The organism is Sphingomonas sp. FG14, assembly GCF_057809675.1.
This window is the reverse complement of the sequence record NZ_JBMDKK010000015.1, coordinates 1-53,231: the sequence shown is the minus strand read 5'-3', so window position 1 is coordinate 53,231 and position 53,231 is coordinate 1. Positions and strand designations below refer to the sequence as shown.

Below are 53,231 nucleotides of genomic sequence, written 5' to 3'. Positions count from 1 at the left end.
TCGCGATCACCATCACCGGCAAGGACAGCGTGACCCACAAGGTCGCGAGAGGCGCCAACGCGGCGCACGAATAGGGGCGCGGAACCCGATGGTCCGAGCATGGTGGCTGACGATCGCTCTGGCGGTGACGGGATCGCCCGCGCTGGCGGACATGACGGCGCATTATGTCGAACCGCGCGAGGTCGTCTCGCTCACGATCGAAATCGCCGACAATGGCGACGCCCGGAGCCAGGGGATCGATCCCCAAAGCTATTTCCTTTGGCGCGGAGGGCAGGCTTATCAAGTGCGCGCCACCGCCGAAGGCCCGGAGGTGATGCGTCTTGAAGACATGGTGGCCGCCATGGCCGCGCGGGCCGGTGCATCGGACCCGGCATTCAGGGACGAGATGCTGTCAGACAAGCCCGGACGGGCGCTCGTCGCGGGCCGGCCGGTGACGGTCAACGGGCGACCGGGCATCCCCTATCGCTCCGGCCGGGCGGGGCGCCGCGCCGATTTGACGCTGGTGATAAGCACCGATCCCGCGCTGGCGCCGCTGGCGCCCGCGATGCGGCATTATTTCGACATGACGAGCGAGATGATGCGCGCGATGATGCGCCTGACGCCGGGTGAGACGGACCCGTTCGCACCGATGCGGGCCGTGCTTGAAAAAGGTGCGCCACTCACCTTCGCGGGAATGGAATTGCGCTCGGTCGATCATGCCGCAATTCCGGCATCCCGCTTCGCCCTGCCAGCGGAACCGCTCTCACGCGCTGAGATCGACAGGAAGCTCGCCCTGCCGAAGCCGTAGCGCCCGCGCCACGATGCCATTCCACCATTTCGGATCAACTCCGTCTCGACTCCTTTCCGGCGCCGATGCAGCTTGCGGCCGTCCATTGAACGCGGGTGGGGAGCTCTTATGGATCAACAGGTTCAGTCGCTGTGCGGTTATGATCTGAGCGCATGGGCGAACATCGCCACCATCGGCGCGGCGGTGACCGCGCTGGTCGCGATCGTCATCGGGCTTTTGCAATATGTCGGATCGATCCGTTCGCAGGATCGGGGGCATATGCACGCGGTGTTCCGCGATTATCTGGAGTTCCGCGCCGGATACATGCAGCAGGCGTCCACCCATGTGACCGGTTACAAATTCTACGCGATGGAAGAAGTCTTCTATTGGGTGAAAAGCCAGCGGAAGTGGCGATATATCCCCTTCCGCATGAGCAAGAAGGAATCCGAAGCCTGGTGCAGCACGGTGAAGCATCACTGCACATTCGATGCGGGCGAGCGGAAATATTTTTCCGATAATCTCGAACTGTTCGGGATCGAGTTTCGAGACTTTGTGAGTGAGATCAACGGCCCGGCGCCCGCCACGGAAACACCGGCGCCTGCCGAAACACCGGCAACGGATGCGGCACCCGCCGCACCGCCGACGCGCCGCCGGCGCGGCCCCGCCACCACGCGCAAAAGGGGCGCGCCCGCCACCGGGGAGTAGACGCGCCTCCGGATCAGCAGCGCATCATTTCGAAAGCATGGTGACGCGGCGCAGAAGGAAGAACGGGGCATCGCGCGGATGCTGCATCAGCAGGGCGGGCTCCACCCCCTGGCTTTCGCATTGCGCGACATGCCCGCCCGCTTCGGAACACAGCCATGGCAGCCGGTCCCGCTCGGCCTGCGGAACGTCGAGATGGCGCAGGATAGTGTACCGGTTCCACCGGTCCGCCCAGGCGCTGGCGCATGCCCCCCCTTCCGGAACGCGCCAGCTCTCGAAAAGATGGATGTCGGCGCGCACGTCGCGCAGACGGGTCACGCCCGGGCACAGCGCGATATCGAACATGCCGGACAGCCTCGCCGCCTCGGCATCGCTGATCGGCGTCTCCTCCCCGGCCTGGTTCGCGGTTCCGGCGGGGCGGGCACAGCCGCCGATGGCCGCGATCGCAAGGGCGAGAAGCACCGATCTCCACATGCCCGGCGCGTTACGGCGGCGCGATGAAATCATGATGACGGCCCCGCGCCGTCAGATGTCGATATGGAAAGGCTTGCCCCGCATCTGCGGGTCCCATCCGCCGGACAGCGCACGCCGCACCGCGACCAGCATGCCCTGCCAGCCGTCCGTGGTGCACCATTGCGGCTCCCGGCGCAGTTCCCACGCATAATCATGGCCGTCACAGGCGAAGGAACCGGTCAGGGCGCGGGTCGGCAGCATTTCCGCAGGCTATCAGGCGATGGGCGGTTCCCGCCAGCCCGGATTCGCCTCGTCCTTCCGGACAAGTGGATCTGGATTCATATCCTTCAGCGATCGCGTGTGCCGCAGGATCCGCTCGCAGCTCTCTCATAGACGAGGTAGCCTCCGTCCTCGGCCAGCATCGAGAAGCGGGATAGCGCGTTTTCGTCGAAAGCGCCGTAGCCGCGGCCATTGATGACATTGAAGAAGTTGAGATACCGGCCAGCGCCATGCCGATCGATCGAGAAGCGGTAATGATCGCCATCGACCACGGCGCTGATCGGCGCTTCGGCCGTCAATGCGATTCCGGTCTTGAGGCGCTCCAGGTGGAACCCGATCCTGGGAAAGCCCGGCTGCTGTATTTGAAGCCCTTGAGCGTCAAGGATGATCGCTGGCGCAGACGCAGACGCATAACAGCCGAAAACCGCGTGGCTGCGGGGTTCGGGAACCGGTTCCGGGCCCATGAACAGAAAGCCCGCAACCATGCCGGCAATGGCGAGATAGTAAATCCAGCCAAAGGCGGATTCATAATCCCTGCCGGCATATGTCATCGGGGATGACATAGCTGAAGCCCGGGAATGCCCGCAATCCATCCAGCCCCGCCATTGCCTTTTCCTCCAAACTGGCCATGCTTGGGCATCATGTGTGATTCTCTGTCGTTGCGGCGCTCTGCGCACCACGCGGGCCGGCTGCTGAAAGGCTAGCCGCCCCGGAACCGCGCGTGGCGGGGCCGGGGTGTTTTCTGTGTCATCGCCGAATTGTCGGGGGCCGCCGGCCTGGCAGGCCGGGTGAGGCCGCGCGGCGCGCGGCGCGGTTCCCGATCGGAGAAATCCATGTGCATTCCCACCGAACAGCGCGGGCTGTTCGATATCCATCTGCGCGTCGGCGCCCGGCGCGCGGAGGATCTGCTGCGTTCGCCCGACGATCATGCCCGCGTCCGCGCGATCAGCGACGACGGCTTCAGCGCGATCGAGCGGCTTGAACACTCGCCGCTGGCCGACGACCAGTTCACCGCGATCGCGCTGCGGCTGGCGGTCGCGCAGCCGCCGGCGGAGCCGATCGCCGACGCGATCGAGCGGCATTTCCGGCAGCCCCCGTCCGCGCTGGCGCTGGATGCGCACCGCCGCGCCGTGTGGCGCGGGGTGGAAAGCATGGGCCTGCCCGTCGAGCGCGCCACGCGCGCGGTGGATCGGCTGGCGGCGCGGCTGGCCGGGAACGGCGCGGAGATCGCCGCGTCGGTGCGCGACCATGCCGCTTTCTATGCCTGGCTATGGCCCGATCCCCGGCTGCGCGCCGGCATCGCCGCGCGCCGCGTGATGATGGCGATGGTCGATCTTCTGGAAACGCATGAGGACGCCCCCCGCGCCGCCCGCCGCGCGCGCGGCCGATCGTGAACGCGGCGATGCGCGTGAAACGGGCGCCGACGCCGTGTCGCCCCTTGCCGCCTGCCCGATCGCCGATGCGCAGGGCCGCGCGATCCTTATCCTGCTGGTGGCCGGCCTCTACGCGCTGGGCTTCGCATGGCGCGGGCGCGCGCATCGCCGCCTGCTTTCAGCCGTCGCCCTGGCCGCGCTGCTGACGGCGGGGGCGATCGCGTGGCGGGTGAACCCGCATGCGGAAATGTGCGGAAGAGCACATTTCCAAGGCCGCTCCGCCCTCCACAGGCATTCCAACGATGCTTCGCATCGCCGGAACCTTGGCCTGTTCCGCCCGCTCGCCCGGCTTTCATGATTGCCCGCACCCGCCCTTTTCCGCGCGACGGCCACCGGAGTCCGGCCGCGCGCTTTTGGAGATTCCAGATGTTCGCCCCCCGTTTCCTGCCCCTGATCCTGTGCATCGCCGGGGCGGCCGCCGCCACCGCCTTCCTGCCGCCCGTGCCGGGGCATGGGCTGGCGGCGGCGGCGATGCTGCTGGGCGTGGTCGGCCTGTTCGATCTGGTGCAGCCGCGCCACGCCATCAAGCGCAACTATCCCATTGTCGGCCGGCTGCGCTGGTTCTTCGAGGATATCCGCCCCGGCATCCGCCAATATCTGTTCGAGGGCGATCACGAACAGACGCCCTTTTCGCGCGCGCAGCGATCGCTGGTCTATGCGCGCGCCAAGAACGAGGTGAGCGATCGCCCCTTCGGCACGCTCGTCGACGTCTATCGCGACGGCTATGAATTCATGGCGCATTCGACGCGGCCGATCCCCCCCGCCGATCCGGCGGGGTTCCGCGTCGTCATTGGCGGGCCGGATTGCGCGCGGCCCTATCGCGCCTCGGTCTTCAACATCTCCGCGATGAGCTTCGGCGCGCTCAGCGCCAATGCCGTGCGCGCGCTCAACTGGGGCGCGCGGCTGGGCCACTTCGCGCAGGATACCGGCGAAGGCGGCATCAGCCCCCATCACCGCGAACATGGCGGAGACCTGATCTGGGAGATCGGCAGCGGCTATTTCGGCTGCCGGGACGCGGACGGACGCTTCGATCCCGATCGCTTCGCCGCGCAGGCCGCCGATCCGCAGGTGCGGATGATCGAGCTGAAGATCAGCCAGGGCGCGAAACCGGGCAAGGGCGGCATCCTGCCCGGCAGCAAGGTGACGGCGGAGATCGCGGCGGCGCGCGGCGTGCCGATCGGCGTCGATTGCATATCGCCCGCGCGGCACAGCGCGTTCGGCACCCCGATCGAGCTGATGCGCTTCATCGGAGAGATGCGGCGGCTGGCCGGGGGCAAGCCCGTCGGCTTCAAGCTGTGCGTGGGCCAGCCCTGGGAATTCATGGCGATGGCGAAAGCGATGCTCGAAACCGGAATCCTGCCCGATTATATCGTGGTGGACGGGGCGGAGGGCGGCACCGGCGCCGCGCCGCAGGAATTCGCGGACCATCTGGGCATGCCGCTGCGCGAAAGCCTGTTGTTCGTCCACAACACGCTGGTGGGCGCGGGGCTGCGCGATCGCATCCGCGTGGGCGCCGCGGGCAAGATCGTCAGCGCCTTCGATATCGCCACCGCGATCGCGCTGGGCGCGGACTGGACGAATGCCGGGCGCGGATTCATGTTCGCGATCGGCTGCATCCAGTCGCTGTCATGCCACAACAACCGCTGCCCGGCGGGGGTGGCGACGCAGGATCCCGTGCGCCAAAGGGCGCTGGTGGTGCCGGACAAGGCCCGCCGCGTGCACCAGTATCACCGCAACACGCTGCTCGCGCTGTCCGAGATGATCGCGACCGCCGGCCTCGCCCATCCCGGCCGGATCACGCCCAATCATCTGGTGCGCCGCGTGAGCCTGACCGAGATCAGGCTGTTCTCCCAGCTCCACATCTTCCTTGAGAAGGGCGAGCTGCTCTCCGGCCATTGCGACCGCGACTTCTATGGCACCGCCTGGACGCTGGCGCGCGCCGACAGTTTCGAACTGGCGGGGTGAAGGATGGAAAAAGCCGGGGCGACGGCCCCGCCATGCCGGCGGGAACCGTCGCCCTTCGCCCCGATCAGAAGTTCAGCTTCACGCCCGCGGAATAATAGCGGCCCATCACGTCATAGTTCGGGTTCACATATTGCGCCTTGGGCGGATCGCGATCGAACAGGTTGTTCACGTTCATGAAGAAGGTGAAGCCGCCCTCGATCTTGAAGCGCGCGCCAAGATCGACATAGGTGCGCGCGCTGATCTCGCGGCCCTCGATCGGCTGGCCGTTCGGGCCAAGCTGCCGGCTGTAGATGCCGCCGCCGACATAGCGGACGCGGCCGTCCAGCCCGATCGTGTCATCCTCATAGCCGAACATGCCGGTGACGCGCCATTTCGGCGTCGAGAACGGCGTGTCGCCGCCCACCACGCCCGCGATCTCCTGGCCGGCCAGGTTCAGCGAGAACACATGGGTGGCCAGCAGGCGCAGGTTGAGCGCGCCCGACTTGAGCGCCGTGCGATAGGCCAGTTCGAGATCGAGGCCATCGGTCTTGTACTGGGCCAGGTTCGTGAAGGTCCGGTTGAGCGTCTCGATCGCGCCGTTCGCGCCACGGGTCAGCACGCCGCCGCACAGATTGTCGTTCGGCAGCTCGGCGAAGCACCGGTCCACCACCTGCTGGTTGGTGGGGGTGATGATGACGCCCTTGATGTCGATCTTGTAGTAATCGACCGAGAAGCGGAGGCCGGGTGCGAAGCCGGGCGAATAGGAACCGCCCAGCGTGAGCGTGTTGGAGGTTTCGGGATTCAGGTTCGGGTTGCCGCCGGTGAAGCTGGTGACGCTCGGAACCTGCGCGTTGTTGCGGTACGGATCGTTGACCGGCGCGATGTTGGTCGCGCGGCCGGTGAAGAGTTCCGCGATGCTGGGCGAGCGGATGTCGCGCGAATAAACCGCGCGCAGCAGGATATCGTCCACCAGGCGCAGCGTCGCGCCGCCCTTCCAGGTCCAGATGCCGCCGCTGTTGCTATAGTCCGAATAGCGCGCCGCGCCGTTCAGCTCGAGCTTGGCCACACCCTCCGCATTCAGCAGCGGCAGATTGATTTCGCCGAAGAACTCCTTGACGTTGAAGCCGCCATTGGTCGGCGCGAAGTTCAGCGGAGTCAGGGCCCGCACCTTCGAAAAATCGTCGGTGGAATTGGTGACGAATTCCTCCCAGCGGAAATCGCCGCCCACCGCGATGTCGACCGGTCCAGCCCAGAGCGAGAAGGGCTGGCCGCTGAGGCTGAAGCCGGCCGTGTCGAGCTTGGTCGTCGAGACCGATCCGCCATCGCCGAACGCATAGGCGCGCGCCGCGTCGGAGATATTGCCGTTGCCCAGCAGGTTCAGCGGCTTGCAGGCCGCGTCGTCATTGGTGGTGCTCGCATCGGCGTTCACCCGGCAGGTCGGCACGCCGCCGACCAGGATGGAATCCACCGCCTTGTTGAAATTGGCGGTGATGCGCTGGTTGCCCAGCGTCTGATCGTTCCGCAATTCGCCGTGATTGTAATAGACGTCGTATTTCCAGGTTCCGCCGAACGATCCCTCGAGCCCGATCGCGGTCTCGATATTGCGGCGGGTGTAGCTGTAGTTGAGGATCTTGTTCGGACCGACATCGTCGAGGATGCGGCCGAGCAGGAACGGCCCGGTGATGCCGGCGGCGGCGAGCTGGTTCTTCGCGGTCTGGGTGAGGAAGGCGTTGTCCGGCATGATCACCGCGACCGGCGTGTCGGGGAAGAAGCCGAAATCGGCCTTCATCTGGTTGAAGCTGGCATGCGCCCACACCTTCAGCGCGGGGCTGAATTCATAGCTGGCCCGCGCGAAGCCGTTGAGCCGCTCATAAGGCGCGCTGACCGAGAGATAGTCGTAGACGTGCTGGCCGTTGCCGCCATTGGTCAACTGGCCGAAGCTTTCGCTGCCCAGCGGCAGCGGGCCGATCGATCCGTCGGGATTGAAGACCAGATTATAGGGTGAGGCAACCAGATTCAGGATCGATCCGCCCCGGTTGAGGATGGTGAAGTTCAGATCGTCCGCCATCACGAGCTGGCCGTTCGCGCGCTGGAACACGCCCGACGCCAGGTTGGGCCGCGATGCGCGATCGAACGCGCCGCGATCCTTCTGATATTCGCCGGCCACCATGAAATGGCCGCGCCCATCCGCGAACTTGGTGCCCCAGGCGACATCGCCGCCATAGCGCGCGCCATCCCCGCGCGACGAGATGCCGGTGCCTAGCCCGGCCTTCCAGCCCGTCATCTCATCATCGAGGATGATGTTGACGACGCCGGCGACCGCGCCCGAACCCCAGGCGGCCGATGCGCCGCCGGTGACGACGTCGACGCGCTTCACCACATTCTGCGGGATGGTGTTGAGATCGTTGCTGCCCGTGAAGCGGTGGCCGTTGAGCAGGGTCAGCGTGCGCACCGGCGCCAGGCCGCGCAAGTCGGCGGTCGAGGCGCTTGAATTGGTATTGCCGGTGGTCGTCGCCGGCGTCTGGGTCGGGCGGAATTGCGGAATGTCGTTCAGCGCCTGCGCGATGCTTGGCCGGTTGCCCAGGCGAAGCTCCTCCTCACCGATCACGGTGGTGGGCGTCGGCAGGTCGAAGCCGCCGCGCTGGATGCGCGATCCGGTGACGATGATGTCGCTGCCGGTTCCGCTTCCCGCGCCCGCCGCATTATCCTGCGCCATCGCCGGCATCGCACCGGCCAGTGCGCACAGCGCCGCGCCGACATATAAGACTGCCTGATTGGATTTCATGTTCCTGCCCCTTTGCATGGTGAGGGTGCAGCCATCCGATCCGGGTACCCCATGTAGCGGATCGTTGGCCCGATTCCCCTTCACCCGACACAGAGTTGAGCGTGCCCCGCGTGAAAATGCAATCCCAAATGAGACAAGATTGTCATTTTAGAGAAACGACTGTGTCATTTTCTCCTCGCCCGCCGAACCCGCCATTCGCCCGCGCCAAGGGCCACCCACGCCCCCGGCCGGGCGAGGCGCGGCGATTTGTTGCGTATCGGCAACATGCCATCCGGTTGGATAAGGCACGGCGCGGCGGGCTGGCGGCGCGCCGTCCCCCCTCCACGAACATCCGGACGATCATCGCCGCGCCCGTCGCGATCATGCCCCCGGCCTGTCAGCGGCGTGGCGGCATTCCACTCATAGCCGGCATGGACGGCCTCAACTCGCCAGTGCGAGTTCCGCCCCGTCCTCATCGTCATTGGCAGGCGAAACGCGATCGCGGCGTTGGCGGCGGCGTGCCTGTTTCGGCCTGGATTCGGGCCGCTTCCACAAGCGGGCGACAAGGGCCGCCACGGCGCTTTTGGCGCTTATCCAGCACCAGGTCGCCAATGCCGCGAAGCCGGCCGCGAGTTCGATGACGGCGCTGATTTCAAAGCTGATCAGCCACATCGCCAGATCCGGCGCGAACAGGCCCAGCAGGCGGACCGGATCCCCCTCTCCGGCGCTCACGTGCAGAACGACAAGAACGAGGATGACGAAGGTGATCGCGACATGCGCCCGGCTGAGCCGGCTCGCGAGACGGGCGGGCATATCCACCATCACGCGATGCAGCAGGCGGCCGAACGGCGTATCCCCGGCAATCGCCAGGGCCGCCCACATCATCAGGAATATGATCGCCGCTGTCATCGCCTGTTTCTGCCTCTCATGCCGCGCGCCGAGGGCGGCGGCGCCGCACGGTTCTGGACGGACGAGCGGCTCCGGGCAAGTGCAGGGGCGCGCTTCGGCGATCGGCGTGGCCGGGCTGGCGGCGCGGCTGGCGGCGTGGCACACCCGGCGCATGACAGGCGCGCACCCCGATCCGGACATGCCCCCCGCCATGCTGGCCCTGCCCGCGCGGGATGCCGTGCCGGTGGCGAACGAAGCCGAATTGCGCGCCTGCCAGCCGCCCCGCGCCCATTGGACCAAGCCCCATAGTTACGACGGGCTGATGCCGGAATTGAACCATGTCTCGCTCACGCATGATGGCGCGCTTTATTGGAACGGACAGCCGATATCGACGGCGAAGCTCGGCGAATATCTCAGGCGCACGCATCGCATGGAGCCCGCGCCCGAGATATTCCTGGGCGCGGAGATGGGCGTCGCCTGCCGCGATCTCGAGGCGGTGCGCAACCTCATGGAAAAGACGCTCGACTGCCGCCAGCCATATTCCCAATGCGCCGAGGGACTGATGCCGGTGTGGCGGGAAATCGAGAACCCGCCGGGCACGCCCCCATCATGAGCGCATGACCATGTTCGCGGGCGATGCGGCCTTTCGGAAAACCGCGTGGCGATGGCGTCGCCTGGCCGTGCTTCCCATGCCGATCCTGCTCGCCGCCGCGACGATGACGCCACCGGAGGAGCCGCTGGCCGGTCAGCTTCGCGGCGCGCTCTGGCACGATCTGCAACTCAACGGCATGATCTACAACGGCAGCGCGCTCGCGTCGCTGTGGTACAATGCCGGCGGCGAGGATGAGAACGCGCCGCAGCTCCATATCCGGAACATGGCCTGCCGCGCCAACACGCAGGGGCACCGCTGCGCCTTCACCCTGTGGCGGGAAGGCGGCGCGCGCATGGTGCGCGACGAACTGGCGCCCGACACGATCGCCTGCACCGCGCAATTCGTCCGCGACGACCGGGACGGCGGATGGATGGTGAAACACCGTCTGACACCGCGCGGCGGCGGCCACAGCCGGACGGATCTGCGATGCAAGACGGCGCGCGCATGATGATGGTTCGAACCTGGTGGCCGGCGATCGCCCTGGCGGCGGCGGGATCGCCCGCGCTGGCGGACATGAGCGCGCGATATGGAGACCCGCGTGAGATCATGTCGATCAGCGTCGAGACGGCCGATAATGGCGACGTCCGCAGCGAAGGGGTGGACCCGCAAAGCTATTTCCTGTGGCGCGGCGGGCAGGCCTATCTGGTGCGCACCACGGCCGGGGGGCCGGAGGTCATGCGCGTCGAGGACATGGCGGCCGCCCTGGCGGCGCGGCAGGGTGCGGGGGATCCGGAGTTGGAAGAAGGGATCCGGGCGGACCTGCCAAGGGAGGCGTTCGTGGCGGGGCCGCCGGTGACGGTCAACGGACGGCCCGGCATCCCCTATCGCCCCGGCCGGAAGATCCGCGACAAGGGCCTGGCGCTGGTGATCGGCACCGATCCCGCGCTGGCGCCGCTGGGCGCCGCGATGCTGCGCCATTACGACATGACGTGCGCGATGCTCGGCGCGATGATGCGCCTGACGCCGGGTGAGGCGGACCCGTTCGCGCCGATGCGGACGGTGCTCGAAAAGGGGGCGCCGCTCACCTATTCGGGCATGGACCTGCGATCCGTCGATCACGCGCCGATCCCCGCGTCGCGCTTCGCGCTGCCGGCGGAACCGCTGTCGCGCGCCGAGATCGACAGGAAACTGAGGACGCTGCCGCCGGGGCTTTAGCATGACATGATTTGCCGGATCGGCGCGGCCGCCTCATGGCGCCGCGCGATCGATGATGGAGGGGTTTCTTGCTGAGCGTTCTTTTGCTGCTGTCCGCCGGGTCGCCGGATCCGGCGACCGGTGAGGACATGTTCGCCCGGCTCGTCCCCGCCGCCATTCGATGCGCCGACGATTTCGCCGCGCGGGCATCGTTCAACAGGAAGCGGATCGACCTCATTCCGGGCGAGATGCTGGATTCCTGCCGGGCGGAACGGACTGTCGCGGTCCAGGACCTGCGCACCGCGCTGTCCGGCCGCGATGCCGCTCCCACCGACAGGCCGGAGATCGTCGAGAACTATGTCGACGCCAGGATGCGGCGGACCGCCCAGGCACGCCTGATCGAACGCCTGGAAGCCGGCGAGCGGCTGCCGGCCGACACCGAACCCGGATTCAGCGCATGGGAGGCCGGCGCGCGCTATGTGTTTTGCCTCAGGCTGGCGATCACCCATCATCTGGAAGGCATATATTTCGGCAAGGACTGGCGCGCGGATGTCGCGGGCAAGACGCAGGAGCAGCTTTACGACTATTTCCTCGCGCTCGGCCGGCCGCGATGCCAGGCGTCGATGCGCGCCCATGCGCAGGCTTTCCTGGAGTCGTTCAGGCCCGAGGATCGCCAGAAAGACGGCGCCAACTGGACCGTCACCTACATGGAACACACGGTGGCCAGGGATTATGTCGAGGAAATAACCGGGAACCGGACGGCGCCGCCGCGCTGACCGCCGACAGGAGGCAAAGGGAATGCCAGCCTTGAACCGCCCGCAACCGAGGCTTCCGCGAATGGCGGCACGCTCCCGCTTCCAGTGCATCGCCCTCGCCGCGCTGGCCGTCGCCGGATGCGGCCCGACCGGCGGGGCCGACGATGCCCGGCACGGCCATGAACGCCCGCGCGCGATGGCCGTCGCCGGCCCCCCGCCGCCGCCGGGAACGCCGGCCGGCAAGGCGGCGGCGCACTGCTCCAGGCCGCTCTATTGCGGCGGAACCGGCCTGCTCGACTGCGATTCCGCCGTGGACGGCCCGACCTATTATTTCGAACGATCCTCCGGCCGGATCCTGTGCAGCATCGATTGGGGCGTCGCCACGGGCGCCTGCCCGCCCTGGCCCTGCGACATGCCGGCCCCGGGGCGCTGACCGCCCCGCGACCATGCCCGTCGCCGGCCGGCGAAATACGCATATGCTGCCGCCGCCCCCTCAGCGCTTCGCCGCCACGGGCAGGCGGAAGGGCGCGCCCAGCCGGTTGAAGGCGTTCATCGCGGCGATGGCGATGGTCAGATCGACAAGATCCTTCTCCCCGAACGCCGCCGACGCCGCCGCATAGGCCTCGTCCGACGCATGGGTGATGCTGAGGTTGGTCACCTCCTCCGCCCAGTCGAGCGCCGCGCGATACCGGTCGGCGAACAGGTGCGGCACCTCGCGCCACACCGGCAGCAGCGCCACAATCTCCACCGGCATGGTCTTCAGCAGGTCGCGGGTGTGGAGATCGATGCAATGGGCGCAGCCGTTGATCTGCGACACGCGCAGGAAGACGAGATGGACCAGCTCCTCCGGCAGGCCGGTGCGCGTGGTGACATAGTGGTGAACGCCGAACAGCGCCTTCGCGCCATCGGGAGCGATAGCGGCCCAGTTCAAGCGGGTCATGGCGATTTCCTTTCGATATGCGGGCCGGTCATCGGCCTTTCCCGCATGACGAGGCGGCGTGGCGGGATGTGACATCGCCGCGCGAAAAATCGCCGCGCGCGGCGGCGATCCGGTCCGGCCTGCGGCGCTGGCGGAGCGATTCGGCACCTGACCGGGCTTCGCCCCTTCAGCCCCCACGCTCATCCTCCGCCGGCGGCCGCGCCTCCGCCGCTCGTTCGATGTCCGCCGCGTCCGCGCCGATATAGCCCGTCCGCGCCAGCACCGTGCCGCGCCACAGCACGAAGCCGATCCAGCCCAGCCCCAGCGCCACCCCCGGCGGCCACCACCAGATCGCGATCGCGCCGGCGGCCCATAGCGGCGCGATGAGGACGAGCTGGAAGAACTGGTCCCCGCCCAGCCCCGTGTCCGTCCATCGGCAAAGCGTCTTGTACAGGCTCACCGCGCACCCTCCCACACGCCCATCCTGCCCGATCGCGCCGCCGCCGCCAACGGCGCCCGTGATTGCGCGCGGGCGTGATCGGGCAGGATGGCGGCGCGCGTTTCGGGCGAAGGGATCGGCGATGGAACCGGATGGGGTGCTGAAAACGCTGGACGAGGGGCTGCGGCCGCACGCCCGTTTCCTGTCCATGCTGGCGGGCACGATCCTGGCGATGATCCTGCTCCCGTCGGCCTATGTGACATCCGGCGTGGTCCTGGTGATGTTCGGCATGGGCGCCGAACGCCTTGCGGCCGGGCTCAATCCTGACGAGGAGGAAGAGGCCGAGGCGTAGGGGGAAGCCCCGCCCCGCCCCGCCCCGCGCGCGTCAGGCGAAGCTGCTCACATCGTCCATCCACAGCGCCGGCGCGTTCGCGGCGGCGACATGCGCCGCTTCGAGCTGGACCGCCGATCCCGCGCCGTTGGCGATCGACTGGCCGCCGATCTTCACGCCGCCGCCCTCGAAGCGCAGCAGCCGATCGTCCGCGCCGAAATCCAGCGTCACCCCGGCAAGGCCGATCGGCACCGTCACCACGCCCTTGGAGGATGTGAGCACGACGTTCGTGCCCTGCACATAGGCGGTGAAATCCTTCGCCTCGCCGATCAGGCTCAGCGTGTCCCCGCCCTTGGCGAAGGACGCGTCCAGCACCGCCCTGCCGCCCAGGAAGGACACGTGATCGCCGGGCGCGTTGGTGCCGAAGATGTCGACCTTGCCCAGAACCGTCACGTCCGCGTCGGGGAACAGGATCAGCCGGCCCGGCGTGGCGGTTTCGGTGATCGGGGGCAGCGGCTTGCCGTCGGGCGGCGCGGTGATGCCCGCCATCGTCGTCGACAGGATCTGCGTGCCCAGCTTCACGCTGCCGCCATCCACCAGCAGCGTGCGCGCGCCATCGTCGAACACCAGCGCCAGCCCGGCCACGCCGAAGGGCACCGTCACCACCGTCTCGCCATTGGTGAGCACCGCGTTCGATCCGGTCACGCCGATCACATATTCATCGGCATCGCCCGAAATCCGCACGATATCGCCGCCGCGCGCGAACGATCCGTCGAACGCCAGGTTGAACGCGCCGTCGAGCACCTTCACGTCCTGCCCGCCGGCATTGGTGCCGAACACCGTGCCGCTGCCCGCGATCGAGCCGACATGGCCGTCCAGCGTGATCAGCCGCAGATCGGCGGAAGCGGCGGATTGCGGCGCGACGACGAGGTGGACGGTCTGCACCGCGGTGCCGCCGCGCCCGTCGCTCACCGTCACCTGGAAACTGTCTTCCCCCACGAAGCCCGCCTTGGGCGTATAGACGAACGATCCGGCCGCGCCGCCGGTGATCGTGCCGTTCGCCGCCAGCGACGCCACATAGCTGAGCGCATCGCCATCGGCGTCGCTCGCGACGGCGGTGATCCGCAGCGCCTTGCCCGAAACCGTCGCCGTATCGATTTCCGCCAGCGCGAAGGCGGGCGCGCGGTTGGGCATGGGGGTGCCGCTCTCGTACAGCGACAGCGAATAGAAGGTGTAGTAATTTCCCTGGTTCCAGCTCGCATCGACATAGAATGTGCCGGTATAGGGCGCCGTCCAGTTGCGGATGACGTCCGCCTGGTAGGTCGCGTCGGTCAGCGTGAAGCCCGGCCCGTCATCGGTCTCGCTATTGGCGGTGATCGCGTTGCCGAACGCGTCATAGATGATCGCGACATAGGGATCGAAGAAGCTCACCGAATAGATATCATATTCGACGCCCTCGACCGCGTGGAAGGCATAGAGCGAATGCAGCAGCGCATAGGGTTCGCTGCCATAGGCCTCGGCATGGGCGACCCAGTCGGTGCCCGGCGCGGAATAGGGGGTGAAGACGAGCTGGCGCGCGTTCGCCATCTGGGAGAACGTCAGATCCGGCAAATAATCGAGCGTCGCGTAACTCAAGACATCCCCCTCCATGCTGGCGGCGGCGCTCGCGTCCACGCGGCGCCCGCACATCCCCCATCGCGCCACTAGTCCGTCGCCGCGCCACCGGGAAGTGCGACATTGAACCGAATTGGATCTTTATCTGAGGCGGTTACCGGGCGGGCCGGCTTGCGCTTTCCGCCCCGCCCCCGCGTCATCGCGCGCATGAGGATATATGCATGGCCGGTTTCGGTCCTGTCGGCAGCAGCGGCGTTCGCGCTGGCGGGATGCGCGTCGCCGCCGCCCCCGGGCCACCGCCGCCTTTGTCGTGGCGGTGGGGATGAATGGCGAATCCTGCTGGATCAGGGCCGACGGTCGGGCGGTGACGGCGAACGCGCTGCTCCCGATCGCGCGGCGGGAAGCCGGCAGGGGCCGCGCCGCCCGCATCGAGGCGGATGATGAGAGCACGCCGTATCGCTGTGTCGGCGGCGTGATCGTCACGCTGCAGATGGCGGGCTTCAAGACCATGGGCTTCACCGCCGAGCCCCCGCCCTGATCGCCGCCCTGATCGCCGCCGGGGCCGCCGCCCCATGTTCGGGAGGCCGGCGCCCGGATGAGAACGCGAGTTGAAGCTTAAGGCCGACATCTGTTGAGTGCGCGGGCGGGGCCGCACGGCCACGCAATCGGCGCGGGGCCGGGCGAACGGGAAAAGGGCATGGAACAGCTTGACAGGCGCCATCTCCTGCAAGGCCTTGGCGCGGGATTCTGCGGGGCCCTGGCCGCCGGCCCGGCGGGCGCGGCGCTGGCATATGGCGATGGCGGAACGCACGGCCGGGTGGCCGGCGAAAAATGGAGTGCCGGGGATATGACAATGAAGCTGCGTCCGTTCGGCACCCTGGATGTCTTTCCCGACTTCTCGGTCAGCCATGACGGCCCGATCGCGACCCGGCTGGCGGCGCGCCTCGGCCGGGTGGAATGGCGCAACGACGCGCTGGGCGCGGTCAGCCTGAGCGTGGGCATGGGCAGCTATCTGCAAGGGCCGCACGCGGCGCACGTCACCGTCCGCATGGCGCTGAAGGCCGGGGACGGCACGCCCTTCTTCTTCCAATATGTCTCGGTGGGCGACATGGCGGCGCATCTGCGCGGCGAAGCGCCGATCATGCTGACGGGCCAGATCGAGATCGATCCCGCCCACCCGACGCTCGCCTGGCTGAACCAGGTGCAACTGGTCGGGCGCGGCATGCTGACGATGGACCCGGTTTGCCAGAGCTACGAGATGGCGATCCTGGAGGGCTAGAGCATCGTGCGGAAAAGTGGGAACCGGTTTTCCGCGAGAACGATGCGACCATCCGGCCCGAGCATCGTGCGGAAAAGTGGGAACCGGTTTTCCGCAAGAAACGATGCGACAACAAATGGCTACGGCAGGCTGCGTGATTCAGGTTTCGCGCGGTCTGCTGTGGGCGCGTCGCCTTTCGAAAACCGTTCACCTCTGCAGGAGAGAGAGACGATGCGCGTGGCGATACCCGAGGACAATCCCGATCCGTTTTCCGCGCTCGGCGACTATTTTTCGGCCGAGATGGTCGCGGCGTCGAAGAATTTCTCGCAGGCGGTGTATCGCAAGACCCGATTGCCGCTGCGGATCTTCGAGGGCGCGCGCGCACGCACCGCCGATATCAACGGCTGCATGGTCTGCCGCGCCTTTCGCGCCAAGCGCGACCTCAGGGATTTCTACGACGCCCAGTCGATCGACGCGTCCGGAACGGTGATCGAGAACGGCGCGGCGCCCGATGAGGATTTCTACCGGAACGTCACGAACTGGCGGACCTATCCGGGCTATAGCGACCGCGAGCGGACCGCGATCGAATATGCCGAACGCTTCTGCCAGGATCCGCAGGGCCTCGCGCGCGACGAAACCTTCTGGGCCGCCGCCAAGGCGCGATTCACCGACGAGGAAATCGTCGATCTCAGCCAGTGCGTCGCCTCCTTCATCGCCAGCGGCCGCGTGGCGCACGTCCTCGGCCTCGACACGGTCTGTTCGATCGTCGAAATCGGCGAAGCGCATTGACGGAGGGGGCGGCGGATATCCGCGCGGCGATATCGGACCAGCTCGGGCGCTTCGCCCGCCTGCTCGACACCCGGCAATGGGACGGGCTCGACACCGTCTTCGCCGGGGATGTCAGGTTCGACTATGGCGAGGGGCGGACGGGATCCGGGCTGGCGGCGCTGCGGGCGATGTTCCGGCGCTACCTCGACCGTTGCGGCCCGTCGCAGCATCTGCTGGGCAGCCCGATCATCGACCTTGGCGATCCGGCGATGCCGGTCAGCGCCTGCTATGTCCAGGCGCGCCATGTCGGCGCGGGCGATGGCGCGGCCAACTGGTTCGACACCAGCGGCGAATATCGCGATAGCTGGCGCCGTGACGGCAACATCTGGCGCATCGTCCGGCGCACCGCCGATTTCCGGCTGTTCGTGGGCGCCCCCGGCGTGATCGCGTTCGACGGCTAGGGAGGTGTTGAAAGCGCCCCCAACCGTTCGGGCTGAATTTGTATCGGGCCGACGCGCCGGTTAACGCGCCGGCTCCCACATCCCGTTCGGGCTGAGCCTGTACCGGACTAAAACGCGCCGGGTTAACGCGCCGACTCCCACATCCCGTTCGGGCTGAGCTTGTCGAAGCCCTGTCCTTCCTTGGCATTGGAAGTAGAAGGGCAGGGCTTCGACAAGCTCAGCCCGAGCGGTTTTGGTAACCAACAGCCCCATCAAGGCCGGGGCTGCGGCTGGTACGCCGAAGGCCGCTTCTGCGCCGCCATCGGGAAGCTGTTGCCATTGTGATAGGTCACGGTGCCGCACATGCGGTCGCCCCTGGCGGAGAGCCTGCCGTCGAACAGGACGTCACCCTCGCGCGAGGCGACGACCATGTGAATGCTGTCACCGGTCAGCGTGATCGCGCGCAACACGACGGGCGCGGTCCGCACCGGGGTCAGCGATCCGCCATAGCCGCCGTCGATCAGGCCGATCGACAACAGCCCGAAACTGGGCGTGCCCCCCACATCCATCAGGAAATCCCAATTGCCGTGAAGGTTCGGGGCCTCGCCGCGCGCGGCGGACGCTTCGGCGTTGGGTCCAGGGCCGCAGCTCATGGCGGTCGATGTCGCGGGCGCGGCGGCGGCCACCGCCGGGGTGGCGAAGGCGGCGATCAGGGCCAGCCTCATCCGGTATTTCATCTTCAGTCTCCATCTCGGAAATGTGGCGGGGCGCGGGGCGCGCCGGCCGCGATCGGCATCCCCTTGGTCCGGCCGCATCGACAAGCCTGGATTTCGCCAATAGCGTCGGTTTTTTCGCCAATGTGGGAAGCATGCAGTTCACGCAGCGCCAACGCCCTGCCTGGGAGAGATGGAGGCCCGTGCTGGCCGCGATACCGGTGGGCCTGCTCCTCGGCTTCGCGGGGCCGTTCGGCTCCTACCCCGCCTTCCCGATCGCAACCCGCTACGCATTCTGGCTGGGGCTGACGGTGGCGGGCGTGGTGGCCGCCGTCGCGGCGGGCGCGGCGCTGCCCGTCACGCGGCTCCGCCCCGGCGCGATCCGGATCGGCGCCGTCGCGCTGGTCTCCGCCGTGCCGATGACCTTCGTGGTGGCGTGGGCGATGTCGTTCGTCCAGCCCGGCCGCGTCTTCACGCCCTGGCAATTGCCCGCGCTGTTCGCGGCGGTCGCCGCCGTTCAACTGCTGATCGTCTATGCGACGACGCCCCGCTCGCCCAAAACCGACGAGCCTGCGGCGCCCGCACCGGCGAGCACCTCACCCGCAAACGATGCGCCCCCCGCCGGATTTCCGTCCGCGCTGCTCGGCCGGCTGCCGCCGGAGATCGGCGGCGACATCATCGCGCTCGAGACCGAGGATCATTATCTGCGCGTGCATGCGACGGGCGGGAGCGCGCTGATCCTGATGCGGATGGCCGATGCGGTGGCCCTGCTCGATCCCCGGCTGGGCGCGCAGGTCCATCGCCGCTGGTGGGTCGCCCAGGCGGCGGTGGCGGGCACGCGGACGGAGGGGCAGAAGCTTTCGCTGCGCCTGATCGACGACAGGCTGGTGCCGGTCGGCCGCACTTTCGCGGCGGCGGCCAGGGCCAGGTTCGGCGATGCGCGTGGCGCTGGCTCGCCCGATCAGGCGGCGGCCATCTCCGGCTTCGGGGCGTAATAGGTCGTCCACATCAGGCTGTGGCAAAGCGCCCATATCGCGGCATGGAACCAGCGCGGCGGCGCGGTGGCGCTCGCCCGGTAATCGAACAGCAGCCCGGCCAGCGTGGCCAGACCATATATCAATATGGAGAACAGGACGAACAGCCAGAGGAAGCGGACGACCGCCTCCACCGGGCGCACGATCATCCGCGCCTCGCCGCCCGCGCGCCGGATCCCGCGGATGCTGTGAAGGTTGCCGAGCCACAGGCCGCCGATGCTGGCGATCACCAGCGCGCCCGTCGCCAGCGCGAGGCCGATCCTGTCCATCGCCGGGCCGGGCAATATCCGCCCGAACCCGATCAGCGCGCCGAAGAACGCCACCGCCCCCGCCGCGATCCCCCAGAACCAGTCCCGCTTCATCACCCCCCGCGCACATGCCGCCGATCGCCGCAGGATCGGCGACAGTCGGGGCATCCGCAAGCGGAACGGCGCCCGCGCGTCCGCGCCGGTCCGAACGATATCGCGCGACGCGATGCGTCTTTTTCGGCTTAATCCGCGTTATGGAAGCACATATTCGAAAGCATCGGAAAGAATGCCGCAAGACATCGATCGAATCTCCACGGGCAATTCCGGCCTAGACGCCATCCTTCACGGGGGCCTTCCACCCAACCGGCTGTATCTGGTCGAGGGCGCGCCGGGCTCCGGCAAGACCACCTTGTCGCTGCAATTCCTGCTCGAAGGGCGCAGCCGGGGCGAATCCACGCTCTACATCACCTTGTCGGAGACCAGCGAGGAACTGCGGGTGGTCGCACAATCGCATGGCTGGAACCTCGACGGCGTCGCGCTGTTCGAGCTCGCCTCGGCCGACGCGGTGCTGGGCGCGGGCCGCGACCAGTCCATCCTGCATAGCTGGGAGATGGAGCTTGGCGGCACCATCCAGCTCATCAAGGAGGAGGTGGAACGCGTGAAGCCGCGCCGGGTGGTGTTCGACAGCCTGTCCGAGATGCGGCTGCTCGCCCAGGATCCGCTGCGCTATCGCCGCCAGCTCCTGTTCCTCAAGCAGTTCTTCGCGGGCCTCAACACCACCGTCATCCTGGTCGACGACCTGACCGGTTCGAACGGCGAGCGCGACAATCACCTTCACAGCCTGTGCCACGGCGTGGTCACGCTGGAACGGCTGACGCTGGAGTTCGGCGCGGCCCGCCGCCGCATGCAGATCCAGAAGCTGCGCGGCGTCGATTTCGTCGCCGGCTGGCACGACATGATCATCCGCAGGGGCGGGCTGGACATCTTTCCCCGCCTGATCGCCGCCGATCACCACACCCCGTTCATCGGCGAGCCGGTGGCGAGCGGGGTCGCCGAACTGGACGCGATGCTGAACGGCGGCCCCGCGCGCGGCACCTGCACGCTGATCACCGGCCCGGCGGGCGCGGGAAAGACCACGCTGGCGCTGCAATATCTGGCGGCCGCCTGCCGGCGCGGCGAGAAATGCGTGATCTATGAATTCGACGAACGCATCGGCACGCTGATCGCGCGCGCCAGGGCGTTCAGCATCGACCTGCAGCCGATGATGGACAAGGAATGCCTGATCGTCCGCCAGATCGATCCGGCGGAGATCGCGCCGGGGCAGTTCGCCGCGATGGTGCGGAACGAGGTGGAGGCGAACGGCGCCACCTTCATCCTGATCGACAGCCTGAACGGCTATGTCGCGGCGATGCCGCAGGAACAGCAGCTCATCCTGCAGCTTCACGAACTGCTGTCCTATCTCAACCAGGCCGGCGTGGTGACGATCCTGATCAACCCGCAACAGGGCTTTTTCGGAACGATGAGCACCAACGGGCTGAACGTGTCCTATATCGCCGATATCGTGATCCTGCTTCGTTTCTTCGAAGCCGAGGGCCGCATCCGCAAGGCGATCTCGATCGTCAAGAATCGCGGCGGCGCGCATGAGGACACCATCCGCGAATTCAGGATAGACCAGCAGGGCGTGCGCGTCGGAGAGGCGCTGTCCGCCTTCAGGGGCATATTGACCGGCACGCCTGAATATACGGGATCGCAGGGGCCGCTCATGGAAGATCGCGGCGCTGGTGCATAGGTCCGCGCCGGAAGGCCATCGCGTCCTGATCAGCGCGCCCTATGGCCGCGACGCCGAAAGCATGCGCGCCTTGCTGGCGCGCGACGGATACGACACCGCGGTGTGCGAAACGCTTGGCGACGTGGCCGCGCATATCGACGAGCATGTCGGCGCGATCCTGGTCACGGAGGAGGCGCTGGCCGCCGATCTGGGGCTGCTGCACCGCGCGCTCGAAACGCAGCCGCCCTGGTCGGACGTGCCCTTCATCCTGCTGGCGGGGCGACAGGCCGGCCGTGGCGATACGGCGGAGGCGATCCGGCGGCGCCTGCCGGACAGCGCGATCAACGTCGTGCTGCTCGAACGGCCGCTCAGTTCGGAATCGCTGCTCAGCGCCGTCGCCTCGGCCATGCGCGCGCGCCAGAAACAGTTCGAGATCCGCGACCGCATCGCCGATCTGGATGCCGAACGGTCGCGCCTGTCGACATTGATCGATCACCTGCCGATCGGCGTGGCGTTCGTCGGCCCCGAGGGGGATTCGCAGCTCACCAATCCGGCATTCCGGCGGTTCCAGCCGACCGGCGAGATCCCGTCGCGAACCGCCGACGGAGAGGACCGCTGGATCGGCTATGAGGAGGATGGCCGGCGCATCCCCCGCGAGCGGTTCGTATCGGCCCGCGCGCTGAAGGGCGAAACCGTGCCGGGCATCGAATTCCTCCATCATCCGGCGGCGGGCGACGATGTCTGGACGCGGGTGAGCGGGCTGCCGCTGTTCGACGCGGCGGGGGCGGTGACGGGCGCGATCTCGGTCGTCGTCGATATCGACGATCAGAAGCGCGCGCAGCAGGCGCTGCTGCAATCCGCGCAGCAGCTCGAACGGCAGGTTGCCGATCGCACCGCCGCGCTGCGGGATGCGCTCGCCAAGCTGGAGGCGGAGGCCGAGGAGCGCAAGCGCGCCGAATCCGCGCTGCTCCAGGCGCAGAAGATGGAGGCGGTCGGCCAGCTCACCGGCGGCATCGCGCATGATTTCAACAATATGCTGACCGGCGTGATCGGCGCGATCGACATCATGAAGCGGCGCATCGCCGCCGGGCGGACCGACGATCTGGACCGGTTCATGGACGCGGCATCGGTCTCCGCCCAGCGCGCGGCGGGGCTCACGGCCCGCCTGCTCGCCTTTTCACGCCGCCAGTCGCTGGACGCGCGCGCGACCGATATCAACGCGCTGGTCATGTCGCTCGACGATCTCCTGCGCCGGACGATGAGCGAGCGGATCTCGGTCGCGATCGCCACCCAGGACGATCTGCCGCCGGCCAGCGTCGATCCGAACCAGCTTGAAAACGCCATCCTCAACCTTTCGATCAACGCGCGCGACGCCATGCCCGATGGCGGAAAGCTGACGATCGAGACCGCCGTCGCCACGCTCGACGCGGCCTATGCCGCCGCCCATCCCGGCATCGCCGCCGGCCGCTATGTGATGGTCAGCGTGTCGGACACGGGCGTCGGCATTGATACGGAGATGATCGAGAAGGTGTTCGAACCCTTCTTCACCACCAAGCCGGTCGGCCAGGGCACGGGGCTGGGCCTGTCGATGGTCTATGGCTTCACGCAACAGTCCAAGGGACAGGTGCGCATCCATTCCACGCCGGGGGTCGGCACGTCCGTGCGGCTCTACCTGCCGGTCGCCGATGGCGATGCGGTGGACGACGAAGCGGCTGCGGCGCCACCCGTGCGACGGGGCAACGGCCAGACCGTCCTGCTGGTGGAGGATGATGAATCGGTTCGCCTGCTGATCGGCGACGTGCTGCGCGAACTGGGCTATGCCGGCGTCACGGCGGCGGAACCCGAAGCGGCGATCCGCATGTTCGAGGCGGGCCACAGGTTCGACCTGATGATATCGGATGTCGGCCTGCCCGGCATGAACGGCCGCCAGCTCGCGGAGATCGCGCGCGGATACCTGCCCGACCTGCCCATCCTGTTCGTCACCGGCTATGCCGAGAACGCCGCGGTGCGCGCGGGTTTCCTGGGCACGAACATGGCGATGATCACCAAGCCGTTCCAGATCGAGCTGCTCTCCGCCAAGATCGGCGAGTTCCTGCCCCAGCGCGCGTCCGCGCCGGACTGAACCGGCGCCCTCTGGATGACGGCGATCTGGTTCGACAATCTGCATCATGGCGCCTGAACGGGCCGGGCACGCCCCCGCACGGGTGTTTTACCGTCCGATAATCAGCCTGGTTTGGGTTCGGGTCAGGGCCGCGCTTAAATAGGCTGGCTGCGTCCGGCCTCCGGCATCCCCCGCCCCATTCCCGCGCAACCGTCAAAATTCTACAATTCGGGCGCGCCCCGCGCTGATACGCCCGGCCCCGTCATAGCCATTTGAATAGTGGGGGGTTTCGATGGGCGTAAACCTGATCTCGGGCCTGGGCGGCTCCGCGGGCTTTGGATCGTTGGCGCTGGGGCGCGTCGATGACGGTTCCGGCTTCGTCAATATCAGCACCATCTTCGAGGATGGCATCACATTCTTCGGCCAGACCTATTCCGGCCTGATCGTCAACAACAACGGCAGCGTCACCTTTGGCGCGCCGCGCTTTTCGCTGACGCCGGGCTTCGTCGACGATACCGGGCTGGCGGAGATCGCGGTGTTCTTCGGCGATGTGGACACGCGCGGCGGCACGGCGACGGCCACGCCCGGCGGCACCTCCACCGGATCGAACCGCGTCTATTATTATCTGGATACCGCCAACGACCGGGTGATCATCACCTGGGACGATGTCGGCTATTTCCAGAACAAGACCGACAAGCTCAACGCCTTCCAGCTTATCCTGAGCGATCGGGGCGCCGGAGATTTCGATATCGAGTTCCGCTACGAGGCGATCAACTGGGTGGTCGGATCGGCGGGCGCGGCCGGGGTCGCGCGTGCCGGCATCTCGGCGGGCACGGCGGCGCCGGGATCATTTTACGAACTGGCCATTTCCGGCAATGAAAGCCAGATGCTGGCGGCGGAGGAGCTGGCCGGCAACACCGGGGAGGCCGGGCGCTGGCTGTTCAACATCCGCGCCGAAAGCCTGTTCGACAACTGGCAGAACACCGTCGATTTCAACAACCTCCTCCCCTCGCAGGCGCAGGCGGTGCTGGCGGGCGCGCAGGTCGGTTTCGCCGCGTCGGGCAACGACGTCGTCTGGCTGCCCGATCCCGACGCCTACACGCTGCAGGGCACGACGATCTGGGACGCGAACACCAGGTTCGACGCGGGGCTGGGCGACGACATCGTTCACGGCGGCGACGGGCGCGACCTGATCTTCGGCAATGGCGGGGACGACCTGCTGTTCGGCGGCGACGGCAACGACGTGCTGCGCGGCGGCGAGGGGCGCGACACGCTGGTCGGCGGCGCCGCGATCGTCGGCGACGGGGTGAGCCGCGTGATGCCGGACAACGGCATCGACGTGGCGGTCTATGAAAAGCCGCGCGACGCCTACAAGGTCGAATCCATCGCCGGCGGTTTCCGCGTGACGGACCTGGGCCCGGGCGGCCGCGCCGACGACCTCTACAATATCGAATATCTGCTGTTCAACAGCCCGACCACGCCGGCCTGGGCGGACCTCCGCATCACCCAGGAATTCGCGATTCCGCCGGCGGGCACCGATATCTACCGGCTGCCCTATGTCTATATCGATTTCGAAGCGGAGATGTCGCGCATCTTCAGCGTGATCGACATCCATACCGAGGACGGATCGTTTCAATCGGTGACGTCGAAGCCGGGCTTCCCCGCGCTCGGCCGCTTCACCGACGCGCAGAAGCGCGAGATCGTCCAGGGCGTGCAGGCGATCTTCGATCGTTCGGGGGTGGAGATCACGGTGGTCGCCGGCCGCTCCCCGGACGCCGAACGGGCGACCAGCGTCTATTTCTCGGCGCAGAAGATCTTCTACGATCACGACGGCAACGCCGCGACGCCCGCCATCCGGTATCGCGGCGAATATGTTTACAGCCAGCCGGACTTCTACAATGTCATCCGCGACGACGACGTCTTCATCCTGATGGACGGATATCAGGCGGACGGCGTCACCCCCGTCTCCGCCGGCGAGATGCAGCAATTGATCAACACGGTGGCGCACGAGCTCGGCCACGCCTTCGGCCTCGCCCATGTCACCGCGCCGGGCAACGGCGCCAATGCGATGGACGATGTCAGCACGGCGGCGGAAAGCTTCGCCAACGGCTTCACGCCGCTCTACGGCTCCACCCCGGACGCGTTCTATGTCTTCGAACAGAACCAGTTCTGGCTGCTCAACCGCTATGTGGTGGGCACGAACACGAAGGACGTGACGCCGGGCGGCATCGATCTGAACCAGGTGCAGCCTTCCGAATTCGACCAGGACGGGCTGGACCAGGTCAAGTTCTCGCTCATCATGCTGGCTTTCACGCTGCAATATTTCATCCAGGTGCTGGGCGTATCGACCGCCGACAGCGGCGATTTCGACAGCTATCCGCTGCTGCCGCTCGACGCCGACGGCGCCACCCTCACCCTCACCCTCGCCGAAGGGCAGGTGATCCGCATCCTGGGCGCCTCGGTCGAGGGCGGGCCGGCGGACCTGGTCGTCGCGTTCGACACGCCCGACGGGCCGGTGACCGAGCTGCGCGTGGGCCAGACCATGCCGACGACGGGAACCGTGCTGAAATACGCGACGCCCGGCGCCGCGCCGCAGGTGCTGGGCACGATCACGCTCGCCGTCACCGGCGTGGAGAGCCTCGGCCCGCCCGACGCCGCCGACGATGCCGCGAACGTGGCCGAGGACGGCTCGGTGGTGATCGCCGTGCTCGGCAACGATGCCGCGAGCGACCATGGGCAGAGCCTGAGCCTGGTTTCGGTGGGCGCGCCGGCGAAGGGCAGCGCGGTGATCAACCCGGACGGCACGATCACCTACACCCCCAATGCCAACGCCAATGGGCAGGACAGCTTCACCTACACCGTGATCGACAAGGCCGGCGATATCGGCACGGCCACCGTCACCGTCGCCATCGCGCCGGTGAACGACACGCCGGACGCGGTGAACGACAGCGCCAGGGCCCCGCGCGGCGGCGCGGTGACGATCGCGGTGCGCGCCAACGACGTGGACGCGGACGGCGACGCGCTGGCCATCGCCAGCGTCGGCGCCGCGCTGCACGGCACGGCGGTGGCGAACCCGAACGGCACCATCACCTACACGCCCGCCGCCAATTATGTGGGGCCGGACAGCTTCACCTACACCGTATCGGACGGGCATGGCGGCACGGATACCGCCACCGTCAGCGTGAACGTGTCCGATCCCCGTTTCCGGCTGGTGATGTTCGACGGCTATGCCGGCGGCGTGGGCGGCGCGGGCGAGGTGTTCGGCACCAACGGCTTCCAGGATCTCACCATCCTGGAGGGTTCCTATGCGGTGAGCCTGGACGGATCCTTCGCGCGCGGCGGCGATATCGTGCGCCTGCCCGGCCTGGCCAGCGCCTATGACATCCGCCTGGCGGGATCGACGGCGGTGTTCAGCAAGGGCGACATGTCCGTGGCGATCCCGGTGGGCAGCGCCGGGCTGCCCGTGGTGTTCGACGACGGCGTGCGCAAGCTGGTGTTCGACGGCACGGCGCTGAAGATCGGCGCACAGGTCTTTTCAGGCGTCGCGGGCAAGATCCTGGCGCCGGCGGACGATACGCCGCTGCCCGCCGGCGAGAACCCCGCCGCCGTCGCGCGGCTGCTGCTGCTGTCGCAGGACGGCACCTATGCCATCGACGGCGACGCGCAGATATTCGGCACCAACGGGGTGGAGCGGATCACGATCGTCGACGGCAGCGTCTCGCTCGACGGTTCGTTCGGGCGCGGCGGAGACACCGTCGCCTTCAACGAGGGGGCCGCGAACTTCGCCGCCTATATCTCCGGCTCGTCGCTGGTGCTGGTGGACGATATCGACGACGACCTGATCGCCATCCCGATCGGCACCACGGGCCTCCGCCTCGACTTCGACGGAGAGGTGCGCATGCTGCGCTTCGACCTGACGGCGGGCAAGGTGATGGTGGGCGACCAGCCGATCACCGCGACCAGCCTGGTCTCCGCCGAAGACCTCGTCCCCTCACCGCCATCCGCGCCACCCGCCGCGCTGATGCCGGATGCGCTGCACTTCGCGTGAGGCTATCCGCCGGGGATGCGCCCCGTCAGCCCACCGCCGCGATCCGCGTCTGTGCGGGGGCCGGTTCCGCCGGGCGGGGCGCCAGCGGGTGGGCCATGGGGCGGCCCCAGAAATAGCCCTGGGCCTCGTCGCAGCCCTCGTGGCGCAGCAGGCGGAGCTGTTCCTCGCTTTCCAGCCCTTCCGCCAGCACGGGCACTTCCAGGCTGCGGCCCAGCGCCAGCACCGCGCGCACGATGGCGCGCGCCTGATGGCTCGTCTCGGATTCGAGCAGGAACGACCGGTCGATCTTGATCTTGTCGAACGGGAATGAATTGAGCGTGTCGAGCGACGAATAGCCCGTGCCGAAATCGTCGATCGCGATCGATACGCCCAGCGCCTTGATCTGGCGCAGGATGTGGAGCGCGCGCTGCTTGTCCGCGACAAAGGCGGTTTCGGTGATCTCCAGTTCCAGCCGGGTGGCGGGCAGCCCGGAATCGAGCAGCGCCAGCGTGACGATGTTGATCAGGTCGACATGCATGAGCTGCACGGCGGACAGGTTCACCGCCACGCGATAGGGCTGTTCCCACTGCGCGGCTTCCATGCAGGCGGTGCGCAGCACCCATTCGCCGATGCGGATGATCTCGCCGCTTTCCTCGGCGATCGGGATGAATTCCTGTGGAGAGACCCAGCCGTCGCGCGCGTGGCGCCAGCGCAGCAGCGCCTCGTAACCCGTCACCTCCTCCGTGCTCACCGAACGCTGCACCTGATAGGCCAGGCTGAATTCGCCGCGCGGGATCGCCTCGCGCAGGTCGTTGGCGATCACGCGGCGGGCGCGGGCGGCCTCGTCCATGCCCTGTTCGTAATAGCAGATCTGCCGCCCCACCGTATCCTTGGCGCGGTACATGGCGAGATCGGCGTTGTTCAGGATCTGCGCCTGGCTGCGCCCGTCCTCGGGATAGACGGCGATGCCGATGCTGGCGCCGGGGATCACGGTCACCCCGTCCAGGTCGATCGTCTCGTTCAGGCAGCGTTCCAGCCGCGCGACGAAATCGGCGATCTCATGTTCCTCGCGAAACGGCTTGAACGCCGCGAATTCGTCGCCGCCGAAACGCGCGACCATCTCGCCGCCCTCCAGCACCGCCTGCATCCGGTCCGCCAGCGCCTTCAGCACCAGATCGCCCAGCCCGTGGCCGTGCGCGTCGTTGATCTCCTTGAAGCGATCGAGGTCGATGCCGATCACGCCCAGGCGGCTGCCCGCGCGCTCGGCGCGCTGGATCTCGGCGGCCAGCCGTTCATTGTAATGCACGCGGTTGGGCAGGCCGGTCAGCCCGTCATGCAGCGCCATATGCTCGATGCGCTGTTCGGCGCGGCGGCGTTCGGTGATGTCGTCGAAGGTGGTGACCCAGCCGCCCTCCGCGGTGGGGCGGTGAGAGATGGAGAGCGTGCACGCCTCGGTGAAGGGCACGATGACGGTGCCGCCGCCCGGCTGGCCGATGATCGCGCGGTGGCGGGCGATCACCTCGTCCAGCAGCGCGGGCGCCACATCGCCCCCCGCGCGCTTGGCCAGGCCCAGGCGGAACACGTCGGTGAACGGCATGCCCGCCGGGCATTCGCCGGGCGCGATGCCGAATATCTCGCCCACGCGATTGTTGGAAACCACCAGCCGGTCGTCCGGCCCGAACAGGCACAGCCCCTGCTGCATGTTGGAAAGCGCGGCGTTCAGATTGCCGGTCATCGTCTCCAGCGCGTCCTGATGCGCCTTGTGGCGGGTCATGTCGCGCGTGATCTTGGCGAAGCCGTGAAAACCGCCATCCTCGTCATGCACCGCCTCGATCGAGACATGCGCCCAGAAGCGGCTGCCATCCTTGCGATAGCGCCAGCCCTCGGTCTCGAACCGGCCATGGTCGCGCGCCGCGTCCAGCCCGCGCCGCGCCGCGCCGGCGGCGCGGTCCTCCGCCGAATGGAAGGCGGCGACGTCCAGCCCCAGCGCCTCGCTTTCGGCATAGCCCTTCAGCCGCTGCGCGCCGGCGTTCCAGCTCGTCACATGGCCGTCGGCGTCGAGCATGTAGATGGCGCAATCGCTGATGCCGCGCACCAGCACGCCGAACTCGCGCTCGCTCGCCACGATCGCGGCGCGCGCGCGGCCGCTGAGCAGCGCCGCCAATATGCCGAAGGCGAGCACGCCGAAGGCGGTGGCCGCCACCGCGATCGCCATCGCGATCGGCGACAACAGCGTTGCGCCGTCCGCCGCCTCATGGCTGGGGATCACCGTGATCGCGGCCATGCCGGTGAAGTGCAGCAGCACGATGGCGAGCACCAGCAGCAGCGCCGCGCCGATCGCGGAGCGCACGTCGCGGCGATCCAGCGCCAGCGTGAGCGCGGGCGCCACCGGCACGATCGCGAACAGGATGGATGCGGACACATAATCCGCCGACCAGCGGAACTCGCCGGGAAACTCGACCGCGGCCATGCCCAGATAATGCATCGATGCGATGCCCGCGCCCACCGCGACGGCGGCCAGCACGCGCATCGCGGGCCGTCGGCCCGTCAGCGCCAGCCCGAAACCCAGGCTGGTGGAGGCCACGGCCACCGCCAGCGACGCGGCGGTCAGCCCCAGCGCATAGCCGACGACGACGCCCGGATCATAACCGATCATCGCCACGAAATGGGTGGCCCAGATGCCGAAACCGCTCGTCACCCCGGCGGCGCCCAGCCACACGCGGCGCGGCCCCCCGGTGGCGGAACGCGCATGGCGCAGCAGCATCACCGCCGCGAACGACGCGGTGACGCAGATCAGCGCCGCGAGCACGACGAGACGCAGGTCGTGATCATTCTGGATACAATAATAGAAACGCAACATGCTGGCCCGACCCTGATACCCCAACCGCCCAGTGGGGGCCGAACCCTCAAATAATGGTTAAAGCTTTGCCGATCTGGTGGGTTTTGGGCGGGCAGCGTCCGAATCATGGGCGTCCGGCGCGCTTCCACCCGGCCCGATCCCGTCCTATCATCAGGGCATGACGCACCGGACGGCCACCTGCGGTTGCGGACAGCTCCGCCTTGCCTGCCAGGGCGAACCCGTCCGCATCTCGATCTGCCACTGCCTGGAATGCCAGAAGCGCACGGGCAGCGTCTTCGCCGCGCAGGCGCGCTTTCCGGTCGGGAACGTGGCGATCGCGGGCCGATCCTCGCAATGGACGCGGGTGGGCGACAGCGGCACCGCCGCCACCTTCCATTTCTGCCCCGAATGCGGATCGACCGTCTATTGGGAACCCAGCGCCTTCCCCGGTTTCATCTCGATCGCGGTCGGCGCCTTCGCCGATCCGAATTTCCCGCCGCCAGGGGTGTCGGTCTATGAGGAACGCCAGCACCCCTGGGCGATGAACGCCGGCGCATTGCCGCTGGAGCATCATTTCTAGGGAGATCGCACCTCCCCCAGCGTTCGGGCTGAGCGGCGGCGCACCATCCTGATACATTCCCCGTATCCCGCCCCGCATCCCCTCGACGCGCGCCGATCGCCGCGTCATGAATGGGGCGGGGAACATGGGTGGGGGAATCATGGCCGGCACGGATACGGGCACGACCGTCAAGGCGGCGCGGCGGCGGGGATCGCGATCGCTGCTGACGTTCGTGATCGAGATATTCTCGGTGGTCAGCGCCGCGTCCTTCTTCCTGTCGGCCGCGATCAACACGGTCGTGTTCCGCATGTGGGGCGTCAATTTCCTGTCGGTCGCCTCGCCGTCGGACGTGGTCATGTCCGGCATCAACCTGGCGGTGCAGGCGTCGCTGGCGATCGGGGTGGGCTGGCTGTTCTGGGCCAGCCAGGCATCGGCCGATCGCTGGAACCGGATCGCTGGCCGCGTCGGCGTCGTCCTGCTCGTCCTCGCCTATCTGGTCCGGCGGTCGATCAGCCACGCCCATGCCACCGGCTTCAGGGGTGCGGAATGGATCGAGGCGTTCCTGGCCCCGGCGCGGATCATCGCGCTCAACGATCATTGGTACCCCAGCCAGATGTGGCTGATGATCGCGCTGGCCGCGCTGATCGGCATGCTGATCGCCAATTACCGGCTGATCCATCTGCGGGTGCAGATCGTCTTCATCGCGGTGCTGATGCTGCTGTCATTCCATCTGATCGATAGCTGGCTGACGGTGATGAGATGGGGCGGCTATCTGGCCGATCCGATCGCGTACAAGCCCGAGACATTCGGCCGCAACATGATCCTGTGGAGCGGCGATCGGGCGCTGATCGCCCGCAAGCAGGGTGGCTCCGTCTTCATCGTCCATTCGCCCGAATCCTTCGCCGCCGATCTGGGCGGCGACGGCCTGGCCACGGTGAAGAATGGCGACGCCTATGTCGCCCGGCAAAAGCTGGAGGAAATCAGCGCGGCGCTGAAGGCCAGGAAGGCCCACCGCGACAAGGTGCTGGAAATCTGCACCCGCAACGCGGCCAGGATGCAGGTCGATTGCGCGGAGATCATGCGCGCCTTCGACGCCGCCGAACAACAGGCCCGGTAACCCGCCGTCGCGGCCCGCCAACCCAGCCCGTCATGCCGGCGCAGGCTGGCATCTCCCGACGGACTGAGCGCGATCCGGCTGGCAGGCCCCAGCCCGCGCCGGGCTGATGCATGGGGCGGGACTCCAGCGGGCTCCCGCCGCGTCAATCCTGGCAGAAATGCACGGGCATGCCGTCGCGCAGCACATTCATGCAGCCCACCCGCGAAACCGCTTCGCAGGTGCCAACGGTCAGCGGCGGGGTTCCGGCATACCATTTGTAATCGTCCGGCAGGGTGCAATCGCCGATGCAATCCGATCGCGCCCGGCAGGTCTTTCCCGCATCGGCGAAGACGCGCTCGCAAAACCAGCGGCGGCGTTCGGCCGCGCCATAGCCGCGCGGCGTGCCGCCCTCCGCGACGCAGGCCGCGCGCAGCTCCGCATCCGTAGCGGGGGGCGTCACGGCGGGCGCGGCGGCGGGCTGGGCCGCGCCGCCAAGCGCGAGCGCCAGTCCGGCCGCGATGATGGCGACGATCCGCATGGCCGCAGCCTAGCCCGCCACGGCGCCCGCCGCCAGGGCGCGATGGGCGGATTGCATCATCCCCGCCAGCCGATATCACCCTGTCGCAACGGCTTGCGAGGAGAGGGCGACATGCGGAACAGGCTGGCGGCGGGGGCCGCGATCGCGCTGGCGGGCGCGCTGTGCGGCATCCTGCTGTGGAGCTGGGTCCGCGATACCGGATGGACCGAATATCGGGGCGTGGCCACGTGGCTGATCAATACGGAATATCCCAACACCGGCGAACCGCCGCCGCCGCCGACCGGGCCGGATCCGGAACAGGAGCCGATCTGCGACATGATGCGCGCCGCCACCGGCCTTGGCCCCGACGAACTTGCCTATGGCACATCGCTGCCCGCGCGAGGCTTCACCCGCATCGATCACGACGCGCTGCGGCGCCAATGGGAAGAACTCGGCGTGGCCGGGCGGCTGCGCGTCACGCTGTTCGGGGTGTCGCATCAGGATCAGGCGGCGATCGCCACGGCCACCACCACCGATAGCTCGCGGCTCCGCGTCCATGCCTGGATCGAGCAGGCGATGAGGGCGTGCGAATGGCAGGCCCGCGCCCTGCGGCTCAGCCGTCCACGGCGATGATCGGCATGGCGGGGCGATGGTGGGGGGCGATGGCGGGGGGCGGCGACGCCTCACCCGTCCCGCCGCGTCTCCGCCTTCACCCCCGCCAGCAGCCCGTCATGGATCCGCGTCATCAGCGCGCGGGCGTCGGCGGGCGTCCTGAACCCGATATCGATCGCGAAGCTCTCGTCCAGCAGCGGCCGGATATCCTCCACGCCCTCGGCCACGGCGTTCCAGTCGCGCCATTCCTTCAGCACGGCGCGGCGGTGATCGATCGATCCGTCCCCCGCCGCCGCCGCGATCGCCCCCTCCAGCGATCCGTACAATATGTCGAAATCCTGATTGAAATGGCAGGCGATTAGGTTCGAGAGCAGCGGCCAGCGCCGCTCCGCCCGCGCGCGCCGCGCCCGATGCGCCTCGCGCCGCGTGCGCCCCATCAGCTCACGTCCACGTCATCGGCGGCGTATAGCTGGTGCGCCGCAACCCGCCAAAAAACGCGAGCATGGCGGACAGGGTCAGCGCCTCGCCCATGTCCAGCGGCTGCCCGATCAGGCCGCACCAGAAAATGTGCATGCCGATATACATCGGAAAATCCCGCGCGGTGTGCACCGCCGCGTCGAGCGGCCTGATCATCAGCGCGATCTCGCCGCCCGCGCGCCGGATCTTGTGGATGCTGTGCCGGTTCTTCAGCCACATGGCGCCGGTGCAGAGCGCCGCGACGAACACGAACAGCAGGGCCAGGCCGCTCCAGTGGCCGCCCGGCCGAATCCCGATCCACGCCAGCGCGCAGGCCGAGAGGATGAACGCCGGCACGATCGCGATCACGCCCCAGACCCAGTCCCACTTCATCGCCCCGCCCCGGCCTCCACACGCCACATCCGCGCAGGATCGACGATTCCGGCCGGTTCCGCAACAGGCGGCAACGCGCCGTTAAGCGCGCGGCGCTACGCTCCCCCGGATGCGCACCCGAACGGCGATCATCGCGGCGGCAGTCGCCACCGGCCTGGCCTGCGCCGCCGCGCCGGCCCATGCCTGCCCCGTGCCCCTGCCGCTCGATCTCGACGATATCTGGACAGCGGACGCGGTGGTGATCGGCCGCATCTCCAACTACCGGATCATCCCCAGGGTGGAGGCGCGGACGGGCCGGGAGCAATCGATACCGCGCGGAATCTCCGCCAGGCATGCCGTTTTCGACGTGACGGTGGACGAGATATTGCTCGGCAATCCGCCACGGACATTCCGGATGGACTGGAACAACGACAGGTTCGCGGAACCGAAGACGATGGCCGCCGGCTCCTATCTGATCGCGCTGCGCGCGACGCTGCCCACCGCCCCCTTCCGGCCCATGCTGACGGACGCGCCCTTCCTGCTGCTGCAACAGGATTGTTCCCGGCCGTTCCTGCTCGAAGCCGGCGGCGCGGAAGCGGCCACGGCGCGCGCGATGCTCAGCGGCATCCCGCGCCGGCAACCCCGCTGAACGAGACGGCCGGTTTGACGGCGCCCCGCGAATCCGCTTTCGTCGCGCCATGATCCGCCGCCAGGCCGCCGCCCTGCCCATCGCCCTGCTCGCAGCCACGGGCGCGGCCGCGCAGGACGACGGGAAACAGGCGGGATCGGCGGCCGGATCGGGGGCCGAACAACCCGCCGATCCGAACTGGGCGAAGGTGCGGCCACCGGGCCTGCCGGACATGTTCAAGCCCAGCCTGCCCGGCATCTACACGCCCGGATCGGCCCGGCCGCCCGGCGCGGATCTGCCCTCCAACAATTTGCCCCGGCTCAACGCCATCGAACCGATCAGCCCGGAGGAAGCCGGGCGGCGGATGTCTCGCTGGATCACGCGCGACGATTATCCGGTCGCGGCGATCAAGGCGCGGGCGCAGGGCAGCACCACCATCACCTGGACGATCGGCGTGCTCGGCTTCATCACCGATTGCCATGTCGTCGTCTCCAGCGGCAACGCCGATCTCGACGCCGCGAGCTGCGAAAACCTCACCCGCCGCGCCCGCTACCACCCCGCGATCGACAATTACGGCAACCCCATCCCCACCCAGCGCACCAAGACCATCCGCTGGGTGCTGCCGGAATAGGGGGCTGCACCACCTCCGTCAGCGCGAGAATCCGGGAATTTCCTTGTCGCTTCGGGCCGGTTCCACTATATCGGTAATCAGAGCCGCGCCCCGCTTCGGACGTTTAGCCTGGGGATCTAGCATCAGGCAGCGCGGACACTCCCCTCCCCCTTCACGGCGCTTTCTGCTTGTCCGTCAGCTCGTGCAGCGTGTGCAGCGACACGGTGTGCTTGCGCACCGCGAACACGCCAACATAATCCCGGCCATGGCGGCGGGTGTGCGCTTCGATCAGCGGAGAGCCCTTGTGTTCGGCGGGGATGCCGCGAATGACCCGCCCGTTGTTCAGCAGATGGTGCGCGGCCGCGATGTCGAACTGGGTGATCGGTTTCTGGCCGCGCCTGCGTTCGCCCACGCCCATATGCTTGCGGATGTGCATCACCGCCGATCCGTCGACCGCGATCGATTTGGGCTGGCCGTTCGGGCGCGTCGTCGAAAGGCCCAGCGCCGCCAGCCGCTTCGTCGCCTTGGGTGAAAGTTCGCCCAGCCGCACACCGCGCTGGTCGATCGCGCCGTTCAGCGCCGCTTCGACATAGGTGACCGCCGCCGCGTTCGATTTTCCGAACACCGAAAGCGAGGTGGAAATGCCCGTGCCACTGGGGGCGAACTGCCCGCCGCGCGACGATCCGGCCGGATAGCGGTTCGGATTGTAATCACCGAAAGGGTGGGTGCCCTTGCGGCCGGCCTCCGTGCTGGCGGCGGCGCGCGATTTCGGCTTCGCGACTGTCTTGCCGGTCGGGCTTTCCCCCGCCCCGGCGTCTTCCGCGTCCCCGGCTTCCGCCTCTTCCTCCGCGTCCTTTTCCGTCGCCTTGCCGCCGTCCGGATCGGGGAAGCGTTCCGCCTCCGGGATCGCGGCCAGCGCGCTTTCCAGGCCGGGGAGGTAGCCGCGCTCGGTCATGAAGGTCTGCACCGCGCGCGAAAGCGCCGCTGGCGGGACCAGGCCGGTGCCCTGCAACTTGCCCACCGCATCCATCGCGGTGCTGAAGATATCGGCTTCCTCACGCGCCGTCGGCGTGGTGAGCGGCGGGAAGCGGAACCAGATATCGGCGCCCGCGATGCCCGCGCCCACCCCGGCGGAGGGGATCAGCACGCGATCGATCAGTTCGAGCTGGGGGCGCAGGTCGCTGTCCTGCCCGGCCTGGATGCGATCGTAATAATTGGTCAGGTCGCCGTCGCCGGTGGCGTTCATGCCCTGCGGCGAACGGCCGAGCAGCCGGGTGGCGGGGATATCGGCGGCGCCCGCGACAAAGCCCATGAAGGCGTTCATCACCTCCGGCATGCCCGCCCAGTTGATCTGGCGGGTATCCCATTCCTCGCCGCGCTCGCCGCCCGATCCGCCGTCCAGGATGCGCGTGTTCCAGATCGACTTGAAGCTGTTGGCCACGGCGACGCGCTTTTGCAAAAGCTGCTCACCCGCCTCGGTCGCCACCAGATCGATCAGGCCGGGGATGGAGACGGTGTCCAGCCTGGCCTCGTGGATCAGGCTGGCGAAACCGGCGGTGGCGGTGTCCGCATTGTTCACCGCCTCGTCGATCGACTGGATGACGCTGTCGCCCCAAAAGGCCTGTTCGGCGCTCGCCACGCCCAGATCGGGCACGGGCCGCCCGCGAAAGACGACCACGCGAGAGGGGTGGATGCGGGTGCGCCCGCCCCCGCCCGCGCCATTGCCAGCGCCGCCTATGGTGAAATGATCGGGCATCCCGAAAATGTCGGACGCGGGATCCTTGACGATCGGCCCCAGCCCCAGCCGCCAGCGGCTGACGACATGGATGTAGCGCAGCGCGCCGGGGCGCAGGTTGCGCGGATTGAGCGGCAGGGCGGGATCTTCATTGCCCACGCCAAGGATGATCGCGCCGCCGCCCAGCCGGCCCAGGATCAGCGCCTCGCGCACCCTGGCCCAGAGCTGGACGCGCTTCTCCTCGGCCTCCAGCCGCGCGATATCGGCCTGTGGCGCCTGCCAGTCGCGGCGCTCGCGCGTCATGTCGAGCGCGGGCAGGTCCACGATCTTGCGGACGAGCCACGACACGCGATAGGCCGCGTCGATCCTGTCCGGCGTGATCTGGTTCAGGTGGTGGAAGGATCGGGTGCGTTTGTCGGCGGGTGTGCCCAGCCCCGAGGCGAGATTGACGAGACCGTCCGAAATGCGCTGCACGATGCCCATTGCGCGGGTTTATGCGGCGGCGGTTCGGCGCTCCACCGCCGTCAGCGATGCGGGGCGCGGGCGCGCGGCCCGGCGCCGTTGACTCCGCCCGGCCGATACACGAGCTTGCGCGCCGACCGTGAGGCGGGAAAAGCATGGAATCGCTCGACAAGGCCATCGCGGACGTGAGGGCGCTCAACCACAGGCTGAGGCAAGGCGCGCTGTTCCTCGCCTGCTATGGCGGAAACAACAGCGCGGCGGATTTCTTCCGGAGCCTGGAGCATTTCGGGTTCGCGCGCGAGGATGTGCTGGTCCTGTCGCTGACCCCCGATGGCGACGATACCCTTATCGGCAGCTTCGTGACGCGATCGGGCCGGATCTACGGTTTCGACGTCGACCTGGACGACCATCGATATTCCCGGATCACCGAGCACCTGCCCGATCCCCATCCGCGCGGGACCGCGAAATCGCGCTCAAGGGGATATTCTGAACGGATCATCGAAGCCCTGCTGCCCGAAGCCTTCCTGCCCCCCCGCGCGCCGTGATGATCCGATCGCTCATCCGCCCAGCCTACACGAAAAATCGCGCGCGTCAGGCCCCGGCGATCGCGCGCGAAACGCCCCGGCATTGCCCGCTCCCGCGCATCATGCCACCCAGCCGCGCATGGCGGACCGTTACGAGCCGAGCTCCGATTTCCTGAAAGCCGTGGCGGCGGACGAAGTGCCGCTGTCGGGCAGCGAGATGGCGGCGGCCAATCTGAGCCTGCTGATCGCGATGACGCGCGACGCCGATCCCTCCAACCGCGACTGGGCGACGCTGCTGCTCGCGCAGGAGGAGATCGACACCCCGCCCGTGCAGGATGCGCTGCTGCACGTGGCAGAAAATGCGGCCGAGGACGCGGTGGTGCGCGTCCAGGCGATATGGGGCCTCGCCCGCCGTGATCCCGCCATTGCCCTGCCTTTCGTTCAGGCGGCGCTGCGCGGCGAATCCGTGGACGAGCTCATGCTGGAAACCGCCCTGCTTTGCGCCCATCCCTCGCTGATCGCGGACCTCCGCATCTGGGCCGAACCCTCCGAAGATCCGGACATGGACGAACTGGCCGCCCAAGCCCTCGCCGCCTGCGAAGCCGCCGGGGCGGAATGACGCGCCGGGGTATCGCGGCGATCATCGCGCCCGTCGCGCTACCCGCCCGTCCGCGCGCCATGGACCGCCATCGCCTTGCGCGCGATCCGCAGGCTGTGTCCGTCGGTCGTGCTCAGGCCCCCTGCCCCGCGCCGTCGGCGGCCAGGCCGATCCGGGCCAGCCGGAGCAGTTGAGGCAGCGCCGTCCGCATCATCGCGATCAGCGCGGCATTCTCGTCGAAACGGTCGTCGGCGGGCAGCACATAGGGCGGCTGCTGGATGAGGCAGGCCGCCACCACTTCCGAAGACGGCCAACTGCCCGATCGCATGTCCTCCACCATGCCGGTATCCGGCCGGGTGGAGACCGCGACCGCGCCCATGCAATGCTCGTCGTCCAGCCGGCGAACGAACCACGGCCCCGGTGTCGCCACCCCGGCCAGTCGTTCCAGCCTGTCCAGATCATCCGCCGTCATCGCCGCCCCCTTTTTCATCGCGGCAGCATAGTCGCGCGCCGGGGCGTTGTGGAAGCGCGGCGATCCAGCCAGCGCCGCGCCCTGCCCGGCTGCGCGCGGCCGTGGTTCCTGCTATCGAGGCGCGGCGGCGCGATACGCGCGGACTGGAGAGGTGCCGAAGCATGAGCGAGACGCTGACGATCTTCACCTATGACTGGGTGCCCAGGGGACCGCGCGGCTTTGTGCGCGATCTGCGGCTGCGCTGGGCGGCGGAGGAAGCGGGGCTGGATTACGCGATCGGCGCGGTGCCGTTCGAGGATCGCCAGCCGAGCCATTTCGCGCACCAGCCCTTCGGGCAGGTGCCCTTCCTCACCGAAGGCGACATCTCGCTCTTCGAAAGCGGCGCGTGCCTGCTCTATCTGGCCAGGAAGAGCGAGATATTGATGCCGCGCACCGCGCGCGGCGAGGCGGAGACCACCGAATGGGTGATCGCCGCGCTCAATTCGATCGAGATGGTCAGCGTGCCCTGGTGGTTCCTCGGGCTTTCGGGCGATCATGAAAACGGCCTGTCGGGCTGGCTGGACAGCCGGCTGGCGCATGTGGAAACCGTGCTGGGCGGGCGCGAGTGGCTGGTGGAGGGCCGCTTCACCGTCGCCGATCTGCTGATGGCGGACGTGCTGCGCATCCCCCAGGTCCGCGCGCGCGGCGATCGCCCCGCGAGCGAGGCCTATATCCGCCGCCTCGTCGACCGCCCCGCCTTCAAAAAGGCGCATGCCGACCAGATGGCGCATTTCGCGGCGGCGGACGAAAGCCGGGCGGCGGGCTGAACGCACGGGATCGGCGGCGCGCATGGGAGGCCCGAAAGGAAGATCGGCAAAGCCCCGGTTTGCCGCGATCGCGCACATTCGATAGTCTGGCGACATGGAGATCGATAGCCCGCACTATCGTGCATATGGCTATTATGCCGATAGCTTCATGTTTGAATTTACGCATCCGGTTGACGCGGCATGCGATGCCGAGATGATCGACGATCTGCGCGAGCAGATCACACCTGATCCCGGCGATATGCCCGACAGCTTTTGCCATGCTGATCTGTTCTTCTGCCACGGCGACGATGTGAAGCTGATCGGAACCTGGGTCATCACACCCGATGAAGACAGGTTGCCGAACGCCACCTGGCATCCCGGCGGCTGGGCCGATCGGCCAAGGCCGTCCAAGGAAACGGCGCTTCGCTTCCTGCAACAACTCGACCGACCCGCCTGACGCGCCGCTTTCCTGACAAAGCGGCTCCCATGTTGAGCGGGATCGGTCACGACCGTATCATCACGGGATGGGCATAAGCGGATTGAACCACATCACGCTGGCGGTCGCCGATCTCGAACGGTCGCTCGCCTTTTATCGCGATGTGCTCGGCTGCACGGTGCGGGCGGTCTGGCCCGACGGCGCCTATCTGGAGGCGGGATCGCTCTGGCTGTGCCTGTCGCGCGACGATCGGGCGCGGTCCGCCCCCCACCCGGATTATACCCATATCGCCTTCAGCGTGGCCGACGCGGATTATGACGCGCTCCGCGCGGCGCTGACCGCGCGGTGCGTGATCTGGAAGGAGGACAGGAGCGAAGGCGCGTCCACCTATTTCCTCGATCCCGACGGGCACAGGCTCGAAATCCATCTGGGCACGCTCGAAACGCGGCTGGCCCATTATCGGCGGGATCCGGCCAGCGGCGTGCAGGTGATCGACGCCTGACGCGCACGCGCTTGCCGAAACCGGGGGAAGCTTGCAATCATGCCATCGCGGAGGGCTTCATGGCTTTGGTTGAAGTGATCGAAGGCGAGGATTCGACAGAGCCGCTATTCGTTGCCGAGTTCGACTTTCTGCCGCGCGTTGGCGAACATCTTGCCCGCGATACGGACGGCTATTTCCAATATTATCACATCGTCAAGATCTGGCATCGGCAAGATACGGCGGACGGTGCCTTCCGGGCGTGCATTCTTGTCACGCTCGACGATTGACGTGCGATCCGCTTCCAGCGGATCACAGAATGCCCTTGGGCGACAAGCTGCTGAGCAGATATGGGTTGTACCAGTCCGGATCCTCGAGGGACTCCGGGGAGTGGAACCTGGCATATGACATGATCACCCTGTTCGCGGAGTCCCCCTGCCACACGAAACGGCACCGCTTCTCGAAGCCGGGCGCCTCGACGCAAAGGCGTTCGCCACCGCGAAACGGCTCCGTATGCCAACGGCCGGCAAATGTGCGCGCGGCTCGCTGGCATTCGGACCTTTGCCACTGGCCATCCGCCAGGAATCGCTCTTGAGGCCAACAGCCTCCGAACTCGTTCATCTGAACCTTTACACCTGGAAATGGTTCGTACCCTTCGTCCATATCCAGGGTGCGATTCGCGAAAAGCACCTTGATCTGCTGTCCGGTGAGCGGAAGCCAGCGTGGCGCCGCCAGTCTCAAGGGCGGCTTCCGATCGACAGGCGAAACAGCCGGCGCATCTGATTGCGCCGGTTCCGCGGCGATTGCCTGGCCAACGCCCGCCAATGCCGACATTGCTATCGCCATCCACGATATCATGCGTGACAAGTCTGACATGTTCGGGTGGTTATCATACGCCCCGGATCGCAGCCACCGCCCAGGATAGTGAAGTGCCGATTGCCTGTTCCTCGCGGGGGGTGAACGGCGGAAAGCCGGGGCCTGGAGAGCGGCGGAGAGGCAGCGGAGCTTCCACCGCTCCCCCGGCGCCAGCGGCTGCCGCCGCCCCGATTCCGGACGCTAGAGACCCCGATCCCGGTTCGTCCACTCCCTCGGATTCCAGTTCGCCCTTCGTCCGCCGATCCCCGAGACGGCGTATTGATTGTCGTTGGTCTGCACCAATGCGACCAGCAATCGACCTGACAGCAGATGGTCCCGAGCCGCATTTTCGATGATGTCGAGAACGGCATGGGCTGTCTGGGGGCTCTTCGCGGTGAAATCATGAAAGCCCAGGAAGACAAGGGCGCTTCGGCCGGACGGCCCGAACGGGAAATAGCGCATGCCATCGGTCAACGCGTCCAGATTCCCGTTCCAGAAGCTGTATCCGAACTGCTGCTCCCACTTTAGCGCGTTCGACATCTGCGTGTGGAAACCAGGCGCCTTGCTGCCGAAGACGATCTCGCTTTCCTCATACCCCAGCGCGGCCAGGTCCTTCCGGGCCTCGGAAAGCACATCCCGACTCCAGAACAGATTGACCGCTCCGTTCTGCAGGAGTGGCCAGTCGGCTCGCTGGTAATCGGCTTCGGTCAGGAACATGCTTCCCGAATAACGCCCAGGGCCTCGGCTTTCCATTCAATCTTCCGGCCCCGCTATCCGAAGGTGACCGCCTCGATCCGGCCCCCGTCATTGACGAAGATGTTCACCCGCTCCGCGTCGAAATCGCCGGTGACCACGGTATCCGGCCCGATCAGCCGGCATTTGCGGCCGATCAGCGCGGAAAGCGGCAGCATCGATTCCGCCTCGCCGGATGCCAGCCGGAACGGCAGCGCACGCAGCTTCGACCATGGGAAGCCGTCGCCCGGCCCGTCCAGCGCGGCCCAGGGGAAGGCATCGCCGCCCGGCCCGCGCGCCTGCAGGCCATGCTTGTCCGCCGCCGCCGGATCGTCCGCCAGCCCCGCCGCGCCGATCAGATCCTCGGACGCGCGCAGCACGCGAAAGCCGAGCGCCGCAGCCTCCGCCAGTTGCGCGCGGCTGACGCCCTCGCATTCGAAGCGATAACCCTCGCCCGTCGGCAACAGGCATTGGGCGGCGATCGGCCCCGGCCATTTCATCGCGCGCCGATCGGTCACCTGGATGCCCAGATCGGCCAGCCGCGCCTCGCGCTGTTCGATGCTGATCGGCATGATGAACACGCACTGGCGCGTTCCGTCGCTCGCCCACAAGACGGTGATCATCGGCATTCCCCCCCACCCGAATCGCTGATGGGGCGCACGCTATCGCGGCACGGGCATGGCGGATCGGCCAGATTGATCCGTTTCGCTTCGTACCGCGCGGACGGTTCCCCCGCCCGCCACGGCGGGGGCCAGATACTGCCACCCAATTTGAATAGCGATTTCTTGACAGTCGGTTAGCTGGAATGTCTCCTCCCCGTCCGGCCTGGGGGCGGGCCGCATGGGGGAAATATGATGCCGGCAATGTCGAGGCGCGTGCGTTTGTTCCTGATCGCGGCGGGCGGGGTTTTGCTGATGGCCGGACCGGCGCAGGCGAGCGACAGTTGCGACGGTGGCTGGCCGACATGCTGGAAACCGGAGATCAGGATCGGATCGGGCGGTGGCGGATCCAAGAAGAGCGCCAGGTCCGCGCCATCGACCGTGCTGGAGCCTGACCCCGTCCATCAGGCGCCCGGCTGCCACGCGCCCTATCGCGCGCGCAACCTCACCGGCCGGCGGATCAATGTGATCGTGCTCGAACGCTGGAAGCAAGCGGGGCCGGGATGCAACATCACCGGAGAGGAAACGCCCCGGCACCTGATCCTCGGCCCGCGCGACAGCGAATTTCTGGGCTGCTCGACACAGACCAGTTCGATGGGCAATTGCACCGACATCCGCAAATGGCGGATTCCGGAGCAGAAAAAGAAGAAGACACCGAAGAAGAAATGGAGCCGCCCGGACGACAACGGACCGCGCCACTAGGTCGCTTCCGTCACGGTTCCGGTCCGCCGGATGCCTGAACGGATGGCGGACGGCAATCTTGCGGGGCGGTCGCGATCTTCGCCATTGCCCTGGCCGAACGGCGCTGCCAGCATATCCCGCATGCGCATTGAACCCGACGATTATGAACGCATGCGGCGATGGCTCGGCTTCATGGCGCCAAGGGTTTTCCCGCCCGAGCTGCTGACGGCGGAGACCGATCCGCTGGCCGCGCTGGATCGCATCGCCACCGGCTCGGCCGCGCGGGCCCGGCGCGGCCTGGGCATGGCGATCGGGGATATCGTCGAGTTCACAGGCGGCTGGCCCGCCGGCGAGGTTTCGAAGATCGACGACATGTTGTCGCACGCGGAACTGCCGACGCTGACGGCGGTGCGATCGCGGTTCTCGAAGGTCATTCAGCGGGTGCTCCGGCGCGGACGGATCAGGAATGAGGACGAGTTCCACGCGGTCCGCAACGCGGCCGAGCAGCCGGGCGCGGACGCCCCCGCCCTATGGCCGCTTCTGGCGACCTATGAGGCGGAACGGGCGCGATGATCGCTTTTTCCTTGCCATGCCCAGGGCGCACTGAAACCAGGCGGTCGTCGGCCGGGCGGAGTGGAAAGCCGGCGCGATCCTGTTAGGGCTTGGGCATGTTGGTGGAATCGATCGCCATATACAGGGGCCCGGGCGGCGATGAACGCGGCCGCGTTTGCCGAAGAGATGACGGCCTGTTCCAATATGCGCTCGAACGCCTCATGCTGGAAGCCGATGAATATCTGGAAACCGATGAATATTATGCCTATTGGAGCCCGTCGGGGGAGAAATCCGGCATCTATGGCGAAGAAGCGGCGGTAACGGCGGCGCTGCTCGCCAGATTGCCCGGAGCCGAAAGGATCGACGGCGGTCAGCGGGTGAGCATCAACCTCGATACCGGATATTGGCCCGATCCATGAATCGCGGCTGCGTGCCGTATCGATGAATTGCCTGCCGGCATCATGGCCGGGCGTGTTGCGATCACCGCCCCCTAGCGCCCCTGCCCCGCGCCATCGGGATCGTTCCTGCACGTCACCTCGCCGCTGTCGCCTTCGGCGAAGCTCTCGGTCAGCATGCCGCGATTGACGACGAAACGCCCCTTGAACAGCCCGGCGCCGTCGCCCGAAAACCATATCCTGGCGGCATGGCCGGGGCGCGGCGGGCGTGAATTGATTTCGACGAAACCGCCCATGCGATCGAAACCGACGCCTTTCACCGTCCATCGGCGGGACGCCGCGGATGTGCGCCCGTAATCATCGCCCAATATGTTCGACGGATCCTCGAAGCTCGCGCTTTTCGGCTTTCCCGAGGCGCGCAGGCCGAGAATGATGTTCACCGCCTGCGGATCGGCCGGCGGCCCCCCGTCCTGATCGCTCGCGAACACGCATTCCAGCCGGAACCCCGGCGACGGCGCCTGCGCCGCGAGCGCGAGAACGATCAGCATCAGGCTCATCGCGCGTTTCTGGCACCGTCAGCGAATGCGGGCAATCGGGGCGCTTGCCGATGGTCGTTTTCCGCTCGACCAACCCGTGGGCATTTTCAAGGGCCTATGCACGTGCTTGACCCGTCGCCCACCACCGCTAATCGCGAGGATCGTCGCCGTACGAGTTCGGCCCATCCGTTCCAGATTGCACCATCATCACTACCCAGAAAAGCCAACCTATAACAGGGACCAGACCGAGAAGGATAAACCACCAAGGTTTGTCAATATCATGTAGACGGCGTACGGAAACTGCCAGGTTTGGTAGCGCAAAAGCCAGAATAAGGACTGCGATTAACGGCAACGAAGCCGATTCAGCACTTGCTTCATCGGCTACAAAAAGTCGTATGGAATTGACGAGAACCGCAATCAGCAGAAACTGTACCAGAAAGTACGACCAAAATTCGCGCCGAGTGGATCGCCCCTGAAAAACAGCATAGAGTCGCAGCGGTCTAATCACCCAGTTCATCTTGCTCTACCCCTAGCGACCTGCTCCGCTCGTTTAACATCCGGCAAAAGCAGCGGCTAGTCAAATACAACGCCTGGTGCACGTGACAACGTCATCGGCCGCTGTTGTTGCGTTCCACACGGACATAAAAATCGTGAACCACCTTGCCGGCGATGCAATCGAGCGCATGTCGGGTGGCCCGATCATTGACGAGGATCATCTCGCTACCGTGATCGGTGTCCAGTCCACGCCACTTGAAGCTGCCCACTCCACAGCTCAACGCCGCTTCGCTCAACGCCTGAACGGGATCGGTCTCCACCGTCGCCCCTTCGCGATCGGCCCAGCGCAACGTTCCACGCAAGAGGCGCCCAGCAGGATCGTCGCGATCATTCCGATCTCCCTTGTCGCGCGAAGGCCGCGATCGACGCCGATTGTGGAGAACTCCGGCCGCCGCGTCGATGCCCCATTCGGGGCGATCGATGCCTCTCGGTTTCCGGGGCATGCCATGCCATTCTCCTGCGGCCGCTACTGGGGCATCGGGGCACGGGCGGGAAAAGGGATAACCAGGCATGTCGTGCTATCAGGAAGGTCAGGTCTGGCATTATCGCACCCGCCCGGGTGAAGAACGCTCATTGGTCAAGATACAGCGCATCGACGAAAGCCCCGATGCCGATGAGACCATTTTTCATATTTCGCTGATTAGATTGGCCTGGCGCTTCGGCGACGCCCTTCCACATGCTCCGGTATCGCGATCGACGCTGGACCGGAGCGTGACACATCTCGCCGCTGTTTTCCCTGATTTTCCGTCGGTGGAGGAAGGCATCGCCGAATGGAAGCGCGCTTCGGGCGGCGTCTATGCCGTATCGCTCGCCGAAATCGTGGAAATGGGCGATTTCTGAGCGTCCGCAAGCGGCGCGCATTCCGTCAACCTGCCCTCCGTCCCGCGCCCGCCCGATGGCCTCAAGCCCCCGTCCACACCGAAGCGCCGCAACCGGGTGGCAAGCGCACCTCCAGACGGGTACAGGATAAGCCATGACCTGGAACATGGGCGCCTTTGCGGAACGCGCGCGCTATCGGCCCGCGTCGATTGCCCTGCTGCTCGCGTCCAATCTTGTGGTCGCGGGCGTATTCCTCGGAATTCCTGAATGGATCTGTTTCCCGATCTTCCTGTTCCTGTCGATCGTGCTGACGGTGATGACCTATCGCCGCCTTCGCGACGGCGGATTTTCCGGCGCATGGGTCCTGCTGCAGATTTTCCCGATCGGCATCGGACCGACATGGCATCTTTCGGATCACCTGACGGCCCATCCCGCTGGATTCATCATCAGTTGCGTGCCGATGATCCTGGCCTGGCTCGCTCCCGCCAATTCCGGAGCACCCGCCGGGGCTGAAGCCGCTCAGGCGCGAGCCATGCCCATATCGGTGCGCCCGCGCGAGGACGGGCATTTGCGCGCGCGGCGCTAAACCTCCCCCTGCTTGTTGCGGTCCTCGCCCTCGTTCTCGCTTTTGCCGATCCGTTCGATCACTTCCTGCTTGCGGGGATCGAACAGGATGGAGAAGGCCAGCCCGATCGCGAGCACCGCGCCCGCCATTCCGCCCCGGCCGCCCTTGCGCGCCGATTTGCGCGCGGCGACGATCGCGAAGGGCAGGGCCACGGCGATGAGGAGGATCAGCCCCGCCACGATCATCGATTGCATGAAGCGCCCCTCCGCATGCCCGAGCGTCCGCCGGGCCTTGCCCGAAGATAGGGCGGCGTCCGGCGATCGGCCAGTGGGCGCGCCGCCCTCACCCGATCGCGCACGTCGCCCTCCCGATCACGTGCCCGGCGCCCCGCGCGAAGGCGGTTCCCATCCGGCCCGTGCCGGTGCAGTTTCCGCCCGCGCGATATTTTCGCGCCCGCCATGTCGATTCCCGGCGCGCCCGTTCGTCGTGAAGACGAACGCGCCGCACCCGGCGGCGCGGGCAAGGAGAGGAACCGTCATGACGATCACCATCACCGCATTCGAACGCTCGCCCGATGGCGGCAAGGGGCTGGCGCGCGATACGCGGGTGCGCTGGGCGCTGGAGGAAGCGGGCCTGCCCTATCAGGTCCGCCTCGTCTCGTTCGCGGCGATGAAGGCGCCGGCGCATCTGGCGCTCCACCCCTTCGGCCAGATCCCGACCTATGAGGAGGGCGATCTGGCGCTGTTCGAAACGGGATCGATCATCCTCCACATCGCCGGGCGCCATCCCGGCCTGTTGCCGGCGGACGAACATGCCCGCGCCCGCGCGATCACCTGGCTGTTCGCCGCGCTCAGCACGATGGAGCCGCCGGTCCACGACCTGACCACCGCGAAGATCCTGGAGGGAGACCGGCCCTGGGCGCGGGACCGCCTGCCGCTGGTGATGGACCGCATCCGCGCCCGGATGGAGCAATTGTCGGCGCGGCTGGGCGATGCCGAATGGCTGGAGGGCGCGTTCAGCGCGGGCGATCTGATGATGGTTTCCGTGCTGCTGCGCCTGCGCATGTCGGGCCTGCTCGACGAATATCCCGCGCTCGCCGCCTATGTCGCCCGCGGCGAGGCGCGCCCCGCCTATCAACGCGCCTTCGCCGCCCAACTGGCGATCAACGCGCCGCCGGGATAAACGACGGCGTCGCAACCCCGCGAACAGGAATGCTTCGGACGATGGGCCGTATCGACTTTCGCGCGAACATGCGGCGCTATCCGGACATGGAACTTGTCAGGATCGCATGTCTTGGCGAGGCAGAGGATCTGTTGCCCGAAGCGATATCGGCCGCCCGCGAGGAATTGTCCGAACGCGGCATTTCAGAAGACCAGGCGAATGCGCTGCTGAACGACATGACGGTGACGAACGCCGCCGAAGCGCCCCGCGATCATCTGGAAATGAGCATTGTCGCCAGGATATTGTTCGTTCCGTTCGCATTCTTCCTGCTGCTGCCCGCGATGATCTGCGCGGGCCTTCTCGGGTTTTCAGGTTACAGGAAAAAGGCTGAACAGGCATGGCTTTCAATCGCCGCCGCCGTGGGGATGCTGGCCATGTTGGTGATCACCCTGATCTTCACCTGACCGAAGATCGCGATGTCGCCAGCCCCCGTCGCGGAACGGGCCGTTCCTGCGCCGTTTCAGCATCAGCATCAGCATCAACGCCGATATCGCGAAACTGACGAAGCAAACCGCCGCGCCGTCCGCCCCTTGCATTCCCCCGGCCGCCAAGGCACGCCGTTCGCGCGATGCCCACCGAAGCCGATCTGGAAACCACCTTGCTGGGGCCGGTCCTCGCCGATCGCGCGTGCGGCGATTGCGTGGCGTGCTGCACCACCCTCACCGTCGACACGCCCGAATTCAGCAAGCCGGCGGGCACGCCGTGCATGCACCTTTCGGCGCGCGGGTGCGGCATCCATGCGGTGCGCCCGCATATCTGCCGCACATGGTTCTGCGCATGGCGCCGGGTGGCGGGGCTGGCGGATGATGCGCGGCCGGACCGTTCCGGCCTGCTCGTCTCGCTCGATTTCGTGCGCGAACCGCGCAATTGCTTCGAGGGCGTCTCTATCATGGTGCGCCTGCTGCCCGGCAGCAAGGCGATCGACAACGGCATGGCCGGCGCGGTGCTGGACGTGCTGTGCGATCGGCTGGTGGCCGTGTGGTTCAGCGACGGATCGAAGAAGATGCTGATGCACCCCCCGAACGAGGTCGCCAGCCTCGTCATCTCCGGCGAACCCGCGCCCGCGCACCTCAGCGCCGAAGTTGCCGCGTGGCGCGCCCAATATGGCATGTTCGCGGCAGAGGGCTAGAGCGGGATGCGCTTAGGTTGAAGCACATCCCGCTCTATTGATTATTTGTTTTCCGCATTTTGCGAGTCGTCAGGTGATCCCACCTGACTTCAAAATGCTCTAGCGCCCGCGCGCCAACATCCGCGCCGCTCCGGCGAAGGCCCAAGGCCGGAGCCCGTGCGACGCCTCCACCCGCATCAGCCGGGTTCCTGATCGTGTTTCAATGGCGGGAATGGCCAGGATTGGTGGTTGGCCGTCCGATAGCTTACGGCAGAACTGCCGTTCAGCGCGCTATGAGCGGGCCGTCGCAATGCTCGACAGGTCTGTGGCCCCGTCGATCGGCACACCGGCTTGTTTGCGCTCGGAATACCGATCGACAAGCTGCTCGCCATGCGGTCGCATCAACACCGTGAAGCGCACCAGCTCCTCCATGACGTCCACGATCCTATCGTAATAGCTCGACGGCTTCATGCGGCCAGCTTCGTCAAATTCCTGGAAGGCCTTTGCGACGCTCGACTGATTGGGGATCGTGAACATGCGCATCCATCGGCCCAGCAGGCGCAGCGTGTTCACCGCGTTGAACGATTGCGATCCGCCCGACACCTGCATGACCGCAAGTGTGCGCCCCTGTGTCGGCCGCATGCCGCCCATGGAAAGGGGCAGGTGATCGATCTGCGCTTTCATGATGCCGCTGATCTGACCGTGCCTTTCCGGGCTGCACCACACTTGCCCCTCCGACCACAGCGACAACTCGCGCAGCTCGTGGACGGCGGGATGATCATCGCCTTTCACCTGATCGGGAAGAGGAAGGTCGCGCGGATCGTAGATGCGCGTTTCGGCACCGAAGAACTGCAACAGGCGCGCCGCCTCCTCAACCGCCAACCGCGAAAACGATCGAGCCCGGAGCGAGCCATAGAGCAGCAGGATGCGCGGGGGCGGCGTGCCATCGCCCAGGCCCAGGGCGGGACGTTCGAGCGCATGGCGGCGATCGAGCGCCGGCAGCAAATCATGGTCGAACACTTCACATAGAGGCATCAGCCGCCCTCCTTTCATACCAGGGCCGCGTACGCTTCACGATCGCCACCACCGACAACATCACCGGCACTTCGACCAGCACGCCCACCACGGTTGCGAGCGCTGCGCCGGATTGCAGGCCGAACACGGATATGGCGGTGGCGACAGCCAGCTCGAAAAAGTTGGATGCGCCGATCAGGGCAGAGGGCGCGGCCACGCACCAGGCCACGCCGAAACGGCGACCAAGCCAATAGGCAAGGCCGGCGTTGAAATAGACTTGAATGAGGATCGGAACGGCCAATAAAGCGATGACGATCGGCTGCGCGACGATCTGTTCGCCCTGAAATCCGAACAGCAACACAAGCGTTGCCATAAGCGAAATCAGGGACACCGGCCCGAGGCGCGCGAGCAGGCGATCGAGCGCGGCCTGTCCACCAGATGCCAGCACGGCGCGCCGCACGAGCTGCGCGGCGATCACCGGCAAAACGATGTAGAGCCCCACCGATAGCAGCAACGTGTCCCATGGCACGGTGATGGACGCCAAACCGAGCAGCAGCCCGACGAGCGGCGCGAAGGCGAAGACCATGATGAGGTCGTTAAGGGCGACCTGGGAAAGCGTGTAGGCCGGCTCGCCGTCACACAGGTTCGACCATATGAACACCATGGCCGTGCATGGCGCGGCCGCCAGAAGGATCAGGCCCGCTATGTATGAAGCCGCCTGACCTTCGGGCAAGAAAGGCGCAAACAGCCACCCGATGAAAATCGTTCCGAGCAGGGCCATGGAAAACGGCTTCACCGCCCAGTTGATGAACAGGGTAATGCCAACGCCTTTCCAGTGCCGCCGTACCGATCCGAGCGCCCCGAAATCGATCTTGAGCAGCATCGGTACGATCATCAGCCAGATCAGCACCGCGACGACCAGGTTGACGCGCGCCACCTCGGCCGCCGCAATCGCCGCGAACACACCCGGCAACAGGTAGCCCAGGGCGATTCCGGCGACGATGCACAGCGCCACCCAAAAGGACAGAAAACGCTCGAACAGTGTCATGGGCGTGCCGGTACGCGTTCGCCGTCCTCTTTGATAAAATCCTCGCGCAAGCCGCCTTCGATCAGCTCGGCTACAGTCTCGGAGGGGCGGCAAAGCTTCACGCCCAGTGGCGAAACGACGAGCGGCCGATTGATGAGGATTGGGTGATCCATCATCGCATCGATCAGCGCCTCGTCGGAGAGCGATGGGTCACCGAGCCCCAGCTCGGCGTAGGGCGTGCCTTTATCCCGCACGAGTTCGCGGGGCGTCATGCCAGCGCGATCGATCAGTTCGACCAGGAGCGCGCGAGAAGGCGGGGTCTTCAGATACTCGACAACATGCGGCTCGATGCCGGCTTTGCGGATCAAACCGAGGGCGTTGCGCGACGTGCCACAGTCGGGATTGTGGTAGATGACGATATCGACGGACACGAGGCGACCTTTCAGCAGCAGGGGGCAAGTTCAGCAAGGAGCGGCGCGCACAGCTCCGCCTTGCCGGCGCAGCAGTCCTTGACGAGGAACAGCGTCAGCGCGCGCAGACCATCCAGATCGGCACGGTAGTTGATCGAGCGGCTATGCCGTTCGGAGCGGACAAGACCGGCTCGTGCCAGGATCCCGAGGTGCGCGGACATGGTGTTCTGCGGCACGCCGAGCTGGCGGGCGATCTCGCCCGCAGCCATGCCTTCAGGCTCATGCCGCACGAGCAGGCGGAATGTATCAAGGCGCGTGCCTTGCGCGAGGGCGCCTAGCGCGACGATAGCCAGCTCATTATCCATATATCCAGCATAGCGGATATATCAGTCATGGCCAGGACTAAATTGAACGGCAGCTATTGGCGGTCCCGCAGGTCCACTCCAACATCTGCGATTGGGGCGATTCCTGCCTGACCGCTCCCGGCGGCGTATTGCAGATCACGAAAGGAGAGGATTGGATGGTTAGCTGTCAATCCCTGATGGCGTCTCAGGATCAGCGAACCCATCGCCAACATCCTCAACGCTAGGGACAAACGCGCAAACAACGCAGAACAATAGCAACGATGCTAGCGTCAGAAGGTCCGGGCGCTTGGCCAAATCCTCATACATTGTGAGTGCTCCGGTGAAGGCGAGATAAGCAATGGCCGTGTAGGCTATGATTTGAAAAAACCCTCTGAGCCTGTTCCGTAATACGTGGCGCACGGCATGCCTCCATCTATGTATTTTGCCTTGGCCTTCTGAGTCCGCAAGTGGGGCGCTTCCTGCCCGGCCGCTCCTGGCAGCGCATTTCCAACCCTGAACGGCGAGGATTGGGTGGTTAGCTGCCGCTCCGGTTTCTAGGGTCGCCAAGCGCAAAAGCGGCCCCGGTAAGGCATCCAGCGAGAGCCTCGCGCTCTCCAACGCTGAATGGTTCGCCCCGGCGGGAGTAGCCTCTCAGGACTCGCCGTTCTCCCTCGTCCACGATATCGACGACGAAGTGCCGAACCGGATTATCGAGCCTTGCCATCGGCCTATCGGACTGTGGTGATTTCCGGTGGCGTAGACTTAGCCGTCCACCCCAGTCCTTTCCTAGACACATTTCCACCCACTCGGTAGGCCTTTGGGTGGAGCCGGTGAACGCAAGTCGCGACGACGCGGGATCGTCAGCATTCATATTAAACGGAATGATGAACAGGATGGCGAACAGAAGCAATCCGCCAGCGACAAGCCACGGTAGAGGCTGCCTTAGCTGAACTGGCCCGCCGAGAGCGTATGGGTTGGGTCGCATGTCTTAGGCTACCATGCTGTGACACTGACGCAACGTCGGCAACGCAAGCGTGGCCGGAGTGGCTGCTTTCGGGAGCCAAACGGTCCGGTCGGAGCGTCCGCCAATGGGGCAATTCCGTTGAAAAAGGCAGCTGCGGCATCGTTGCGGCGGAGTTCACGATGAAG

At 66.9% G+C, this 53,231-nt stretch carries 66 protein-coding genes (1 of these 66 running past the window's edge); 39 read left to right on the top strand and 27 right to left on the bottom strand.

All coding sequences use genetic code 11. The annotated features are described in order from the left end of the window. From ggt to ACODTA_RS24550, 3 genes are all read left to right on the top strand, one after another. Positions 1-74 carry the 3' portion of a gamma-glutamyltransferase gene (ggt, locus tag ACODTA_RS24560; protein WP_489069602.1) on the top strand. The gene continues 1,669 nt to the left of window position 1, outside the view, so the window shows 74 of its 1,743 coding nt (coding positions 1,670-1,743); the start codon falls outside the window, past its left edge; its stop codon occupies positions 72-74. Positions 75-88: 14 nt separating this feature from the next. Further along, the gene (locus tag ACODTA_RS24555) at positions 89-787 is read left to right on the top strand and encodes a hypothetical protein (protein ID WP_489069600.1); all 699 of its coding nucleotides are present in this window, start codon (positions 89-91) and stop codon (positions 785-787) included. Between the two features lie 108 nt (positions 788-895). After that, complete coding sequence (locus ACODTA_RS24550; RefSeq protein WP_489069598.1) at positions 896-1,471, top strand: hypothetical protein; 576 nt, start codon at positions 896-898, stop codon at positions 1,469-1,471. A gap of 24 nt (positions 1,472-1,495) precedes the next feature. On the opposite strand, the gene ACODTA_RS24545 is transcribed toward ACODTA_RS24550, so the two are convergent. The 3 genes from ACODTA_RS24545 to ACODTA_RS24535 form a co-directional block, all read right to left on the bottom strand. Further along, positions 1,496-1,975, bottom strand: a complete 480-nt coding sequence (locus tag ACODTA_RS24545; RefSeq protein WP_489069596.1) for a hypothetical protein — start codon at positions 1,973-1,975, stop codon at positions 1,496-1,498. An 18-nt stretch (positions 1,976-1,993) separates the two neighbouring features. Beyond that, positions 1,994-2,182 carry a hypothetical protein gene (locus ACODTA_RS24540; protein WP_489069594.1) on the bottom strand — a complete coding sequence of 63 codons (189 nt, stop codon included), beginning with the start codon at positions 2,180-2,182 and terminating at the stop codon, positions 1,994-1,996. Positions 2,183-2,268: 86 nt separating this feature from the next. Further along, a complete protein-coding gene (locus tag ACODTA_RS24535) occupies positions 2,269-2,793 on the bottom strand; it encodes a hypothetical protein (RefSeq protein WP_489069592.1) in 525 nt (174 codons plus the stop codon). 240 nt (positions 2,794-3,033) lie between these two features. Here ACODTA_RS24535 and ACODTA_RS24530 point away from each other — a divergent pair, with 240 nt between their 5' ends. The 3 genes from ACODTA_RS24530 (at position 3,034) to ACODTA_RS24520 (ending at position 5,598) form a co-directional block, all read left to right on the top strand. Next, positions 3,034-3,594: a hypothetical protein gene (locus ACODTA_RS24530; RefSeq protein ID WP_489069590.1), complete on the top strand. Its 561-nt coding sequence runs from the start codon at positions 3,034-3,036 to the stop codon at positions 3,592-3,594. Then, positions 3,548-3,931, top strand: a complete 384-nt coding sequence (locus ACODTA_RS24525; protein ID WP_489069588.1) for a hypothetical protein — start codon at positions 3,548-3,550, stop codon at positions 3,929-3,931. The genes ACODTA_RS24530 and ACODTA_RS24525 overlap by 47 nt, the downstream gene beginning before the upstream one ends. 68 nt (positions 3,932-3,999) lie before the next feature. Beyond that, positions 4,000-5,598: an FMN-binding glutamate synthase family protein gene (locus tag ACODTA_RS24520; RefSeq protein ID WP_489069586.1), complete on the top strand. Its 1,599-nt coding sequence runs from the start codon at positions 4,000-4,002 to the stop codon at positions 5,596-5,598. 64 nt (positions 5,599-5,662) lie between these two features. On the opposite strand, the gene ACODTA_RS24515 is transcribed toward ACODTA_RS24520, so the two are convergent. Together ACODTA_RS24515 and ACODTA_RS24510 are read right to left on the bottom strand one after the other, a co-directional pair. Further along, positions 5,663-8,362, bottom strand: coding sequence for a TonB-dependent receptor domain-containing protein (locus ACODTA_RS24515; RefSeq protein ID WP_489069584.1), 2,700 nt, complete (start codon positions 8,360-8,362; stop codon positions 5,663-5,665). A gap of 420 nt (positions 8,363-8,782) precedes the next feature. Further along, entirely contained in the window at positions 8,783-9,250 is a 468-nt protein-coding gene (locus ACODTA_RS24510) for a hypothetical protein (RefSeq protein WP_489069582.1), read from the bottom strand. Between ACODTA_RS24510 and ACODTA_RS24505 the strand changes: the two genes are divergently transcribed. The 5 genes from ACODTA_RS24505 to ACODTA_RS24485 all read left to right on the top strand — a co-directional run bounded on the left by ACODTA_RS24505 (position 9,234) and on the right by ACODTA_RS24485 (position 12,203). Continuing rightward, on the top strand, positions 9,234-9,842 hold the full coding sequence (locus ACODTA_RS24505) for an ExbD/TolR family protein (RefSeq protein WP_489069580.1): 609 nt from the start codon (positions 9,234-9,236) through the stop codon (positions 9,840-9,842). The two genes, ACODTA_RS24510 and ACODTA_RS24505, sit on opposite strands and share 17 nt — an antisense overlap. 4 nt (positions 9,843-9,846) lie before the next feature. Then, a complete protein-coding gene (locus ACODTA_RS24500) occupies positions 9,847-10,329 on the top strand; it encodes a hypothetical protein (RefSeq protein WP_489069578.1) in 483 nt (160 codons plus the stop codon). After that, positions 10,326-11,036 (top strand): hypothetical protein, encoded by a 711-nt coding sequence (locus ACODTA_RS24495; RefSeq protein ID WP_489069576.1) that lies wholly within the window; start codon positions 10,326-10,328, stop codon positions 11,034-11,036. Before ACODTA_RS24500 ends, ACODTA_RS24495 begins: the two co-directional genes overlap by 4 nt. Before the next feature lie 68 nt (positions 11,037-11,104). Further along, positions 11,105-11,791 carry a hypothetical protein gene (locus tag ACODTA_RS24490; RefSeq protein ID WP_489069574.1) on the top strand — a complete coding sequence of 229 codons (687 nt, stop codon included), beginning with the start codon at positions 11,105-11,107 and terminating at the stop codon, positions 11,789-11,791. Positions 11,792-11,852: 61 nt separating this feature from the next. Further along, complete coding sequence (locus tag ACODTA_RS24485) at positions 11,853-12,203, top strand: hypothetical protein (protein ID WP_489069572.1); 351 nt, start codon at positions 11,853-11,855, stop codon at positions 12,201-12,203. A 60-nt stretch (positions 12,204-12,263) separates the two neighbouring features. Here ACODTA_RS24485 and ACODTA_RS24480 read toward each other — a convergent pair whose 3' ends face one another. Further along, a complete protein-coding gene (locus ACODTA_RS24480) occupies positions 12,264-12,710 on the bottom strand; it encodes a carboxymuconolactone decarboxylase family protein (RefSeq protein WP_489069570.1) in 447 nt (148 codons plus the stop codon). Between the two features lie 166 nt (positions 12,711-12,876). Next, positions 12,877-13,149, bottom strand: coding sequence for a hypothetical protein (locus ACODTA_RS24475; protein ID WP_489069568.1), 273 nt, complete (start codon positions 13,147-13,149; stop codon positions 12,877-12,879). A 121-nt stretch (positions 13,150-13,270) separates the two neighbouring features. On the opposite strand from ACODTA_RS24475, the gene ACODTA_RS24470 reads away from it, so the two are divergent. Next, positions 13,271-13,480, top strand: a complete 210-nt coding sequence (locus tag ACODTA_RS24470; RefSeq protein WP_489069566.1) for a hypothetical protein — start codon at positions 13,271-13,273, stop codon at positions 13,478-13,480. 33 nt (positions 13,481-13,513) lie between these two features. On the opposite strand, the gene ACODTA_RS24465 is transcribed toward ACODTA_RS24470, so the two are convergent. Next, on the bottom strand, positions 13,514-15,094 hold the full coding sequence (locus tag ACODTA_RS24465; RefSeq protein WP_489069564.1) for an Ig-like domain-containing protein: 1,581 nt from the start codon (positions 15,092-15,094) through the stop codon (positions 13,514-13,516). A gap of 301 nt (positions 15,095-15,395) precedes the next feature. Between ACODTA_RS24465 and ACODTA_RS24460 the strand changes: the two genes are divergently transcribed. From ACODTA_RS24460 to ACODTA_RS24445, 4 genes are all read left to right on the top strand, one after another. After that, positions 15,396-15,611 (top strand): ExbD/TolR family protein, encoded by a 216-nt coding sequence (locus ACODTA_RS24460; RefSeq protein ID WP_489069562.1) that lies wholly within the window; start codon positions 15,396-15,398, stop codon positions 15,609-15,611. Between the two features lie 93 nt (positions 15,612-15,704). Beyond that, the gene (locus ACODTA_RS24455) at positions 15,705-16,352 is read left to right on the top strand and encodes a hypothetical protein (RefSeq protein ID WP_489069560.1); all 648 of its coding nucleotides are present in this window, start codon (positions 15,705-15,707) and stop codon (positions 16,350-16,352) included. A gap of 210 nt (positions 16,353-16,562) precedes the next feature. Continuing rightward, positions 16,563-17,120: a carboxymuconolactone decarboxylase family protein gene (locus ACODTA_RS24450; RefSeq protein WP_489069558.1), complete on the top strand. Its 558-nt coding sequence runs from the start codon at positions 16,563-16,565 to the stop codon at positions 17,118-17,120. Beyond that, positions 17,117-17,560 (top strand): nuclear transport factor 2 family protein, encoded by a 444-nt coding sequence (locus ACODTA_RS24445; protein WP_489069556.1) that lies wholly within the window; start codon positions 17,117-17,119, stop codon positions 17,558-17,560. Before ACODTA_RS24450 ends, ACODTA_RS24445 begins: the two co-directional genes overlap by 4 nt. A gap of 251 nt (positions 17,561-17,811) precedes the next feature. Here the strand turns inward: ACODTA_RS24445 and ACODTA_RS24440 are convergent, their stop codons facing one another. Continuing rightward, complete coding sequence (locus tag ACODTA_RS24440) at positions 17,812-18,276, bottom strand: hypothetical protein (protein ID WP_489069554.1); 465 nt, start codon at positions 18,274-18,276, stop codon at positions 17,812-17,814. Positions 18,277-18,455: 179 nt separating this feature from the next. On the opposite strand from ACODTA_RS24440, the gene ACODTA_RS24435 reads away from it, so the two are divergent. Then, positions 18,456-19,247: a LytTR family DNA-binding domain-containing protein gene (locus ACODTA_RS24435; RefSeq protein ID WP_489069552.1), complete on the top strand. Its 792-nt coding sequence runs from the start codon at positions 18,456-18,458 to the stop codon at positions 19,245-19,247. Here ACODTA_RS24435 and ACODTA_RS24430 read toward each other — a convergent pair. After that, a complete protein-coding gene (locus ACODTA_RS24430) occupies positions 19,214-19,648 on the bottom strand; it encodes a hypothetical protein (RefSeq protein ID WP_489069550.1) in 435 nt (144 codons plus the stop codon). The two genes, ACODTA_RS24435 and ACODTA_RS24430, sit on opposite strands and share 34 nt — an antisense overlap. A gap of 172 nt (positions 19,649-19,820) precedes the next feature. On the opposite strand from ACODTA_RS24430, the gene ACODTA_RS24425 reads away from it, so the two are divergent. From ACODTA_RS24425 to ACODTA_RS24415, 3 genes are all read left to right on the top strand, one after another. Continuing rightward, a complete protein-coding gene (locus ACODTA_RS24425; protein WP_489069549.1) occupies positions 19,821-21,323 on the top strand; it encodes an ATPase domain-containing protein in 1,503 nt (500 codons plus the stop codon). Next, positions 21,316-23,424, top strand: a complete 2,109-nt coding sequence (locus tag ACODTA_RS24420; protein ID WP_489069548.1) for a hybrid sensor histidine kinase/response regulator — start codon at positions 21,316-21,318, stop codon at positions 23,422-23,424. The genes ACODTA_RS24425 and ACODTA_RS24420 overlap by 8 nt, the downstream gene beginning before the upstream one ends. A gap of 271 nt (positions 23,425-23,695) precedes the next feature. Further along, positions 23,696-27,451 carry an Ig-like domain-containing protein gene (locus ACODTA_RS24415; protein WP_489069547.1) on the top strand — a complete coding sequence of 1,252 codons (3,756 nt, stop codon included), beginning with the start codon at positions 23,696-23,698 and terminating at the stop codon, positions 27,449-27,451. A gap of 25 nt (positions 27,452-27,476) precedes the next feature. On the opposite strand, the gene ACODTA_RS24410 is transcribed toward ACODTA_RS24415, so the two are convergent. After that, a complete protein-coding gene (locus ACODTA_RS24410; protein WP_489069545.1) occupies positions 27,477-30,290 on the bottom strand; it encodes a bifunctional diguanylate cyclase/phosphodiesterase in 2,814 nt (937 codons plus the stop codon). Positions 30,291-30,447: 157 nt separating this feature from the next. On the opposite strand from ACODTA_RS24410, the gene ACODTA_RS24405 reads away from it, so the two are divergent. Both ACODTA_RS24405 and ACODTA_RS24400 read left to right on the top strand, forming a co-directional pair. Next, positions 30,448-30,849 (top strand): GFA family protein, encoded by a 402-nt coding sequence (locus tag ACODTA_RS24405; protein WP_489069543.1) that lies wholly within the window; start codon positions 30,448-30,450, stop codon positions 30,847-30,849. A 139-nt stretch (positions 30,850-30,988) separates the two neighbouring features. Next, a complete protein-coding gene (locus ACODTA_RS24400; RefSeq protein WP_489069541.1) occupies positions 30,989-31,945 on the top strand; it encodes a hypothetical protein in 957 nt (318 codons plus the stop codon). 142 nt (positions 31,946-32,087) lie between these two features. Here the strand turns inward: ACODTA_RS24400 and ACODTA_RS24395 are convergent, their stop codons facing one another. Beyond that, positions 32,088-32,462, bottom strand: coding sequence for a hypothetical protein (locus ACODTA_RS24395; RefSeq protein ID WP_489069539.1), 375 nt, complete (start codon positions 32,460-32,462; stop codon positions 32,088-32,090). A 111-nt stretch (positions 32,463-32,573) separates the two neighbouring features. Between ACODTA_RS24395 and ACODTA_RS24390 the strand changes: the two genes are divergently transcribed. After that, the gene (locus ACODTA_RS24390) at positions 32,574-33,074 is read left to right on the top strand and encodes a hypothetical protein (RefSeq protein ID WP_489069537.1); all 501 of its coding nucleotides are present in this window, start codon (positions 32,574-32,576) and stop codon (positions 33,072-33,074) included. Positions 33,075-33,124: 50 nt separating this feature from the next. Here the strand turns inward: ACODTA_RS24390 and ACODTA_RS24385 are convergent, their stop codons facing one another. Beyond that, positions 33,125-33,490 carry a hypothetical protein gene (locus tag ACODTA_RS24385; protein ID WP_489069535.1) on the bottom strand — a complete coding sequence of 122 codons (366 nt, stop codon included), beginning with the start codon at positions 33,488-33,490 and terminating at the stop codon, positions 33,125-33,127. A 4-nt stretch (positions 33,491-33,494) separates the two neighbouring features. Then, positions 33,495-33,902 (bottom strand): hypothetical protein, encoded by a 408-nt coding sequence (locus tag ACODTA_RS24380; protein WP_489069533.1) that lies wholly within the window; start codon positions 33,900-33,902, stop codon positions 33,495-33,497. Between the two features lie 109 nt (positions 33,903-34,011). Here ACODTA_RS24380 and ACODTA_RS24375 point away from each other — a divergent pair, with 109 nt between their 5' ends. Then, positions 34,012-34,530 (top strand): hypothetical protein, encoded by a 519-nt coding sequence (locus ACODTA_RS24375; RefSeq protein ID WP_489069531.1) that lies wholly within the window; start codon positions 34,012-34,014, stop codon positions 34,528-34,530. 49 nt (positions 34,531-34,579) lie between these two features. Further along, positions 34,580-35,140, top strand: a complete 561-nt coding sequence (locus ACODTA_RS24370) for an energy transducer TonB (RefSeq protein ID WP_489069529.1) — start codon at positions 34,580-34,582, stop codon at positions 35,138-35,140. Positions 35,141-35,291: 151 nt separating this feature from the next. On the opposite strand, the gene ACODTA_RS24365 is transcribed toward ACODTA_RS24370, so the two are convergent. Further along, positions 35,292-37,337: a phage portal protein gene (locus ACODTA_RS24365; RefSeq protein ID WP_489069527.1), complete on the bottom strand. Its 2,046-nt coding sequence runs from the start codon at positions 37,335-37,337 to the stop codon at positions 35,292-35,294. Between the two features lie 134 nt (positions 37,338-37,471). On the opposite strand from ACODTA_RS24365, the gene ACODTA_RS24360 reads away from it, so the two are divergent. Both ACODTA_RS24360 and ACODTA_RS24355 read left to right on the top strand, forming a co-directional pair. Then, entirely contained in the window at positions 37,472-37,861 is a 390-nt protein-coding gene (locus ACODTA_RS24360) for a hypothetical protein (RefSeq protein WP_489069525.1), read from the top strand. Between the two features lie 118 nt (positions 37,862-37,979). Further along, complete coding sequence (locus tag ACODTA_RS24355) at positions 37,980-38,459, top strand: lyase (RefSeq protein WP_489069523.1); 480 nt, start codon at positions 37,980-37,982, stop codon at positions 38,457-38,459. A gap of 112 nt (positions 38,460-38,571) precedes the next feature. On the opposite strand, the gene ACODTA_RS24350 is transcribed toward ACODTA_RS24355, so the two are convergent. Further along, on the bottom strand, positions 38,572-38,928 hold the full coding sequence (locus tag ACODTA_RS24350; RefSeq protein WP_489069521.1) for a hypothetical protein: 357 nt from the start codon (positions 38,926-38,928) through the stop codon (positions 38,572-38,574). Positions 38,929-39,071: 143 nt separating this feature from the next. Here ACODTA_RS24350 and ACODTA_RS24345 point away from each other — a divergent pair, with 143 nt between their 5' ends. From ACODTA_RS24345 to ACODTA_RS24330, 4 genes are all read left to right on the top strand, one after another. Continuing rightward, positions 39,072-39,716, top strand: a complete 645-nt coding sequence (locus tag ACODTA_RS24345) for a glutathione S-transferase family protein (protein ID WP_489069519.1) — start codon at positions 39,072-39,074, stop codon at positions 39,714-39,716. Positions 39,717-39,810: 94 nt separating this feature from the next. Next, on the top strand, positions 39,811-40,152 hold the full coding sequence (locus ACODTA_RS24340) for a hypothetical protein (protein WP_489069517.1): 342 nt from the start codon (positions 39,811-39,813) through the stop codon (positions 40,150-40,152). A gap of 67 nt (positions 40,153-40,219) precedes the next feature. Further along, complete coding sequence (locus ACODTA_RS24335) at positions 40,220-40,633, top strand: VOC family protein (protein ID WP_489069515.1); 414 nt, start codon at positions 40,220-40,222, stop codon at positions 40,631-40,633. 59 nt (positions 40,634-40,692) lie between these two features. Then, complete coding sequence (locus ACODTA_RS24330) at positions 40,693-40,899, top strand: hypothetical protein (protein ID WP_489069513.1); 207 nt, start codon at positions 40,693-40,695, stop codon at positions 40,897-40,899. A gap of 22 nt (positions 40,900-40,921) precedes the next feature. Here ACODTA_RS24330 and ACODTA_RS24325 read toward each other — a convergent pair whose 3' ends face one another. The 3 genes from ACODTA_RS24325 to ACODTA_RS24315 form a co-directional block, all read right to left on the bottom strand. Beyond that, positions 40,922-41,443, bottom strand: a complete 522-nt coding sequence (locus ACODTA_RS24325) for a hypothetical protein (protein ID WP_489069511.1) — start codon at positions 41,441-41,443, stop codon at positions 40,922-40,924. A gap of 222 nt (positions 41,444-41,665) precedes the next feature. After that, a complete protein-coding gene (locus ACODTA_RS24320) occupies positions 41,666-42,181 on the bottom strand; it encodes a barstar family protein (protein WP_489069509.1) in 516 nt (171 codons plus the stop codon). Between the two features lie 53 nt (positions 42,182-42,234). Then, positions 42,235-42,819, bottom strand: coding sequence for a hypothetical protein (locus tag ACODTA_RS24315; RefSeq protein WP_489069507.1), 585 nt, complete (start codon positions 42,817-42,819; stop codon positions 42,235-42,237). Between the two features lie 252 nt (positions 42,820-43,071). Here ACODTA_RS24315 and ACODTA_RS24310 point away from each other — a divergent pair, with 252 nt between their 5' ends. The 3 genes from ACODTA_RS24310 to ACODTA_RS24300 all read left to right on the top strand — a co-directional run bounded on the left by ACODTA_RS24310 (position 43,072) and on the right by ACODTA_RS24300 (position 44,507). Then, entirely contained in the window at positions 43,072-43,557 is a 486-nt protein-coding gene (locus tag ACODTA_RS24310) for a hypothetical protein (protein ID WP_489069505.1), read from the top strand. Between the two features lie 120 nt (positions 43,558-43,677). Beyond that, positions 43,678-44,109 carry a hypothetical protein gene (locus tag ACODTA_RS24305; RefSeq protein WP_489069503.1) on the top strand — a complete coding sequence of 144 codons (432 nt, stop codon included), beginning with the start codon at positions 43,678-43,680 and terminating at the stop codon, positions 44,107-44,109. Positions 44,110-44,309: 200 nt separating this feature from the next. Beyond that, positions 44,310-44,507, top strand: a complete 198-nt coding sequence (locus ACODTA_RS24300; protein ID WP_489069502.1) for a hypothetical protein — start codon at positions 44,310-44,312, stop codon at positions 44,505-44,507. Between the two features lie 71 nt (positions 44,508-44,578). On the opposite strand, the gene ACODTA_RS24295 is transcribed toward ACODTA_RS24300, so the two are convergent. The 3 genes from ACODTA_RS24295 to ACODTA_RS24285 form a co-directional block, all read right to left on the bottom strand. After that, complete coding sequence (locus tag ACODTA_RS24295; RefSeq protein WP_489069500.1) at positions 44,579-45,040, bottom strand: hypothetical protein; 462 nt, start codon at positions 45,038-45,040, stop codon at positions 44,579-44,581. 127 nt (positions 45,041-45,167) lie between these two features. Continuing rightward, positions 45,168-45,536 carry a DUF805 domain-containing protein gene (locus ACODTA_RS24290; RefSeq protein WP_489069498.1) on the bottom strand — a complete coding sequence of 123 codons (369 nt, stop codon included), beginning with the start codon at positions 45,534-45,536 and terminating at the stop codon, positions 45,168-45,170. A 91-nt stretch (positions 45,537-45,627) separates the two neighbouring features. Further along, positions 45,628-45,876, bottom strand: a complete 249-nt coding sequence (locus ACODTA_RS24285) for a hypothetical protein (protein ID WP_489069497.1) — start codon at positions 45,874-45,876, stop codon at positions 45,628-45,630. Between the two features lie 208 nt (positions 45,877-46,084). Here ACODTA_RS24285 and ACODTA_RS24280 point away from each other — a divergent pair, with 208 nt between their 5' ends. Both ACODTA_RS24280 and ACODTA_RS24275 read left to right on the top strand, forming a co-directional pair. Beyond that, positions 46,085-46,414: a hypothetical protein gene (locus ACODTA_RS24280; RefSeq protein ID WP_489069495.1), complete on the top strand. Its 330-nt coding sequence runs from the start codon at positions 46,085-46,087 to the stop codon at positions 46,412-46,414. A 133-nt stretch (positions 46,415-46,547) separates the two neighbouring features. Beyond that, positions 46,548-46,979, top strand: a complete 432-nt coding sequence (locus ACODTA_RS24275) for a DUF805 domain-containing protein (RefSeq protein ID WP_489069494.1) — start codon at positions 46,548-46,550, stop codon at positions 46,977-46,979. Here ACODTA_RS24275 and ACODTA_RS24270 read toward each other — a convergent pair. Then, positions 46,976-47,212, bottom strand: a complete 237-nt coding sequence (locus ACODTA_RS24270) for a hypothetical protein (protein WP_489069492.1) — start codon at positions 47,210-47,212, stop codon at positions 46,976-46,978. The genes ACODTA_RS24275 and ACODTA_RS24270 overlap by 4 nt on opposite strands. 283 nt (positions 47,213-47,495) lie before the next feature. Here ACODTA_RS24270 and ACODTA_RS24265 point away from each other — a divergent pair, with 283 nt between their 5' ends. The 3 genes from ACODTA_RS24265 to ACODTA_RS24255 all read left to right on the top strand — a co-directional run bounded on the left by ACODTA_RS24265 (position 47,496) and on the right by ACODTA_RS24255 (position 49,308). Then, positions 47,496-48,140 (top strand): glutathione S-transferase family protein, encoded by a 645-nt coding sequence (locus tag ACODTA_RS24265; RefSeq protein ID WP_489069490.1) that lies wholly within the window; start codon positions 47,496-47,498, stop codon positions 48,138-48,140. A 164-nt stretch (positions 48,141-48,304) separates the two neighbouring features. Beyond that, positions 48,305-48,583, top strand: coding sequence for a hypothetical protein (locus ACODTA_RS24260; protein ID WP_489069488.1), 279 nt, complete (start codon positions 48,305-48,307; stop codon positions 48,581-48,583). A gap of 164 nt (positions 48,584-48,747) precedes the next feature. After that, on the top strand, positions 48,748-49,308 hold the full coding sequence (locus tag ACODTA_RS24255) for a YkgJ family cysteine cluster protein (protein ID WP_489069486.1): 561 nt from the start codon (positions 48,748-48,750) through the stop codon (positions 49,306-49,308). Between the two features lie 270 nt (positions 49,309-49,578). Here ACODTA_RS24255 and arsH read toward each other — a convergent pair whose 3' ends face one another. Genes arsH through ACODTA_RS24235 form a run of 4 tightly spaced genes read right to left on the bottom strand, consistent with a single transcriptional unit; the run spans position 49,579 to position 52,103 of the window. Beyond that, positions 49,579-50,322, bottom strand: coding sequence for an arsenical resistance protein ArsH (arsH, locus tag ACODTA_RS24250; protein WP_489069742.1), 744 nt, complete (start codon positions 50,320-50,322; stop codon positions 49,579-49,581). Then, a complete protein-coding gene (arsB, locus tag ACODTA_RS24245) occupies positions 50,309-51,349 on the bottom strand; it encodes an ACR3 family arsenite efflux transporter (protein ID WP_489069484.1) in 1,041 nt (346 codons plus the stop codon). Before arsB ends, arsH begins: the two co-directional genes overlap by 14 nt. Continuing rightward, positions 51,346-51,759, bottom strand: a complete 414-nt coding sequence (gene arsC, locus ACODTA_RS24240; RefSeq protein WP_489069482.1) for an arsenate reductase (glutaredoxin) — start codon at positions 51,757-51,759, stop codon at positions 51,346-51,348. Before arsC ends, arsB begins: the two co-directional genes overlap by 4 nt. An 11-nt stretch (positions 51,760-51,770) precedes the next feature. Further along, positions 51,771-52,103: an ArsR/SmtB family transcription factor gene (locus tag ACODTA_RS24235; RefSeq protein WP_489069480.1), complete on the bottom strand. Its 333-nt coding sequence runs from the start codon at positions 52,101-52,103 to the stop codon at positions 51,771-51,773. Between the last annotated feature and the right edge of the window lie 1,128 nt (positions 52,104-53,231).

Coding starts and splice junctions, on each gene's coding strand:
- ACODTA_RS24350 (WP_489069521.1), bottom strand. CDS start 38,928: ATGAAAAAGGGGGCGGCGATGACGGCGGATGATCTGGACAGGCTGGAA.
- ACODTA_RS24345 (WP_489069519.1), top strand. CDS start 39,072: ATGAGCGAGACGCTGACGATCTTCACCTATGACTGGGTGCCCAGGGGA.
- ACODTA_RS24515 (WP_489069584.1), bottom strand. CDS start 8,362: ATGAAATCCAATCAGGCAGTCTTATATGTCGGCGCGGCGCTGTGCGCA.
- ACODTA_RS24500 (WP_489069578.1), top strand. CDS start 9,847: ATGACCATGTTCGCGGGCGATGCGGCCTTTCGGAAAACCGCGTGGCGA.
- ACODTA_RS24535 (WP_489069592.1), bottom strand. CDS start 2,793: ATGGATTGCGGGCATTCCCGGGCTTCAGCTATGTCATCCCCGATGACA.
- ACODTA_RS24390 (WP_489069537.1), top strand. CDS start 32,574: ATGCGGAACAGGCTGGCGGCGGGGGCCGCGATCGCGCTGGCGGGCGCG.
- ACODTA_RS24360 (WP_489069525.1), top strand. CDS start 37,472: ATGGAATCGCTCGACAAGGCCATCGCGGACGTGAGGGCGCTCAACCAC.
- ACODTA_RS24550 (WP_489069598.1), top strand. CDS start 896: ATGGATCAACAGGTTCAGTCGCTGTGCGGTTATGATCTGAGCGCATGG.
- ACODTA_RS24265 (WP_489069490.1), top strand. CDS start 47,496: ATGACGATCACCATCACCGCATTCGAACGCTCGCCCGATGGCGGCAAG.
- ACODTA_RS24415 (WP_489069547.1), top strand. CDS start 23,696: ATGGGCGTAAACCTGATCTCGGGCCTGGGCGGCTCCGCGGGCTTTGGA.
- ACODTA_RS24440 (WP_489069554.1), bottom strand. CDS start 18,276: ATGAAATACCGGATGAGGCTGGCCCTGATCGCCGCCTTCGCCACCCCG.
- ACODTA_RS24335 (WP_489069515.1), top strand. CDS start 40,220: ATGGGCATAAGCGGATTGAACCACATCACGCTGGCGGTCGCCGATCTC.
- ACODTA_RS24395 (WP_489069539.1), bottom strand. CDS start 32,462: ATGCGGATCGTCGCCATCATCGCGGCCGGACTGGCGCTCGCGCTTGGC.
- arsH (WP_489069742.1), bottom strand. CDS start 50,322: ATGCCTCTATGTGAAGTGTTCGACCATGATTTGCTGCCGGCGCTCGAT.
- ACODTA_RS24235 (WP_489069480.1), bottom strand. CDS start 52,103: ATGGATAATGAGCTGGCTATCGTCGCGCTAGGCGCCCTCGCGCAAGGC.
- ACODTA_RS24295 (WP_489069500.1), bottom strand. CDS start 45,040: ATGAGCCTGATGCTGATCGTTCTCGCGCTCGCGGCGCAGGCGCCGTCG.
- ACODTA_RS24280 (WP_489069495.1), top strand. CDS start 46,085: ATGTCGTGCTATCAGGAAGGTCAGGTCTGGCATTATCGCACCCGCCCG.
- ACODTA_RS24315 (WP_489069507.1), bottom strand. CDS start 42,819: ATGATCACCGTCTTGTGGGCGAGCGACGGAACGCGCCAGTGCGTGTTC.
- ACODTA_RS24470 (WP_489069566.1), top strand. CDS start 13,271: ATGGAACCGGATGGGGTGCTGAAAACGCTGGACGAGGGGCTGCGGCCG.
- ACODTA_RS24530 (WP_489069590.1), top strand. CDS start 3,034: ATGTGCATTCCCACCGAACAGCGCGGGCTGTTCGATATCCATCTGCGC.
- ACODTA_RS24430 (WP_489069550.1), bottom strand. CDS start 19,648: ATGAAGCGGGACTGGTTCTGGGGGATCGCGGCGGGGGCGGTGGCGTTC.
- ACODTA_RS24525 (WP_489069588.1), top strand. CDS start 3,548: ATGAGGACGCCCCCCGCGCCGCCCGCCGCGCGCGCGGCCGATCGTGAA.
- ACODTA_RS24495 (WP_489069576.1), top strand. CDS start 10,326: ATGATGATGGTTCGAACCTGGTGGCCGGCGATCGCCCTGGCGGCGGCG.
- ACODTA_RS24270 (WP_489069492.1), bottom strand. CDS start 47,212: ATGCAATCGATGATCGTGGCGGGGCTGATCCTCCTCATCGCCGTGGCC.
- ACODTA_RS24290 (WP_489069498.1), bottom strand. CDS start 45,536: ATGAACTGGGTGATTAGACCGCTGCGACTCTATGCTGTTTTTCAGGGG.
- ACODTA_RS24540 (WP_489069594.1), bottom strand. CDS start 2,182: ATGCTGCCGACCCGCGCCCTGACCGGTTCCTTCGCCTGTGACGGCCAT.
- ACODTA_RS24555 (WP_489069600.1), top strand. CDS start 89: ATGGTCCGAGCATGGTGGCTGACGATCGCTCTGGCGGTGACGGGATCG.
- ACODTA_RS24400 (WP_489069541.1), top strand. CDS start 30,989: ATGGCCGGCACGGATACGGGCACGACCGTCAAGGCGGCGCGGCGGCGG.
- ACODTA_RS24510 (WP_489069582.1), bottom strand. CDS start 9,250: ATGACAGCGGCGATCATATTCCTGATGATGTGGGCGGCCCTGGCGATT.
- ACODTA_RS24545 (WP_489069596.1), bottom strand. CDS start 1,975: ATGATTTCATCGCGCCGCCGTAACGCGCCGGGCATGTGGAGATCGGTG.
- ACODTA_RS24255 (WP_489069486.1), top strand. CDS start 48,748: ATGCCCACCGAAGCCGATCTGGAAACCACCTTGCTGGGGCCGGTCCTC.
- ACODTA_RS24425 (WP_489069549.1), top strand. CDS start 19,821: ATGCCGCAAGACATCGATCGAATCTCCACGGGCAATTCCGGCCTAGAC.
- ACODTA_RS24385 (WP_489069535.1), bottom strand. CDS start 33,490: ATGGGGCGCACGCGGCGCGAGGCGCATCGGGCGCGGCGCGCGCGGGCG.
- ACODTA_RS24505 (WP_489069580.1), top strand. CDS start 9,234: ATGATCGCCGCTGTCATCGCCTGTTTCTGCCTCTCATGCCGCGCGCCG.
- ACODTA_RS24460 (WP_489069562.1), top strand. CDS start 15,396: ATGAATGGCGAATCCTGCTGGATCAGGGCCGACGGTCGGGCGGTGACG.
- ACODTA_RS24380 (WP_489069533.1), bottom strand. CDS start 33,902: ATGAAGTGGGACTGGGTCTGGGGCGTGATCGCGATCGTGCCGGCGTTC.
- ACODTA_RS24300 (WP_489069502.1), top strand. CDS start 44,310: ATGCTGGAAGCCGATGAATATCTGGAAACCGATGAATATTATGCCTAT.
- ACODTA_RS24325 (WP_489069511.1), bottom strand. CDS start 41,443: ATGTCGGCATTGGCGGGCGTTGGCCAGGCAATCGCCGCGGAACCGGCG.
- ACODTA_RS24305 (WP_489069503.1), top strand. CDS start 43,678: ATGCGCATTGAACCCGACGATTATGAACGCATGCGGCGATGGCTCGGC.
- ACODTA_RS24370 (WP_489069529.1), top strand. CDS start 34,580: ATGATCCGCCGCCAGGCCGCCGCCCTGCCCATCGCCCTGCTCGCAGCC.
- ACODTA_RS24375 (WP_489069531.1), top strand. CDS start 34,012: ATGCGCACCCGAACGGCGATCATCGCGGCGGCAGTCGCCACCGGCCTG.
- ACODTA_RS24520 (WP_489069586.1), top strand. CDS start 4,000: ATGTTCGCCCCCCGTTTCCTGCCCCTGATCCTGTGCATCGCCGGGGCG.
- ACODTA_RS24480 (WP_489069570.1), bottom strand. CDS start 12,710: ATGACCCGCTTGAACTGGGCCGCTATCGCTCCCGATGGCGCGAAGGCG.
- ACODTA_RS24355 (WP_489069523.1), top strand. CDS start 37,980: ATGGCGGACCGTTACGAGCCGAGCTCCGATTTCCTGAAAGCCGTGGCG.
- ACODTA_RS24320 (WP_489069509.1), bottom strand. CDS start 42,181: ATGTTCCTGACCGAAGCCGATTACCAGCGAGCCGACTGGCCACTCCTG.
- ACODTA_RS24330 (WP_489069513.1), top strand. CDS start 40,693: ATGGCTTTGGTTGAAGTGATCGAAGGCGAGGATTCGACAGAGCCGCTA.
- ACODTA_RS24365 (WP_489069527.1), bottom strand. CDS start 37,337: ATGGGCATCGTGCAGCGCATTTCGGACGGTCTCGTCAATCTCGCCTCG.
- ACODTA_RS24405 (WP_489069543.1), top strand. CDS start 30,448: ATGACGCACCGGACGGCCACCTGCGGTTGCGGACAGCTCCGCCTTGCC.
- ACODTA_RS24450 (WP_489069558.1), top strand. CDS start 16,563: ATGCGCGTGGCGATACCCGAGGACAATCCCGATCCGTTTTCCGCGCTC.
- ACODTA_RS24275 (WP_489069494.1), top strand. CDS start 46,548: ATGACCTGGAACATGGGCGCCTTTGCGGAACGCGCGCGCTATCGGCCC.
- arsB (WP_489069484.1), bottom strand. CDS start 51,349: ATGACACTGTTCGAGCGTTTTCTGTCCTTTTGGGTGGCGCTGTGCATC.
- ACODTA_RS24485 (WP_489069572.1), top strand. CDS start 11,853: ATGGCGGCACGCTCCCGCTTCCAGTGCATCGCCCTCGCCGCGCTGGCC.
- ACODTA_RS24340 (WP_489069517.1), top strand. CDS start 39,811: ATGGAGATCGATAGCCCGCACTATCGTGCATATGGCTATTATGCCGAT.
- ACODTA_RS24410 (WP_489069545.1), bottom strand. CDS start 30,290: ATGTTGCGTTTCTATTATTGTATCCAGAATGATCACGACCTGCGTCTC.